45 protein-coding genes, 3 tRNA genes and 3 rRNA genes (1 of these 51 cut by a window edge) are annotated in these 57,671 nt (G+C 42.3%); 15 read left to right on the top strand and 36 right to left on the bottom strand.

Features of this window, described 5'->3' with window-relative positions; all coding sequences use genetic code 11:
• Positions 1-106: 106 nt before the first annotated feature.
• Positions 107-601 carry a GNAT family N-acetyltransferase gene (locus ACE2AL_RS02985; RefSeq protein WP_349415774.1) on the top strand — a complete coding sequence of 165 codons (495 nt, stop codon included), beginning with the start codon at positions 107-109 and terminating at the stop codon, positions 599-601.
• 64 nt (positions 602-665) lie between these two features.
• On the opposite strand, the gene deoD is transcribed toward ACE2AL_RS02985, so the two are convergent.
• From deoD to ACE2AL_RS02935, 10 genes are all read right to left on the bottom strand, one after another.
• Complete coding sequence (deoD, locus tag ACE2AL_RS02980) at positions 666-1,382, bottom strand: purine-nucleoside phosphorylase (RefSeq protein WP_206084491.1); 717 nt, start codon at positions 1,380-1,382, stop codon at positions 666-668.
• A 478-nt stretch (positions 1,383-1,860) separates the two neighbouring features.
• Positions 1,861-3,084, bottom strand: coding sequence for a phosphopentomutase (gene deoB / locus ACE2AL_RS02975; protein WP_206084490.1), 1,224 nt, complete (start codon positions 3,082-3,084; stop codon positions 1,861-1,863).
• Positions 3,085-3,137: 53 nt separating this feature from the next.
• Positions 3,138-4,460, bottom strand: a complete 1,323-nt coding sequence (deoA, locus tag ACE2AL_RS02970; protein WP_219245644.1) for a thymidine phosphorylase — start codon at positions 4,458-4,460, stop codon at positions 3,138-3,140.
• A gap of 48 nt (positions 4,461-4,508) precedes the next feature.
• Complete coding sequence (deoC, locus tag ACE2AL_RS02965) at positions 4,509-5,288, bottom strand: deoxyribose-phosphate aldolase (RefSeq protein ID WP_047755652.1); 780 nt, start codon at positions 5,286-5,288, stop codon at positions 4,509-4,511.
• 495 nt (positions 5,289-5,783) lie between these two features.
• On the bottom strand, positions 5,784-7,067 hold the full coding sequence (locus tag ACE2AL_RS02960; RefSeq protein ID WP_206084786.1) for a NupC/NupG family nucleoside CNT transporter: 1,284 nt from the start codon (positions 7,065-7,067) through the stop codon (positions 5,784-5,786).
• Positions 7,068-7,370: 303 nt separating this feature from the next.
• The gene (locus ACE2AL_RS02955) at positions 7,371-8,156 is read right to left on the bottom strand and encodes a TatD family hydrolase (protein ID WP_241016852.1); all 786 of its coding nucleotides are present in this window, start codon (positions 8,154-8,156) and stop codon (positions 7,371-7,373) included.
• On the bottom strand, positions 8,149-9,246 hold the full coding sequence (locus ACE2AL_RS02950; RefSeq protein ID WP_375083959.1) for a patatin family protein: 1,098 nt from the start codon (positions 9,244-9,246) through the stop codon (positions 8,149-8,151). The genes ACE2AL_RS02955 and ACE2AL_RS02950 overlap by 8 nt, the downstream gene beginning before the upstream one ends.
• Positions 9,247-9,376: 130 nt before the next feature.
• Entirely contained in the window at positions 9,377-9,787 is a 411-nt protein-coding gene (locus ACE2AL_RS02945; protein WP_206084486.1) for a BON domain-containing protein, read from the bottom strand.
• A 197-nt stretch (positions 9,788-9,984) separates the two neighbouring features.
• Complete coding sequence (gene prfC / locus ACE2AL_RS02940; protein WP_206084485.1) at positions 9,985-11,574, bottom strand: peptide chain release factor 3; 1,590 nt, start codon at positions 11,572-11,574, stop codon at positions 9,985-9,987.
• 202 nt (positions 11,575-11,776) lie between these two features.
• Positions 11,777-12,841 (bottom strand): tartrate dehydrogenase, encoded by a 1,065-nt coding sequence (locus ACE2AL_RS02935; RefSeq protein ID WP_206084484.1) that lies wholly within the window; start codon positions 12,839-12,841, stop codon positions 11,777-11,779.
• A 101-nt stretch (positions 12,842-12,942) separates the two neighbouring features.
• On the opposite strand from ACE2AL_RS02935, the gene ACE2AL_RS02930 reads away from it, so the two are divergent.
• Both ACE2AL_RS02930 and ACE2AL_RS02925 read left to right on the top strand, forming a co-directional pair.
• Positions 12,943-13,890, top strand: a complete 948-nt coding sequence (locus ACE2AL_RS02930; RefSeq protein ID WP_206084483.1) for a LysR substrate-binding domain-containing protein — start codon at positions 12,943-12,945, stop codon at positions 13,888-13,890.
• Positions 13,890-14,795 (top strand): helix-turn-helix domain-containing protein, encoded by a 906-nt coding sequence (locus ACE2AL_RS02925; RefSeq protein ID WP_206084785.1) that lies wholly within the window; start codon positions 13,890-13,892, stop codon positions 14,793-14,795. Before ACE2AL_RS02930 ends, ACE2AL_RS02925 begins: the two co-directional genes overlap by 1 nt.
• A gap of 34 nt (positions 14,796-14,829) precedes the next feature.
• Here ACE2AL_RS02925 and ACE2AL_RS02920 read toward each other — a convergent pair whose 3' ends face one another.
• The 3 genes from ACE2AL_RS02920 to ACE2AL_RS02910 are packed head-to-tail and all read right to left on the bottom strand — an operon-like array spanning position 14,830 to position 18,397.
• Positions 14,830-15,783 carry a PDR/VanB family oxidoreductase gene (locus tag ACE2AL_RS02920; RefSeq protein ID WP_375083957.1) on the bottom strand — a complete coding sequence of 318 codons (954 nt, stop codon included), beginning with the start codon at positions 15,781-15,783 and terminating at the stop codon, positions 14,830-14,832.
• A gap of 13 nt (positions 15,784-15,796) precedes the next feature.
• Positions 15,797-17,248 carry an NAD-dependent succinate-semialdehyde dehydrogenase gene (locus ACE2AL_RS02915; protein ID WP_349415717.1) on the bottom strand — a complete coding sequence of 484 codons (1,452 nt, stop codon included), beginning with the start codon at positions 17,246-17,248 and terminating at the stop codon, positions 15,797-15,799.
• An 18-nt stretch (positions 17,249-17,266) separates the two neighbouring features.
• Complete coding sequence (locus tag ACE2AL_RS02910) at positions 17,267-18,397, bottom strand: aromatic ring-hydroxylating dioxygenase subunit alpha (RefSeq protein ID WP_206084480.1); 1,131 nt, start codon at positions 18,395-18,397, stop codon at positions 17,267-17,269.
• A gap of 321 nt (positions 18,398-18,718) precedes the next feature.
• On the opposite strand from ACE2AL_RS02910, the gene ACE2AL_RS02905 reads away from it, so the two are divergent.
• Positions 18,719-20,272: a BCCT family transporter gene (locus tag ACE2AL_RS02905; RefSeq protein WP_206084479.1), complete on the top strand. Its 1,554-nt coding sequence runs from the start codon at positions 18,719-18,721 to the stop codon at positions 20,270-20,272.
• An 87-nt stretch (positions 20,273-20,359) separates the two neighbouring features.
• On the opposite strand, the gene rimI is transcribed toward ACE2AL_RS02905, so the two are convergent.
• Positions 20,360-20,812 carry a ribosomal protein S18-alanine N-acetyltransferase gene (rimI, locus tag ACE2AL_RS02900; RefSeq protein WP_206084478.1) on the bottom strand — a complete coding sequence of 151 codons (453 nt, stop codon included), beginning with the start codon at positions 20,810-20,812 and terminating at the stop codon, positions 20,360-20,362.
• The gene (locus ACE2AL_RS02895) at positions 20,781-21,191 is read right to left on the bottom strand and encodes a DNA polymerase III subunit psi (RefSeq protein WP_206084477.1); all 411 of its coding nucleotides are present in this window, start codon (positions 21,189-21,191) and stop codon (positions 20,781-20,783) included. Before ACE2AL_RS02895 ends, rimI begins: the two co-directional genes overlap by 32 nt.
• A 131-nt stretch (positions 21,192-21,322) precedes the next feature.
• On the opposite strand from ACE2AL_RS02895, the gene rsmC reads away from it, so the two are divergent.
• From rsmC to ACE2AL_RS02880, 3 genes are all read left to right on the top strand, one after another.
• On the top strand, positions 21,323-22,336 hold the full coding sequence (rsmC, locus tag ACE2AL_RS02890) for a 16S rRNA (guanine(1207)-N(2))-methyltransferase RsmC (protein WP_272538954.1): 1,014 nt from the start codon (positions 21,323-21,325) through the stop codon (positions 22,334-22,336).
• A gap of 158 nt (positions 22,337-22,494) precedes the next feature.
• Positions 22,495-22,580, top strand: a tRNA-Leu gene (locus ACE2AL_RS02885).
• A 46-nt stretch (positions 22,581-22,626) separates the two neighbouring features.
• Positions 22,627-22,712: transfer RNA gene (locus tag ACE2AL_RS02880), tRNA-Leu, on the top strand.
• 97 nt (positions 22,713-22,809) lie between these two features.
• On the opposite strand, the gene ACE2AL_RS02875 is transcribed toward ACE2AL_RS02880, so the two are convergent.
• From ACE2AL_RS02875 to ACE2AL_RS02850, 6 genes are all read right to left on the bottom strand, one after another.
• Positions 22,810-23,064, bottom strand: a complete 255-nt coding sequence (locus ACE2AL_RS02875) for a DUF1435 family protein (protein WP_206084475.1) — start codon at positions 23,062-23,064, stop codon at positions 22,810-22,812.
• 119 nt (positions 23,065-23,183) lie between these two features.
• A complete protein-coding gene (locus ACE2AL_RS02870) occupies positions 23,184-23,714 on the bottom strand; it encodes a GNAT family N-acetyltransferase (RefSeq protein ID WP_206084474.1) in 531 nt (176 codons plus the stop codon).
• Positions 23,715-23,932: 218 nt separating this feature from the next.
• The gene (phoA, locus tag ACE2AL_RS02865; RefSeq protein WP_206084473.1) at positions 23,933-25,372 is read right to left on the bottom strand and encodes an alkaline phosphatase; all 1,440 of its coding nucleotides are present in this window, start codon (positions 25,370-25,372) and stop codon (positions 23,933-23,935) included.
• Positions 25,373-25,553: 181 nt separating this feature from the next.
• Positions 25,554-27,122: an alpha/beta hydrolase-fold protein gene (locus ACE2AL_RS02860; protein ID WP_375083955.1), complete on the bottom strand. Its 1,569-nt coding sequence runs from the start codon at positions 27,120-27,122 to the stop codon at positions 25,554-25,556.
• 58 nt (positions 27,123-27,180) lie between these two features.
• Complete coding sequence (locus ACE2AL_RS02855) at positions 27,181-27,795, bottom strand: DUF3156 family protein (protein ID WP_241016849.1); 615 nt, start codon at positions 27,793-27,795, stop codon at positions 27,181-27,183.
• Positions 27,770-29,263 (bottom strand): APC family permease, encoded by a 1,494-nt coding sequence (locus tag ACE2AL_RS02850; protein ID WP_206084471.1) that lies wholly within the window; start codon positions 29,261-29,263, stop codon positions 27,770-27,772. The genes ACE2AL_RS02855 and ACE2AL_RS02850 overlap by 26 nt, the downstream gene beginning before the upstream one ends.
• A gap of 397 nt (positions 29,264-29,660) precedes the next feature.
• On the opposite strand from ACE2AL_RS02850, the gene ACE2AL_RS02845 reads away from it, so the two are divergent.
• Positions 29,661-30,326: a helix-turn-helix transcriptional regulator gene (locus tag ACE2AL_RS02845; RefSeq protein WP_206084470.1), complete on the top strand. Its 666-nt coding sequence runs from the start codon at positions 29,661-29,663 to the stop codon at positions 30,324-30,326.
• Between the two features lie 4 nt (positions 30,327-30,330).
• On the opposite strand, the gene ACE2AL_RS02840 is transcribed toward ACE2AL_RS02845, so the two are convergent.
• The 5 genes from ACE2AL_RS02840 to ACE2AL_RS02820 all read right to left on the bottom strand — a co-directional run bounded on the left by ACE2AL_RS02840 (position 30,331) and on the right by ACE2AL_RS02820 (position 35,516).
• On the bottom strand, positions 30,331-31,074 hold the full coding sequence (locus ACE2AL_RS02840; RefSeq protein ID WP_272538952.1) for an SDR family oxidoreductase: 744 nt from the start codon (positions 31,072-31,074) through the stop codon (positions 30,331-30,333).
• A gap of 127 nt (positions 31,075-31,201) precedes the next feature.
• Positions 31,202-32,695, bottom strand: coding sequence for an aldehyde dehydrogenase family protein (locus ACE2AL_RS02835; protein ID WP_272538951.1), 1,494 nt, complete (start codon positions 32,693-32,695; stop codon positions 31,202-31,204).
• Positions 32,696-32,723: 28 nt separating this feature from the next.
• Entirely contained in the window at positions 32,724-33,092 is a 369-nt protein-coding gene (locus tag ACE2AL_RS02830; RefSeq protein WP_272538950.1) for a cupin domain-containing protein, read from the bottom strand.
• 48 nt (positions 33,093-33,140) lie between these two features.
• On the bottom strand, positions 33,141-34,445 hold the full coding sequence (locus tag ACE2AL_RS02825; protein WP_047757442.1) for an FAD-binding oxidoreductase: 1,305 nt from the start codon (positions 34,443-34,445) through the stop codon (positions 33,141-33,143).
• A 324-nt stretch (positions 34,446-34,769) separates the two neighbouring features.
• Entirely contained in the window at positions 34,770-35,516 is a 747-nt protein-coding gene (locus ACE2AL_RS02820; RefSeq protein ID WP_206084465.1) for a helix-turn-helix transcriptional regulator, read from the bottom strand.
• Positions 35,517-35,785: 269 nt separating this feature from the next.
• Here ACE2AL_RS02820 and ACE2AL_RS02815 point away from each other — a divergent pair, with 269 nt between their 5' ends.
• Positions 35,786-36,730, top strand: coding sequence for a nucleoside hydrolase (locus ACE2AL_RS02815; RefSeq protein WP_206084463.1), 945 nt, complete (start codon positions 35,786-35,788; stop codon positions 36,728-36,730).
• Between the two features lie 45 nt (positions 36,731-36,775).
• Here the strand turns inward: ACE2AL_RS02815 and ACE2AL_RS02810 are convergent, their stop codons facing one another.
• On the bottom strand, positions 36,776-37,762 hold the full coding sequence (locus ACE2AL_RS02810; RefSeq protein WP_272574303.1) for a glycosyltransferase: 987 nt from the start codon (positions 37,760-37,762) through the stop codon (positions 36,776-36,778).
• Positions 37,763-38,049: 287 nt separating this feature from the next.
• Between ACE2AL_RS02810 and ACE2AL_RS02805 the strand changes: the two genes are divergently transcribed.
• The 4 genes from ACE2AL_RS02805 (at position 38,050) to idi (ending at position 42,554) form a co-directional block, all read left to right on the top strand.
• The gene (locus tag ACE2AL_RS02805; RefSeq protein ID WP_206084459.1) at positions 38,050-38,958 is read left to right on the top strand and encodes a DUF808 domain-containing protein; all 909 of its coding nucleotides are present in this window, start codon (positions 38,050-38,052) and stop codon (positions 38,956-38,958) included.
• 469 nt (positions 38,959-39,427) lie between these two features.
• The gene (narX, locus tag ACE2AL_RS02800; RefSeq protein ID WP_375083953.1) at positions 39,428-41,194 is read left to right on the top strand and encodes a nitrate/nitrite two-component system sensor histidine kinase NarX; all 1,767 of its coding nucleotides are present in this window, start codon (positions 39,428-39,430) and stop codon (positions 41,192-41,194) included.
• Positions 41,195-41,214: 20 nt separating this feature from the next.
• Positions 41,215-41,871: a two-component system response regulator NarL gene (narL, locus tag ACE2AL_RS02795; RefSeq protein WP_206084456.1), complete on the top strand. Its 657-nt coding sequence runs from the start codon at positions 41,215-41,217 to the stop codon at positions 41,869-41,871.
• A gap of 161 nt (positions 41,872-42,032) precedes the next feature.
• The gene (gene idi, locus ACE2AL_RS02790; protein WP_272538946.1) at positions 42,033-42,554 is read left to right on the top strand and encodes an isopentenyl-diphosphate Delta-isomerase; all 522 of its coding nucleotides are present in this window, start codon (positions 42,033-42,035) and stop codon (positions 42,552-42,554) included.
• 15 nt (positions 42,555-42,569) lie between these two features.
• Here the strand turns inward: idi and ACE2AL_RS02785 are convergent, their stop codons facing one another.
• The 9 genes from ACE2AL_RS02785 to pepQ all read right to left on the bottom strand — a co-directional run bounded on the left by ACE2AL_RS02785 (position 42,570) and on the right by pepQ (position 54,581).
• Positions 42,570-44,120, bottom strand: a complete 1,551-nt coding sequence (locus ACE2AL_RS02785) for an aromatic amino acid ammonia-lyase (RefSeq protein WP_353167318.1) — start codon at positions 44,118-44,120, stop codon at positions 42,570-42,572.
• 707 nt (positions 44,121-44,827) lie between these two features.
• Positions 44,828-44,943: ribosomal RNA gene (gene rrf, locus ACE2AL_RS02780) — 5S ribosomal RNA — on the bottom strand.
• A gap of 153 nt (positions 44,944-45,096) precedes the next feature.
• Positions 45,097-48,003: ribosomal RNA gene (locus ACE2AL_RS02775) — 23S ribosomal RNA — on the bottom strand.
• Between the two features lie 337 nt (positions 48,004-48,340).
• Positions 48,341-48,416 (bottom strand) — tRNA-Glu (locus ACE2AL_RS02770).
• Between the two features lie 132 nt (positions 48,417-48,548).
• Positions 48,549-50,088 (bottom strand): 16S ribosomal RNA (locus tag ACE2AL_RS02765).
• The 16S, 23S and 5S rRNA genes sit together here with 1 tRNA gene alongside, the layout of an rRNA operon.
• Before the next feature lie 491 nt (positions 50,089-50,579).
• Complete coding sequence (gene hemG / locus ACE2AL_RS02760) at positions 50,580-51,104, bottom strand: menaquinone-dependent protoporphyrinogen IX dehydrogenase (RefSeq protein ID WP_206086359.1); 525 nt, start codon at positions 51,102-51,104, stop codon at positions 50,580-50,582.
• Positions 51,105-51,152: 48 nt separating this feature from the next.
• Entirely contained in the window at positions 51,153-52,604 is a 1,452-nt protein-coding gene (trkH, locus tag ACE2AL_RS02755; protein ID WP_206086358.1) for a Trk system potassium transporter TrkH, read from the bottom strand.
• Between the two features lie 28 nt (positions 52,605-52,632).
• Positions 52,633-53,247, bottom strand: coding sequence for an IMPACT family protein (locus tag ACE2AL_RS02750; RefSeq protein WP_206086357.1), 615 nt, complete (start codon positions 53,245-53,247; stop codon positions 52,633-52,635).
• Positions 53,247-54,581, bottom strand: coding sequence for a Xaa-Pro dipeptidase (gene pepQ / locus ACE2AL_RS02745; RefSeq protein WP_375083952.1), 1,335 nt, complete (start codon positions 54,579-54,581; stop codon positions 53,247-53,249). The genes ACE2AL_RS02750 and pepQ overlap by 1 nt, the downstream gene beginning before the upstream one ends.
• Positions 54,582-54,838: 257 nt before the next feature.
• Between pepQ and fadB the strand changes: the two genes are divergently transcribed.
• Both fadB and fadA read left to right on the top strand, forming a co-directional pair.
• A complete protein-coding gene (fadB, locus tag ACE2AL_RS02740) occupies positions 54,839-57,031 on the top strand; it encodes a fatty acid oxidation complex subunit alpha FadB (protein ID WP_375083951.1) in 2,193 nt (730 codons plus the stop codon).
• 4 nt (positions 57,032-57,035) lie between these two features.
• Positions 57,036-57,671: the 5' portion of an acetyl-CoA C-acyltransferase FadA gene (gene fadA / locus ACE2AL_RS02735; RefSeq protein ID WP_206086354.1), read on the top strand. It continues 531 nt past the right edge of the window; only the first 636 of its 1,167 coding nucleotides appear in the window; its start codon is at positions 57,036-57,038; its stop codon lies off the right edge, out of view.

The following is a 57,671-nucleotide window of genomic DNA, read 5'->3' as shown; positions in this document are numbered from 1 at the left end:
TTACTTTATTTCATCGTTTTTTATGTAATAAGTCTTATATCTCATTGACATAAAATAATTTTGATGTGATTAATATATTCTAGAAACGACAATAATGAGTAAAGTAATGAACAACGTAACCATCCGCAGAGCAACACTGAACGATGTGCCTGCAATCACCAAAATGCACGCGGACTATTCGGCGTATGCCAACACCTTACAACTACCATACCCAACGACAAAAACGTGGGAAGCACGCCTTGGGACGAATGACCCACTCGTCACCCAGTTTGTCGCCACCATTAATGAAGAAGTTGTGGGTTTGCTGACTATCAGCCAGCCGGGTCAAGTTCGCCGTCGCCATGTGGCCACCTTTGGCATCACGGTTAGCGAAGCACACCAAAGAAAAGGCATTGGCTCAAAGCTGATGCAAGTGATGGTGGATTACTGCGATAACTGGTTGAATGTGCGCCGTATTGAATTAGAAGTATTTGCCGACAACGATAATGGCATTGGCTTATATAAGAAATTTGGCTTCGAGCAAGAAGGTAGAATGCGTGATTATGCATTCCGTGATGGGCAATACGTTGATGCGGTGATGATGAGTAGGATCAAAAAATAGCGATAAAAAAATGCCACACAATACGTGGCATTTTAAAGAAATCATCTCGGTATTTCGCTAACGACTATTTGTCGCCTAACAGCACTGAATCCAGCGCAATTTCAATCATTTCGTTGAATGTTGTTTGGCGTTCGTCAGAAGTGGTTTGCTCGCCTGTTTTGATGTGATCAGATACAGTACAGATAGCCAGTGCGCGCGCACCGTATTCTGCCGCAACACCATAGATACCCGCAGCTTCCATTTCAACACCTAAGATGCCGTATTTTTCCATCACTTTGAACATGTCTGGATCTGGCGTATAGAACAGGTCAGCAGAGAACAGGTTACCCACACGGACGTTAACTTTTCTGGCTTTTGCCGCTTCAACCGCGTTGTGAACTAAATCATAATCTGCGATTGCCGCGAAATCTTGGTCTTTGAAACGCAGGCGGTTAACTTTAGAGTCTGTGCAAGCACCCATACCGATAACAACATCACGCAGTTTCACATCATCCATCACTGCACCACATGAACCTACACGGATAATCACTTTCACACCGAAATCGGTGATCAATTCTTTTGCATAGATTGAACAAGAAGGGATACCCATGCCGTGACCCATAACAGAAATCTTACGACCTTTATAAGTCCCTGTAAAACCTAACATGCCACGAACATTGTTCACTTGACGGACATCTTGCAGGAAAGTTTCTGCGATGTATTTTGCACGTAATGGATCACCTGGCATCAGAACGACATCAGCGAAATCACCCATTTCTGCATTAATATGTGGAGTTGCCATGATTATTTCCCTTTAAACAATAAAATTTTTTAAAATAAATAAGGTGGTCCCCCACCTTATTATTAGAATCAGTATGCCATTACCCTAAGCAATGTAAATTTTAGCCAACACCGTACAGCTCAAAGTATGACGGTAAAGTTTGCTCATTACTCTAAGCAACTTATTACCCTAAGTAACTTATTACCCTAGATAATTTGAGTTGTAGCTAGGCGACTAGCAAAACCATCCCTATGAGCATACACAAGTATGTGATTAGGGTGGATTTGTGCTGCCAACACCGTACAGCTCAAAGTATGACGGTAAAGTTTGCTCATTACTCTAAGCAACTTATTACCCTAAGTAACTTATTACCCTAGATAATTTGAGTTGTAGCTAGGCGGCTAGCAAAACCATCCCTATGAGCATACACAAGTATGTGATTAGGGTGGATTTGTGCTGCCAACACCGCTACAGCTCAAAGTATGACGGGTAATTGGGATTAAAGCATTGGTTTGCCGTAATCCATTGGAGACAAATCAAAATACTTAGCGACTGTCTGACCAATATCTGCGAACGTTTCGCGGTGACCTAATGAACCTGGTTTCACTTTTGGTCCATAAACCAGAACAGGAATGTGCTCACGAGTATGGTCAGTTCCTGGCCAAGTTGGGTCACAACCGTGGTCAGCAGTTAAAATCAGAATGTCATCTTCTTTAACCAGTTTCATTAATTCAGGTAAGCGACGGTCAAATAATTCGAGTGCTGCGGCATAGCCAGCAACATCACGGCGGTGGCCGTAAGCTGAGTCAAAGTCAACAAAGTTAGTGAATACGATGGTGTTATCACCCGCCAGTTTCATTTCTTCTACTGTTGCATCAAACAGTGCATCGATACCTGTTGCTTTGATTTTCTTAGTGATACCAACGTGCGCGTAAATATCCGCAATTTTGCCGATAGAAACGACTTCACCTTGTTTCTCATCCACTAATTTTTTCAGTACAGTTGGTGCTGGTGGCTCAACCGCTAAATCGTGACGGTTGCCCGTACGCGAGAAGTTACCTGCTTTATCACCCACAAATGGACGCGCGATAACACGACCAATGTTATAACCACCTTTGGTTAACTCTTCACGTGCGATTTCGCACAGCTCATACAGTTTGTCTAAGCCATACGTTTCTTCGTGACACGCAATTTGGAATACAGAGTCTGCAGAAGTATAGAAAATTGGTTTCCCAGTTTTCATGTGCTCTTCACCCAGTTGGTCTAGGATGACAGTACCAGATGAATGGCAGTTACCTAAGTAGCCTGGCAGGTTGGCTTTTTTAACTAAAGTATCTAGCAGTTCTTGTGGAAAGCTGTTTTCTTCGTCAGAGAAATATCCCCAATCGAATAACACAGGTACACCTGCGATTTCCCAGTGGCCTGATGGGGTATCTTTACCAGAAGAAATCTCGCTTGCGTAACCATATGCACCGATAATTTCAGCATTAGGATCAAGACCCGCAGGGAATGAACCGCTTGATTCTTCTCCTGCTTTACCTAAACCTAATTTTGTTAAATTAGGTAAATGCAGAGGCCCTTTACGACCAATATCCGCTTCGCCGCGTGCACAAGCATCTGCAATGTGACCCAATGTATTTGAGCCTTCATCACCAAATTTATGTGCATCGTGTGCAGCGCCGATCCCAAAGGAATCCAAAACCATAATAAATGTGCGTTTCATATTTTTCTCCTGCGGTATTTATTAGAACGATATACCACTAAAATCTATTTGTATTACTCGCTGATTTGGCGATAAACCATCGGCGTTTGCTCTGGGGAATTTTCACCAATTACCATTGCTGCGCGCACTTCTTTTGCCGCTTCTTCCCATGCTTTTTCACTGTTTGCATGGATAATTGCCAATGGTGTTTGTGTATCCACTTTCGCGCCGAGTGCCGCGATATCACTCAAACCAACACTGTAGTCAATTGGGTCAGTTGCTTTACGGCGACCGCCGCCTAATGTCACAACGGACATCCCCAATGCACGCGTATCCATTTGCGTGATAATACCGTCTTTCGGTGCATAAACTGCTTTGCTCAGCACAGCAGTTGGTAGGTATTTGTCATAATTTTCAACAAAATCTGCTGGGCCTTTTTGTGCTGCAACCATACGACCAAACACTTCTGCCGCTTTACCGTTATCCAGCACCGCTTGCAGTTTTTGGCGAGCCTCTTCACGAGTAGCCGCTAACGAGCCTGAAACCAGCATTTCCACACAAAGTGCCATTGTCACTTCATACAGACGCGGGTTGCGGTATTCGCCAGTTAAGAATTGCACTGCTTCGCGCACTTCAACCGCATTACCCGCACTGGACGCTAACACTTCGTTCATGTCGGTTAACAATGCCGTCGTTTTACACCCTGCGCCATTTGCCACTTTGACAATTGACTCTGCCAGTTCTTCTGATTTCTCATAGGTTGGCATAAATGCACCAGAGCCGACTTTTACGTCCATAACTAAGGCATCAAGGCCTTCAGCCAGTTTTTTACCTAAAATGGATGCCGTAATCAGCGGAATCGAGTCAACTGTTGCAGTAATATCACGGGTTGCATAAAAACGTTTATCTGCTGGCGCTAATGAATTGGTTTGCCCAATAATTGCCACACCCACATCTTTAATAATGTCACGGAAACGAACATCATCAGGAAAGATGTCGAAATTAGGGATAGCTTCCAGCTTATCCAACGTACCACCTGTATGACCCAGACCACGGCCTGAAATCATAGGGACATAACCGCCACATGCAGCGACCATTGGGCCTAGCATCAGCGAAGTCACATCACCAACACCGCCTGTAGAGTGCTTGTCCACCAACGGGCCGTTAAGGTTGAGTGATTTCCAATTCAGCACCGTTCCTGAATCACGCATAGCCAGCGTCAGTGCAACACGCTCAGGCATCGTCATATCGTTAAAATAGATGGTCATTGCCAGTGCAGCAATTTGACCTTCCGAAACAGAATTATCACGAACACCATTGATAAAAAAGCGAATTTCCTCTTCGCTTAATGGTTTACCATCGCGTTTTTTACGAATAATTTCTTGTGCCAGAAACACGATATACTCCTTTAAAGTCGAATTTATCGGCTAACAATAATGCGAAAATTAATAACTGCTGCTTGATTTTTTAACGTCGTAGCCCAGCGTGTTTAATAAATTTGCTAATAAGCTTGATGCGCCAAAACGGAAGTGGCGGCTATCAGCCCAATTGTCACCTAAAATTCGGCCTGCTAATGCTAAGTAATCAGCCGCTTCTTCTGCGGTACGTACACCACCAGCAGGTTTGAAACCAACGGTTTTTGCAACGCCCATATCACTGATGACTTGCATCATGATTTCTGCACTTTCTAATGTTGCGTTAACAGGCACTTTACCTGTTGAGGTTTTGATAAAGTCAGCACCAGCTTTAATTGAAATTTCAGACGCTTTACGAATTAACGCAGCATCTTTTAATTCACCCGTTTCAATGATCACTTTCAGTAACACATTGGCAGCTGCACATGCGTCTTTACACGCTTTGACTAAATCAAAACCAATTTGCTCATTGCCTGCGATCAGCGCACGGTATGGGAATACAACGTCAACTTCATCCGCACCATAAGCGATAGCGGCTTTAGTTTCTGCTAATGCGATTTCAATATCATCATTACCGTGTGGGAAGTTGGTTACGGTCGCGATGCGAACGTCAGGCGTACCTTGCTCACGCAAAGTTTTACGCGCAATTGGAATAAAACGAGGGTAGATACAAATTGCCGCTGTGTTGCCAGCAGGGCTTTTGGCTTGATGGCATAATGCGATCACTTTTGCATCAGTGTCGTCATCATTCAATGTGGTTAAATCCATCAGGGTCAGCGCGCGTTGTGCGGCTGCTTTTAAATCAGTCATATAACTCTCCAACGTTATTAATTCTTCAGAACGACACGTTCTTTGTTGGCGAGCGGGCTTGGTTCCTTAAAGATGCCAGCCGGATGCTTCCGAACTGAGCAGCTGAGTTCCTTCTCACCGCACGATGCCCTAGAGTCATTCGACTCTGAGAACTAGCAGTTCCATTAGCAGCTTACTAGTGTCTATTTGACCATGGAACAGCGTCACTTTATGTGCTACAAATCACATTAATCGACTGAATGTTACATTATTAAATATAATTATGTGAATAAGATCTCATTATACCCGATCTATCTGTTAATTTATTCACTCAAATGGCTTTTCTAACCTTAAACAATCATTAATTGACTAAGTTAAGAATAGTTGAAATTCTGCCTTTGAATATAAAAGATAGCAAAAGAATATAACCGATAAAAATAAAAGCGAAAGAGCTACACCCTTCCGCTTCTATAGTGAACAGGCTGAATAAACCTGCCTAAAATCTTACACGATGCTTTATGCTACCGCGGCTGCCCCCAAGGTCAAGAAGAAGCCAGCAATAGTCGCACTCATTAAGTTAGACAATGTTCCTGCCATGACAGCTTTCATGCCAAGACGCGCAACGTCGCCACGGCGATTTGGTGCCATTCCGCCTAAACCACCCAGCAAAATTGCCACTGACGATAAGTTCGCAAAACCACACAATGCGAATGAAATAATGGCTTTTGTATGATCAGACAGTACTTGCTTACCTGCCGCAATCACTTCTGCATCTGCCTTCATGTATTCACCGAAATTCATGAAGGCAACAAATTCATTCACAACAATTTTTTGACCAATAAATGAGCCCGCAATAGTGGCTTCACTCCACGGCACACCAATTAAGTAAGCGATAGGCGCAAACAACCAACCTAATAGCAACTCAAGGGACAGCTGAGGATAATCAAACCAGCCACCAATACCACCTAAAATACCGTTGATTAATGCAATCAATGCAATGAACGCTAATAACATTGCGCCAACATTCAATGCTAATTGCATCCCTGACGATGCTCCCGCTGCTGCGGCATCAATAATATTTGCAGGACGTTCATCTTCTGCAACTAAATCAGTCGCGTTAACTCTATCGCGCGCATCTTCTGTTTCAGGAACCATCAGTTTTGCGAATAACAGACCACCAGGTGCTGCCATAAATGATGCAGCAATCAAGTATTCCATTGGCACGCCCATTTGTGCGTAACCCGCTAACACAGAACCCGCCACTGACGCTAAACCACCACACATAATCGCAAACAGTTCAGAAGTGGTCATGGTTGCAATATAAGGACGAACAACTAAAGGTGCTTCAGTTTGACCCACGAAAATGTTCGCCGTCGCAGATAAGGACTCAGTTCGTGATGTACCAAGAACTTTCTGTAAACCGCCACCCAATACTTTAATCACCAACTGCATGATACCTAAGTAATAAAGTACAGCGATCAACGATGAGAAAAACACAATGATAGGCAGAACGCGAAAAGCAAAAATAAAGCCGCCACCGCCAAATAATTCAAACATTTTGTCGGACACTAAGCCGCCAAAAATAAAGCTCATACCATCTTGACCATATCCGATGACTTTAGAAACACCATCAGACATCCCTTGTAGCACGCTGCGCCCAGCAGGGACATATAACACTAATGCGCCGATTGCCAACTGGATAATAAAAGCACCACCTACAGTGCGAAGTCTTATCGCTCGGCGATTGCTAGAAAATAGGATAGCTATCGCGATGAGTACCGCCATTCCTATAATACTCATAATGAGTTGCATGGAAGGATCCCTGTTCACTTGATTCTAGGTTGATATATAAGGAAACGTGTAAGTCGCCTTGTCTCTTTGTGTGATGATTATACCTAGTCATCATGAATAACTCGCAATGTTCATCACAAATACGAGGTGCAAGAAACACTGAAAATTCAAATAATGTGATAAAAATCACAAAACTGAGTCAGTTTTATCTGGAAAGGCCCTAAAGGTGCCATAAGTCGTAGTAAAAGCTGAATGGATTAAATCAGATGGGAAACAGATTTATATAAGTATTACTTATCGTTTTAACTGTTTTTACTTTGTCAGATTAAATAACGACAGGCTATTATTGTAAAGTTGTTGAGCGATTTCTTCTGGAGATTCGTGGCGAAGCTCACAAAATGAACGAAAAACCCACTCAAGACGCTCTGGCCGATTGGGCTCTCCCTGGAAACCTGAAACAGGCATATCTGGCGCATCAGTTTCAAACAATAATGATGTGAGTGGTAATTGCGACATCACATAGCGAGTTTTATTAGCGCGCTTATAGGTTATCGTTCCCCCTACACCAATATAATAACCAAGTTTAACAAAAGCTTGAGCTTGGGATAAGCTCCCCGAAAAACCATGTACCACACCGCGAGCAGGCACATCAATACGGCGCAATATCGCTGCTAGTGGGTCATGCGTTTTGCGGGAATGCAAAATGACAGGTAAATCAAACTGCTTTGCCAGCTTAAGTTGCGCGATTAACAATTGCTGTTGGCGCTCAAACTGCGGGTTTGGCATGTATAGATCGAGTCCAATTTCCCCTACTGCCACGCAGTTTTTATTTTTCTGCTGAAGGTAATCCACTAATACATCAAAATGTGCATCTTGATACTGACTGATATACAGAGGATGAAACCCCATCGCTGCATGCAATTGTGGGTATTGCTGCGCCAATTGCCATACACGAGCGAAGTTATCTAAACTCACCGTAGGAATAACAATCTGTTCTACGCCACTTTGTTGTGCAAGGTGCAAGCTTTCGCTAAGCGCATCACTAAAAGGCGGAAAATCAAAATGGCAGTGTGTATCAATAAATTGTGGTTTATCCATTACGATTTTCATTCACTGGAAATATAATTGAAGGTGCCTCGACAAGCTCTGGCACTAAGTCTTCAGGCACTGATGCATTTTGCTCTGAAGGTTCGATATCAATCTCGAGGGGATTGAGTTCCATCTTCCGCGCCAAAGTGCGACTGAAGCTGTTTTGACTCTGATTAAACCCTGCACCAAGAGCAGCAATGAAATAACGCCCACAACGTCGCCCTGTATGATAGTCTTCATTTAAGGAAGAGACTTTACTCCCCAACGCACTACTTTTTAGCGGAACAGGTGGGTAAATTTCGAAAACTTGCACATCTTTAGGCGGATTTTCAATAAATTCTTGCGTCTTACGATAGCTTTTCAGATGCACTTTCAACATCGCCGCCATGCGCTGTAATCCGTTATTCTCACCTTCCAACCAGCGCGTCATTCTTTTCACCCATTCAGGGGTGAAATACATTTGGGATGGCACAGTACGGATCACCACAATTGTTTCAGCCCCGCGTCGGTAGGCTTCTTCAACAGGGATTGCCGCACTAATCCCACCATCGTGGTATAACGTGCCATCAAATTCAACGCCTTCGCGGTAGAACCCAGGGATTGCACTCGATGCACGAATAATATCCAGCCAAGTATCTGCATTGGGTTGTAAAAACTCAGCAGAAAAATTATCACTACGGCTAGCCCCCATATAAAATTCACGGCCTGAATCCAAGAGATCCAGCCCCGCTTCCATTCTCAAAGGGAGCTCTTTTGCTGTGGTTTCTATCAACCAATCGAGGTCAATGAGGTGACCCCCACGGATAAAACGTAGTGGATTAAAAAACGCAGAATTGGTGGTATAACGGGTGATCACACGGCGAGCGTAGCCTGCTTGCCCGCAAATATAAGCAGACAAATTTTGCGCCCCTGCGGAGGTACCAATCATTAAATCAAATGGATTAAAGTCAGAAATCAGAAACTCGTCCAGTACACCTGCAGTAAAAATCCCTCGCTGCCCGCCACCTTCACAAATCAATGCGGTTTTTCCTGAGTTGATATTATCTAAAAATGCGAGAGGCTCAATAGTGCCTAAAGTGACTGAAACGTGTTTTCCCATAATACACCTGAATGAATTGAATAGCGTTCATGACTCAAAAACAGAATGAGCTTCCCTTTGAAAGCTCATTCTATCGGCATTGTACAATAAACATTCATCAATTCGGGCTATTGAGACATTTATTTACAGATTAGTTAGCAAGCACTAATCCATTTTGCACAGATTTCACGCCATTAACGCGGGAAGCGACCTGCGTAATTTTATCGATTTGGTCAGCTGATTTCACAAAACCCGAGAGATAGACTACACCGTTAACAGTTTTGACGGATACACTATTGCTGGAAATTCCCTTGGTGCCCAGTAATTTTCCTTTCACATCTGCAGTAATTGCCGAATCATCAATGTATTCGCCCGTATTTTTTGCGCCGCTAGAAATAGCATTCCCCGTATCTTTACCTGCCATTTCAACGGTTTTGGCCGCACTGTCCCACGTTTCAGAAGCTTGTTTTTTCAGCGCGCCGTCTGATGATGAGCTGCATGCAGTGAGTGCAAAGCTCAATCCAATAGCAGTAAAACTACTTAATAGCATTGCCTTTTTCATAGGAACCTTCCTTTCACTGTGGTAAACGAGTTAACGTTACTAGCCTAAGTAAAAAAACAGAAAAAATAAAGTGGTTCAAGGGTAAAGACAGAATATTCTTGATGAAATAGTTTTAAAGATAGGAAAAGGCTCTCTAAAAGAGCATCAGGAAGAGATAACCCGCTACTTCATGATGAAATAGCGGGTTAAAAACAAGACTAGTGCTCGCGTGTTTTACGGAACCGAACGTCTGGGTAACGTTCGCTGGTCAGGTTGAGGTTCACCATCGTTGGTGCGATATACGATAAGTTATCACCGCCATCAAGGGCTAAGTTTTGCTCATTTTTGCGCTTAAATTCTTCGAATTTCTTCGCATCATCGCACTCAACCCAACGTGCCGTTGAAACGTTAACAGCTTCGTAAATCGCTTCAACGTTGTATTCACTTTTCAGGCGCGAAACGACCACGTCAAACTGTAGTACCCCTACCGCACCGACGATTAAATCGTTATTGGTTAATGGACGGAACACCTGCACCGCACCTTCTTCAGATAACTGAACCAGCCCTTTCAGTAGCTGTTTTTGCTTCAGTGGATCACGTAAACGAATGCGACGGAACAGCTCTGGTGCAAAGTTCGGGATACCCGTGAATTTGAGTTCTTCACCTTGGGTGAACGTATCACCAATTTGAATCGTCCCGTGGTTATGCAAACCAATGATATCCCCAGCGTAGGCATTTTCGACCTGAGAACGATCCCCTGCCATAAAGGTTAATGCATCGGAAATTACCACGTCTTTTTTGATTCGCACTTGGCGTAACTTCATTCCTTTTTCATAGGTGCCTGAAACAATACGCATAAACGCAACGCGGTCACGGTGTTTCGGGTCCATATTAGCTTGGATTTTAAAGACGAAGCCCGTGAATTTTTCTTCTGTGGCTTCAACTTCACGCACGTCAGTTTGGCGGGCTTGTGGTGCTGGCGCCCACTCGACCAAGCCGTCTAACATGTGGTCAACACCAAAGTTACCTAATGCGGTACCGAAGAAAACAGGGGTCAATTCCCCTTCTAAAAACGCATCATGGTCAAATTCGTGGGAAGCGCCTTGAACTAGCTCTAACTCATCACGCAATTGTGCAGCCAATTCATCACCCACCGCCGCATCTAAATCAGGGTTATTTAACCCTTTGATGATACGAACTTCTTGAATTGTATGACCTTGACCTGTTTGGTAAAGAATCGTCTCATCACGCAGTAAATGATAAACCCCCTTGAATAACTTACCGCAACCAATAGGCCAAGTGATTGGACAACAAGCAATTTTCAGCTCATTTTCCACTTCATCCAGTAGTTCCATTGGATCACGAATATCACGGTCGAGTTTATTCATGAAAGTCAGAATTGGCGTGTCACGCAGACGGGTAACTTCCATCAGTTTACGAGTACGATCCTCAACCCCTTTACCAGAGTCAATAACCATTAAGCAGCAGTCAACAGCAGTTAACGTACGATAGGTATCTTCAGAGAAGTCTTCGTGCCCTGGGGTATCCAGTAAGTTAACTAAGCAATCATTGTACGGAAACTGCATCACAGATGTGGTAATCGAAATACCACGCTGTTTTTCCATTTCCATCCAGTCGGATTTTGCATGCTGATTGGAGCCACGGCCTTTTACTGTACCTGCACGTTGAATAGCGTGCCCGAACAGCAATACTTTTTCTGTAATCGTGGTTTTACCCGCATCGGGGTGAGAGATGATAGCAAACGTTCTACGCGTGCTAACTTCCTGTAGAAAATTCTGATCTGTCATTTAACCGTTCTTTTCGTCTGAATACAGATTTATAGTGGCACGCGTCTTAGCTTAATGTAGCATTTAGCAGTGCAAATCCGTCTTGTTAAACATAATTGGCGGATATTTTCGCAGATCTTGGGGGTATTAACAATCAAAGCATCGAGGTATGACAAAAACAATACCCCGATGTGACATAAAAATGACTTAAATAACGAACGGATTACGACAAAATCAATTGAGTGATTTCATCGCCTAACGCCTGAGTACTTGCATTACCGCCCATATCACGGGTTAAGTGACGGCGCTCTTTGATCGCCGTTTCCACCGCAACCATAATGCTATCATGCATTTCAGGGCAACCTAAGTGTTGCATCATCATCGCTGCCGCCCAAATCGTCCCTATTGGATTAGCAATATTTAACCCTGCAATGTCAGGGGCTGAGCCATGGACTGGCTCAAACATCGATGGGAAGTCTTTTTCTGGGTTGATATTGGCAGACGGTGCAATCGCAATGGTCCCTGTACAAGCAGGGCCTAAATCAGACAAAATATCCCCAAATAAATTTGACCCAACAATCACATCGTAAAACTCTGGCATGCGCACTAAATTTGCCGCAAAAATATCAATGTGAAATTGATCGACTTTAATCTCTGGGTAGTGTTTTGCCATTTCTGCCACGCGGCTATCCCAATACGGCATGGAGTGGAATAATCCGTTAGATTTAGTGGCTGAACTCAGGTGTTTTTTCTCACGAGTTTGCGCTAATTCAAACGCATATTTTAAAATGCGGTCAGTGCCTTTGCGGGTAAAAATACTTTGTTGCAGCACCATTTCATCTTCAGTGCCTTCATATTGAATACCACCAATAGCAGAGTATTCTCCTTCTACGTTTTCACGCACCACATAAAAATCAATATCCCCTGGTTTTTTATCCGCCAGTGGACATTTGATCCCATCAAATAAGCGAACTGGGCGCAGGTTAACATACTGGTTAAATGCACGGCGAATAGGCAACAATAAACCCCATAACGAAATATGGTCTGGTACACCAGGGAAACCTACAGCACCAAGAAAAATCGCATCAAACTTTTTCAGTTGTTCTAAACCGTCTTCTGGCATCATACGCCCAGTGCGGTGATAGGTTTCACATGACCAATCAAATTGTGTAAAGTTGAGTTTTACATTGTGTTTGCTTGCTGCGGCTTGTAAAACTTTTAACCCCTCGGGGATCACTTCCGTACCAATACCATCGCCAGGAATAACCGCTATGTTGAATTGTGACATGGTGAAAACCTCTGATAAATGAATTAGGTGTGTTTTTCTCCAGTTTAGGGATTGCTGTGATAAAGTATAGACATGAACTGTAATCCTTAGGTTTACAAACTATGAACAAGCTCCCTGCGTTAGAGGACATTCGCGTTTTTGTCACTGTCGCCCACTTAATGAGTTTTTCTCAAGCGGCAGCACAGCTATTGGTTTCACCTGCCTATATTTCTAAACGAATCAAACTGTTGGAAGAAAATCTTGGGCAAACGCTATTTTTTCGAAGTGCACGCTCAATTAAACTCACGCATGAAGGGCAAATTATTCTACGCAGCAGCGAATTGATGTTAGCGGAACTTGAACATATGCAAGAAACGCTCAATGCTTGCCGTGAAGAAATTCGTGGTACACTGCGGATCAGTTGTAGCACAGGGTTTGGCAGCACTTATATCAATCCGTTTATCCTATCATTACGCGCTCAGTATCCTTTATTAGCTATCGACCTGACGTTAACAGATAAATCCGTCGATATTATTAATGAAAACATTGATGTGGATATTTGTATCGGAGGCACTATCTCCGATCAGTTTATTGCACGGCGTATCGCTGCCAATCAACGCATACTCTGTGCCGCACCTCGCTATTTAGAAAAAAATGGCTATCCAGTATATCCACAAGAACTTGAACAAAAACATTCTTGTATTGCGATTAAAGAACGCAATCAAGCCCCCGCGGTGTGGAAATTAGCCCACAACCAAGAAAGTATGACCGTTAGCCCAAACAGTCAACTCACCGTGAATAATGGTGAGGTTGCAAAGCAATGGTGTTTAAGTGGGGAAGGCATCCTACTACGATCATTGTGGAGCGTCTTGCCAGAATTAGAATCTGGACAGTTAGTGCGTGTTCTCCCAGAATGGTACCAAACCGCAGATGTTTATGCCGTTTATTCGAGAAGTATTCGAACAAGTGCTAATCTTAGAGTTTTCATTGAAAATCTCGAACAATACCTTGCGACCCATTTGCAAAATGGATTTATGGCAACACCTTCAGTAAAGGTTGATAGCAATTGATGACAGAAACTGAGACATTCAAAGAACGTTTATTAAAATTACTCAAACAAAAGAAAATGAGCCAACTTAAGGCGGCACAAGCCCTTGGCGTCTCCCGAACCGCCGTCAATAAGTGGACAAAAGGTGGTATGATCGACGAAGACAACCTTGATAAATTGGCAACGTTACTGGATGTCGATAAAATTTGGTTAAAATACGGCGAATATACGAACAACCAAATCACGGTCACCAATGCAGGGGTGATGCGTAACATCAACGAAGTGCACCTGCAAGAATCTGCCGATATCGTAACGTGGGAGTGGGATTTGCTCACAGGGGAATTGAACTACTCAGATAATGTCGAAGCCGTTTATGGCATTAAAATTACGACTAATGAAGATTTTTGGGCATTGATGGCGCCTGAGTCCAAAGAGAAGCTGGTGAATGGTTACTCAAAAATCATTCGTGAAGGCGGTGCCCATGAGATGGATTTTAAAATTAACTGGGAAGGCGAGTACCGTTGGATCACTTCTCGCGCCACAGGGGTTAAAGGGCCAAATGGTAAAGTCACTAAATTGGTTGGGATCAGCCTTGATAATACCGAACGCAAGAATAGCGAATTACGCCTACGAAAAATTAAGTGCTATTTTGATGTTTTACTCTCCCACTTCAATTACTTAGTCGCTTTCACTGACAAAGCTGGTGAAATTCTTGCCAGTAACTTAAGTAGCCAATCCACTGAAATTGACTACCTCGAACTGCAACGTTTATTGTACCAACTCATCATTAATCACAAAACATGGCTAGAAGAAGTGTGCCAAACAGGCCGTGGACAAATTGTGTTTCAAGATAAACAAATTACTGCATATCAACATTTTAATGATGAAAACCAACCCTTTTTGATGTTTGAACTCAAACCAATTTAATACTTCCCCCACAAACAACGGTGGGGGAATGAATTTATAAATCAAGTACTAAACGCTTACTTCTTGCCCTAGATACGCATAACATCATGGTTTTTTGCTCTGCTTTCTCATCGTCATCTAAATAGTGGTCACGATGATCAGCTTCGCCTTCAAGGATCGCGGTTTCGCAGGTTCCGCAAACCCCATTACGACATAAACACTCCACATTGATGCGCTTATCCGCTTCAATAGCCTGTAAAATAGACATATCTTTGCCAACTTCTAAGCTAAAGCCTGAACGTTGAAAGTAAACTTCGAAAGAATCCCCTTCACTGGCGACTTCACCAAAGTTTTCAAAATGTACCTGTGATCCCCCTAAGTATTGGTTACCTTTTTCAATCACCTCATTAATTAATGATTGAGGGCCGCACACGTACACATGGCTAGACGAAGGTTGGGACTGAATCAATTGCTCGACAGGCATCCTCTGCCCTTGGCTGCCATCATAAAGGTGCAAGCGTGAGCCAATACGCTCTTGTAAATGCTCGACAAACGCAGCGGTTTTCACATCGCGAAAGCAATAATGTAACTCAAAGTCCATACCGCCTTGCTCTAATTCATACAAATAAGACAAAAACGGTGTGATACCGATCCCCCCAGCAATTAGCAAGTGCTTACACTGGTTATCCTGTTCAAGGGAAAAAAAATTTTGAGCAGGTGAAAGATGAATACAATCGCCAACAGACAGCTGCTCATGCATAAATGCCGATCCACCTTTCGAGTTTTCATCACGCAAAACAGAAATACAGTAACTGCCTCTATGTTTTGGGTCGCTAATCAGCGAATAAGCGCGCTGTAAGCCCGTTTGCTCCCCCATGTATACAGTGACATGACTGCCTGCACTAAAAGGCAAGAAATTTCCCTCTTGGGCAACAAATTCAAACATTTTAACGGTTGAACTCACTTGTTCGATTCGGCTGACATTCACTGCAATTTTTTCTTGGCTCATCACCGCGTCCCTCTTATTCGCCGACATCTAAGCACAGGTATTTGATACTTAAGTAGTCTTCAATACCATATCGAGACCCTTCTTTACCTAGCCCTGATTGTTTAACCCCACCAAATGGTGCCACTTCATTAGAAATCAACCCTGTATTGATCCCCACCATGCCACTTTGCAGTTTTTCAGCGACGCGATAAACACGGTTCACATTACGGGAGAAGAAGTAAGCCGCGAGTCCATAAATGGTATTATTTGCTCGCGTAATAACTTCATTTTCATCAGTAAAGCGGATCAACGTTGCGATAGGTCCAAAGATTTCCTCGTGCACAATGTCCATCGAATCATCAACATCCACCAGCACTTTTGGATTAAAAAAATGACCTTGCTCTTTGATTTCATTTCCCAATACCAACTGTTTTGCACCTTTTGCCAATGCGTCTTGCAATAGTGCATTCATGCCTTCAATAGCCCGCGTGGTAATCATTGGTCCAATATCTGTACCAGCATCCGCCCCGTTTCCAACTTTCAACTTGGCGACTTCTGCAACAAACTTGGTCTTAAATTCGTCGAAAATAGCATCATGAAGGTAGAAACGGTTTACGCAAACACAGGTTTGGCCGCCATTACGGAATTTCGCTTGAACTGCACTGCTCACCGCTTTATCAATGTCCGCATCCTCGAACACAATAAACGGTGCATTACCGCCAAGCTCTAACGACGTTTTCTTGATGGTTGATGCACATTGTTCTGATAGCACACGACCGACTTGTGTTGAACCTGTAAATGAAAACTTGCTGATAAGCTCATGTTTTGTCAGCCTTTCCCCTAAAACTCGAGAATCCCCAGTGATGACGTTAAATATCCCTGCTGGAATACCGGCTTCATCCGCCAGCTGCGCTAATGCGAGAGCAGTAAAAGGTGTTTCTGTTGCAGGCTTAATAATGATGCTACAACCCGCGGCCAAAGCGGGGGCGGCTTTTCGCGTGATCATCGCCGCTGGGAAATTCCACGGCGTGATAGCGCTACAGACACCAATCGGCTGTTTTATCGTTGAAATACGGTTGCTACCAACAGTTTGGGGGATGGTTTCCCCATACACACGCTTACCTTCTTCCGCAAACCACTCAATAAAAGAGGCTGCATAGCGAATTTCTCCTTTAGCTTCGTGCAGCGGCTTACCTTGTTCGAGGGTCATGATCAGGCCAAGATCATCAACATTGGCTTCGATCAACTCAAACCAACGGCGTAAAATGATCGAACGTGCTTTCGCGGTCAATTGTTTCCAACTTTCCATTGCACCGTAAGCCTGTTCAATAGCGTCATCCACTTGTGCTGCCGTTAGGCTGGGAATAGTCCCCAGCACAGATTGATCAGCAGGATTCGTCACAGAAATTTTTTTATCTGAATCAACCCATTGCCCATTAATATAACAAGACTGACGAAAAAGCGTCGGGTGAGTGACTGTCTGCATATGTGACGGCTCCTTTCATTATTCTTCGGTATGTGCACCAGCAACAATTTTGTGGAAATGCGCCACACCGTGCTCACTGATCCCACTGCGTTGTCTGTCGGCCATAATGCGTCCTTGACCACGGTAGCCCCGCGATCTCAGCCCTTTTTGAACACTTTCAACTAAGCGCAAATCTTCTGGGCGGAACACGGTGCGATACCATTCCACTAAGTTTTTCTGGTACTCAGTCAATTCTTCATTAAGGAAATAAATATCATAGTGTTGCAAGGTCTCCCCAGCGTTCACAGGGAACTCATAGATAACCGTCATGAAGTCTCCTCCTGGCGGCATATTGAACATGGTGCTTGGCCAAATCCAAAAACCAAAGAAGCGCGGGTCTAAAACGGATTCATCAAACTGATAAGAAGATTCAGACGGTTTTGCTTTACCAATTTGTACCGTCCAATTATCCAGAAGTTGGTGCTCGTAAACATTCACATCCACAGAACTGGCGAAACTGACGTGGTTGGTAGGGCAGTGATAGCATTCAATATAGTTATCAACAATGGTCTTCCAGTTAGCTGGCGTATGACTAACAAAACGTGCTGCCAATTTTAAATCGCTAATCACCGCACAAGCTTCTTGCATTTTTTCAGCGAGGCCAGGTAATTGCTCTTCGATCGGTTGCGGCTCACCCACGGTCATATTCACATAAATAAACCCTGCATGTTCAATCACATGAAAGCTGCTAAGTGACATCGCATCAGACTCAAAGTTATTCACATTTTCACAGTTTGTCGCATGCGCTAACTGACCATCGAGTTTGAAAGCCCACGCATGGTAAGGGCAAGTAATTACATTTTTAACTTTACCGCTATCACCGCTAATTAATTGGTGACCACGATGTGGGCACACATTATAAAAACCACGTAAAACATCATCACGACCACGCACAATCACTAAGCTTTCACCGATCAATTCACGGGTGATATAGGAATTTTTTTCTTTAACTTCACTAACGTGGGCAACACAAACCCATGAGTTAGCAAAGATTTTTTCTTTTTCATATTCAAAAATATCATTAGATGTGTAATAACGCGCAGGGATTGTCCATGCGTTATCAATATCAAGGTGATCATTAATCGAAATGACTTTAGCTGCATTGCTCATAATTGCCCTCACTTATGTAAACTTATAGTTAACATCTTTTTTATGGATGTTAACGAAGATCGCATAAATGATCAAACAAAATATTGCGCAATATTCAAACAATATTTTATTTCATAATTAAATCATGCGGTTAAATGATATTAAATCAAACCAACTGTTAATAATTGGTTAATTACTTGTTGACTACACAATCTTTGCATGGCTATTCTCTGTAAACCCAAAGTAACCACAATTAGCTGTACCCTTAAAAAATAAACAGGCATTCCCTGCAAGCCAACTCTCATAAAAGACAAAAAATAAGTGAGCAACTGGAGAAGAGGTATGATGAATCATAAGAAATCCGTATTTTACGTGTCGTTAGCCATTAGCTTGGCTATCATCAGTGTGGGCGCATTTATCCCCGACAAACTGGAAGCATTTTCACATTCTGCTCTGAGCTTTATCTATAACAACCTAGGTTGGTTCATTCTGGGCTCTGTTTTTATCTTTTTTAGTTTCTGCATGTTCCTTGGTTTTTCTAAATTCGGTCATATTCGTCTTGGCGATGACAGCGATAAACCCGAATACAGTACGGTGACATGGATTGCCATGCTATTCAGCGCATCTATTGGTATCAGCTTGATGTTCTGGGGAGTTGCAGAACCTGTTTCCTACTACATCAGTCCACCCATTGGCCAAGGCTCAACTGAGCAATCCGCAAAATCAGCGATGCAGTATGTTTACCTTCATTGGGGCGTTTCCGCATGGGCCTGTTACGCACTGGTCGGTGTCGCTTTAGGGTATTTTCAATTTAGAAAAAAGCTACCTTCATCAATTAGTTCCGTTTTCTATCCCTTAATTGGCGATCGAATTTATGGTTCTGTCGGTAAGCTAATTAATGTGTTAGTGATGCTTTCCGTTGTGATTGGCATCGCCACATCATTGGGGTTTGGTACACTGCAAGTTAACAGTGGCATGAACTACTTATGGGGGCTTCCAATTAGCATTTACGTGCAAATTGGGTTAATTGCAGTTATCACTGTTGTTTATATCGCATCAACCATCTCTGGATTACAAGGGGCGATTAAACACCTATCGAACCTGAATATCATCCTCGCATTAGCATTGATGGCATTTATCTTTATCTCTGGTCCAACTCAAACCATCTTAAAAGTGTTGTTCCAAGGTATTGGCGATTACGTACAAAACTTTGTCAGTATGTCATTTCGTACTGAGCCTTATAATGACGGTACTTGGATTGCTAACTGGACACTGTTTTACTTCGGCTGGTGGATTGCTTGGGCACCATTAGTCGGTAGCTTTGTCGCGCGTATTTCGAAAGGGCGAACCATTAAAGAATTTATGATTGGTGCAGTATTTATTCCAGTATTAAGTGCCTTTGCATGGTTTGCCGTAATGGGCGGATCGGCTATTCATTTAATTCAAAACTTAGGGCAAACAGCACTCGCGGATGCAGTGAAAACCGATGTGACATCAGCGTTATTTAAATTCTTAGATTATTTCCCTGCATCTACTTTCATTAGTGTACTTGCCATTGCATTGGTGTTGATCTTCTTTATTACTTCAGCGAACTCGGCGGTGTTTGTTTTGGGCATGGTCAGTGAAAATGGTAATCCTAACCCATCCCACATCACCAAAACAATTTGGGGTGTTGTGATTGCCGCGATTGCGGTTGTACTCATCATGACGGGCGGGTTATCAGGATTACAATCAGCGCTAGTTGCTATGGCAGTCCCTCTTTCCATGATGATGCTGTTAATGTGTTATTCCACTTATAAAGGGCTGAACGAAGAAGTGAATGCACAGGTCGCAGTCCAAAGACAGACAAAAGAAGATCTCTCAATGGCCAATGAACCTGTATTACCCGAAAAATAGTTAAAAAATGAATTTATAGTCGCTCAACAATAAAAACCCCAGAACATTTGGTATGTGCTGGGGTTTTTTACTCGCTTTCAGGAGCAACTATTGGGAGCCAAACAGTGTGAGCGCTAAGACTAATGCGTCTTCTCGGCCTTTTTTAGCAGGGTAATAGTCTTTTCGTACAGTGACTTCATGAAAACCGAGCTTTTCATACAAATGCAATGCAGAAGCATTTGATTCTCGGACTTCTAACCAAAGCGTCATAATGCCTTTATTCATCAGCTCACTAATCAACTGTTCTAGCAATAAACGCCCATATCCCTTGCCTTGGTAATCAGGGTGAATAGCGATATTAAATAGTGTTGCCTCATCCAGAACACATTGCGTTATCGCATAACCAACAATCTGATTATTAATAGAAATTTTTAGGTTATGATACTTTTCCCCTTGATTCCCATAAAAAACTCGCTCAGTCCATGGAAAATCATGGCTTAACTTCTCAATTAAGAAGGCAGTAGCAAGATCAGATTGCTTTAGTGTTGAAATTTTCATCATATTGATAAATTTGTTTCCATAGTGCCTGTTTGGCGCTGATACTCGTCATAAGCTCAGACAAAACAGGTGAAAAGTACGTCATTTTTGAACCTTCTGGATGGGTTTCCCCCCCGAGAACCCAACAAGGAATTGTTATTGGTGTTGGGATTAAATTCAGCTGCTCAGAATTAATGCAAACCACATCATCTTGTGCAATTCGCATTGAAAGAAAAATATCTTTTAACAGCTGGCTATTTAAATCAAGGTTCTCATCAGTAATAATAATAAGCTTAGTCGACGCTGGGATCCTGACACCACGTTCACCACGTAACACAGCTGGATTTCTCACCATCCATTGAGTGATCCCCATTTGTTCTAAAAGCCTGTCACGTCGTGTCATTTATTTTTCCAGTCGCTATTTTACAACCCCATCTTATCAAAGGGGATTAATAGCGCCAACAGAGCAATGCGATTTCTCGCATTTCTGGTATGGTGTTAGCAGTTTTTATCATTTTAGGAGATTGACAGAATATGTCATTACTGACACCGGCCAGTGAAGTTATCCAGCGCCATCTTGAGCATTTTACGGATCGTCATGTCATTTTGGCTGGTGACATTCAGGATGAATTGGCTGCCACTCTCGAAGCAGCAAGTGTTCGCGTCGTAACAAATCAATACCATCGTTGGAAAAACCTGCAGCCTTTGATGGGCGAAATGGTTTTATTTTCATCAACCACACCCGCTGAATTTATTCAGCCTTGCGATACATTGATTTACTTCTGGCAAAAAAATAAACAAGAAGCTTGCTTCCAACTGGACGATCTGTGCACCCATCTTGCTGCGGGTAGTCAAATTTTTATTGTTGGCGAAAACCGCAGTGGCGTCAAAAGCGCAGAATCCATCATGGAAGGTATCGCGACCTTACAAAAAATCGACTCGGCCCGCCGTTGTGGATTGTATTATGGTGAATTAGAGCAACCAACCACCTTTGATATTGCACGCTGGTGGCGTCACTATGATCTTGATACGGTTAGAATTAATGCACTACCTGGCGTGTTTAGTCATAATGAGTTAGATATCGGCAGTGATTTACTGCTTTCAACATTAACAGAGCCAATGAAAGGCGATGTTCTCGACCTCGCTTGTGGTAATGGTGTTCTTGCAACCGTCATTGGAACGCAAAACCCTGATGTTAAGCTGACGTTAAGCGATGTTAGCGCCTCCGCATTAGACTCCGCAGCCTCAACACTTGAAGCGAACAAACTCACGGGAGTCGTCATTGCAAGTGATGCCTATTCAGATATTCACGACAAATTCGATTGGATTATCTCTAACCCACCTTTCCATGATGGGCTAAACACCAGCTACAGTGCCGTTGAAAACATGATTTACCAAGCCCCTAAATTCCTGAAAAAAGGCGGTCACTTGCGCATTGTTGCCAATGCATTTTTACCTTACCCAGACTTATTAGATAAAGCCTTTGGTAGCCATGAAGTGCTAGCAAAAACAGGTAAATTCAAGGTATACCAAGCCACGAAACGCTAGTTAATGACCCTATTATCGTGCAATTTAGCGGTCAGCCTCATAGGCTGGCCGTTTTTTAATCAAAAAAAAATAGATGATTAAAAAAATATTGACGTCCGCTAAAATTAGCCTAAAATCCGCTGCGTATTATCGCTGTAAGAAAAGTTAGATTTGGCATTGCGAGGGTGGCGGAATTGGTAGACGCGCTAGCTTCAGGTGTTAGTGTCCTATGGACGTGGGGGTTCAAGTCCCCCCTTTCGCACCACTAACTTTAGATAAACACAGTAGTTCAGCATTGACGAAACAGTATTGCGAGGGTGGCGGAATTGGTAGACGCGCTAGCTTCAGGTGTTAGTGTCCTTCGGACGTGGGGGTTCAAGTCCCCCCTTTCGCACCACTGGTCAATGAATGTTATTTCCCCAGCAGCCTTGCGCGCATTTTTCTGAAATCTTCCCAGATTGCATTCAGCTCAATTAACACTTTCGCAAATCAAACTACCTTTGCAACACAAAAGCCATCAAAAAGCACAGTAATGAAACTACAGCTGGAATAATCAATAAACGGCGAGAGCCGCGATTAAATAACATCCCCGCCGTTGCGATCATCATAGTGATCATCACCACTCTTAGGTTATCAAAACCCATATTGCTGAGGACATAAGCAATGCTTAGCAATACCACGGCAAAGACACCCCATAGGCCAGCGCCTATACGCCGTAAACCTGCGGTTTTTGATATGCTAGTTGGCATAGTGACCTCAATAATCTTAAATGATAATGATTATCAATCATATCTAATTTTTAGTAAATTTCAATCGTTTTTCTGCGAAAACACCCCTAAATTAACACGATTTTTACAAAATAGATAACTTAAGAAAACCAATAAACAAAATGAATATCTTCTGGTTCCAGGGCAAACAGCTCTGGGTCTGGTGTTTCAATCAAACCACATCCCATGTATTGGTAAAAATGCACCGTATTTTCAGATGGCGTTGCAGAGATATACAGCCCCTTCGCCCCTTTTTGAGTCGCAATATCTACACATTGTTGAAATAACATTCCCGCAATCCCCTTGCCTCGATATGCATGGCTCACGTGTAAAAAGGATAACTGCAGTAAATTCTTTTGCTCCCCTCGCCAAATATTATCCACGCTTGCAGCCGCAATGATTTTTCCTTGTTCGAAGACACCCAGAAAAATAGCACCTTGGTCATAACTGTCTAATAAATGTGGGGTATAAGCCTCGGGCTCGCCTTCTGGCCAGCCTTTCATATCAAAGCGCTGCTTCGAAAGCACCAGTTTGCCCTCTTGGTGTAAATAAAGGTGTTCAATTAATTCAGTGCGATCGATTGACCAAACAGAAGGGATTTCATCTCGTTGTAATTCGCGGATTTCTCTCATGATCTTATTCTCATTATCAGCGCCAATATAAACGCTCTTTATTATTATCAGGTGAATTTGTTTTCCAAGATAACCGATAAAAAAATAAGTTCAACCATTTCAATAAGCTATTAAGGCAAGGTTGAAATAAAAGCAAGATATTCAAAAGAGATGGGAACATAAAATAAAAAATTCCCCACAACATCCATATTGCGGAGAATTTACACTACAGGGTTGGTTTATTGCTTCAATCCCATTGCATCACGCATGGTAAAGAACAAATCGGTTTGGTCAGTCAGACCCATCACATTCGCAGCGTGTGGACCATAAGCCGCAACACGCAGCTGAGCACCAGTATGCTCTTGTGAATCATCTTCCTCAGAGTTACCGTAATTCACCACCATCACAGAGCCGTCTTTGGTAATCAACGCTTGAGTTAACCCCGTTGATTTCGTGCCTTCTGGAATAATTTGGCTTGAATGTGAATGGTCAGCAGTCACAATAACTAATGTATCACCATGTTTTTTCGCGAAATCTAAGCCCACTTGAACCGCTTGGTCAAGAGCAACCGTTTCACCAATTTGGCCGCATGGGTTGGCTTTATGATCTTGTTTATCGATAGATGCACTTTCAACTTGTAAGAAGAAACCATTTGGATTGACTTCTAACAGGTCAATAGCCTTTTGCGTCATTTGCGCTAGCGTTGGTGCGTTTGGATCTAATTTTGGATTCGGCTTACACTCCAGCGGAGCATTGTTGATGTTGCCATAGTGCACCGCCTTTGGCCCTTCCCACGCGACTGTCATGTTGCCATCGTGGAATAGTCCAAGTAGAGGTTTGTCTTGGTTTGCCAGTTTTATATCGTTCAGCGACTTCGCATCACGCACAATAGTATAACCGCGCTCAATCGCTTGTTGCTCAAGCGTCTTACCTTTATAGTCACCCGCTTTCGCTTCTTGTTTAAAGCTCTTCGCACCACCGCCCAACGTCACATCCGCACGGGTTACCAATAACTGTTCAGAAATCGAACCACGACCACCATTTTCAAGGGCATTGGTTCCACATTTTTCTGAAGTTTCTTCTGGGCCGTAACATTTACGTGCCGTCACGTGGGAGAATTGCGCCGCTGGCGTTGCATCTTGGATCTCAGAGGTCGTCACGTTACCTGTCGCTTTACCGTTACGTTTAGCGATTTCAATTAATGTTTCGTGGTCTTTACCAAAGACGTCTACCCCTAAAGCCCCATTGTAGGTTTTCACCCCAGAAGACCATGCTGTAGCGGATGCCGCTGAATCTGTGACGTAATCAGGCTTTTGCGTCTTTTTATCTAGCGCATAATGCGTATATTGCCCTGTAATTGGCAATGCATCGATACCTTTAAAGAATCCAGAAGCCCCTTCTGCATAGTTACGTGCAACGGTGATTTCTGAATCACCCATGCCATCACCAATAAATAAAATCACGTTTTTTGCTTTGCCATTATGTAATGCGGCTTTCATGATATCCGTTTGCTCGGTCGCTAAGCGACGTGCACCACCAAACTTGGTGATATCACCTTGTGCTGCGCGGTTTTCTGAAACTGCATCATTTTTATCCGCTGCATAAGCTGGAAGGGTGCTACCTAACATTAATGTGCTGACTGTGACAGCTAAAAGGGATTTCATAAAATTACCAGTCATAACTGTTTTCCTTGCCAATCAATAATGAAAAAAGAGGAAGTATGCTTCAAATAATGACAGGCATGCTAAAGTAACCAGATGACAGTTGAATGACGCTTTTATGGCGAAATGAAGACGATTGTCATAAATGTGAAAAAAGCAGCGCATTATCCGCTGCTTTTTTATTGAAATTAACGCGCTATTACCACTGAGAAGACAGTTGTTTAGTGCCTTCGTATAATGTTTCGCACCAAGAAACATAATCGTGCCCGCTGGGTAATTCAATGGCATCCACTAAATAACCTTTATGTTTCAACACTTCTAATAACTGATAATGATTTTGAATGATCCCGCCCCAGCTTCCTCGTTGCTCAAATAAGCCTGCTTCGAGGAAAAAGCGAATAGGCTTCGGTGGCATCGTTTCTATTTCACTGATTAACCATTCAGGATCTTCCCCTTTTGGCGCCCACCAATAAGACCCTGACATACTCAGCACATTGCCAAATATTTCAGGGTGTTGTAGTGCATTCCACGTTGCCCCTAACCCTCCAAAACTTGATCCAGCAATAATGGTATGTTCCGCTTTCGCATCAATACCTTTTTTCGCCAATTGCGGCATTAATTCATCCACCAGCAATTGCGGGAAAAGCGTGTTCGGAGGCAGTTCTTCGCCACGCCTATCAGAGCTAATACTGTCGACAAACACAATATTCATTGGTGGGAGAGAGCCCTCGTTCATCCAGCTATCAAAAAATTTCGCCATTTGATAAGTATGAAGATAGATTTGCCCATCCAAAAGTACCAATAACGCAGGCTGTTTCATCTGAATATTTGGGCGGTATACCGTAATTTGCCGCTCATTATTCAAAATTTGGCTAGATAAGGTAAAGGTTTCTAACTGCCCTTGAATGTGTTTTTTTTCAATAGCAGGAAATTGACACTGGCGAATATTCGGTGCCAGTGATAGCAAGGAAAAGCGATTATATTTATCCGTTGAGCCAGAAGGGATACTTTGTGAGTTGTAAGGGTCAGCCTGGGCGGTGACTAAAATGGCTTTGCGCTGTGCAAAACCGCCTTCAGGTACGGTAGGGATATCAGGGGCAATTTTATATTGAGTTAATGTATCCGCTGGAATGATGAAGGAACGGTGCCAAATATCCGTTCCTTCTATTTGCGCCATTCTTTCATGATTACCCGAAGGCGCTCCTAAAATATACGCATTGGACTTTGCTCCGCGCCATAAAAATGTCGCTCGTTTTTGTCGACCTGCAAGGTCTTCAATAAGCGGCGTCCCTTGCTTGGCAACCTCCTGCCAAAACGCATTAGTATCACCATGATGATAATGTTCATTGAGCAGGCTTTGTAGTTTAGGGCTAATGTGCTCGTTATCTTTTTTAATCTCTAAAGGCTGATAGTCACTCACATCAAACTGTAATTGCCATGATTTACCTGGAGAGCCTTGTAAATCGAGGTAATACACACCATTTGTCGGCACGATGTAATCAGCTGTATGCGGTTCTTTGTCGGAACCATATGCCTGTAATACACGGACAGGCTGCTTGTCAGCATTTAATAAAACAACCTGAGAGAACCCCTCACCGCGCTGCTTAATAAAATCTTGCTGCAAAGCCTCAAAATAAACGCAGCTATGGCCTTCGCTATCATGTACGCCTTCCACAGAAGAAAGCTCACCTAAACGAATGCAGTCAGATTGCGTTGCCATCGCTGCACAGGAAAACAAAATACAACCTAAAAGCGGCAAAGATTTCACATCTAATTCCAAGGAGTCAACTGATAATAATTATTACTATCAAAAAACCTTTTTAAACTCAATGGGTAGCGGTATGTTTTTCCATCAATTGGTTAATCAGCTGAAGTGAACTGAGTAACCGGTATCGCTGCGTTGGCGCTATTTTCAAGTAACGCCTTGTTGCTGGAACGCGGCTAACAAGTTCCGATGCGGTAAAGGGCTCGATTTCACAACGCCAGTGACCATGGCTCAAAGTTATTTGGCATGAATTAAAATCTAACTCTTCCAGTGTCTCTCTAATAATTGGATAAGCATTCAGCCAACCAATCACTTTTTGCCCATCGGGTTGCTTCGACACAAAATGAATGTGTTTTTTTCTCACGCTACCACGCGTTTTCACGACAATTTTTGCATTTAAATTTTCATCACAAAAACCTGACACTGAAAAACGGCTGTACACAATAAACGCGAGGAAGAGTTTTCTAACGCGCTCAGTGACGTCAATGGTCAACGAAGGTTGCGGCAGAATAAGGAGCACGCCTGGTGCTCTCCACTCACATGGATAAGGCGCCATATCCCGCTCAATTCGATTTAACGTTAACCCGGCTTGGTAACCTGTTGGTAACCGTTTTTTCGTTAAGCCTCCCAATCGCTGTAATAGCGAAGGTTTAGGCGAGGTGACGTAATGGCTCAAGTTGTACCTCCTCATTTTCTTCATCTCTAAATGAATTAGACAGAACAACTTCAACATCAACGGGTTTGAACGGATTGACCTTCTGAACAAATACTGTCCAAATCAGTGCATAACTGGCCGTTAAACCTAACATTATCGCAAACGGAATATACACATCAGACTTATTCATACCTGGCGGTGTGATATACACAATCGCTAAAATAATCCCGACACTCGAAATAATTTGAGGAATTGGGAAAAACGGCGAGCGGTAAGCTCGGTGTAAATCAGGGCGGCGAATACGCAATAGCACCACGGAAATAGTCACTAATAAATACGCAGTTCCCCAAGAACACACTGCCGCTAGCACCAGAGGAATAATACGGTCAAGATCACCTTGGATAGCAAAAGCATGTAAACATGGGATCATCACAGCCACTAAAATACCGAATACGGGTGTTTTAAAACGTGGGTGCAAATACGTGAAGATGCGCGGTAATGCACCATCTAGTGCCATGCCATATAAAATACGCGGCACAGCAGCCATCAGTGTATTAATGGTTGCCCCACCCGCTAATAACAGTGCGACACCAATCCAGTATTTACCAAATTCCCCCATGACTCGCTCTGCAAACGCAGGGATTGCCATCGGTGTTTCCAATAAGCGCGTGCCTGTTTGTGGGTCAACCACCACGTTTTCCACTTGATTGGCCAGCGCAGCACCAAACAGCACCATACATAAGGCCACGCAGAATAAACCCGTTGTCATGGCGCGAGGGATCACTTTGGCGGAATTTTTAATTTCTGGCGCCATTGGTGTGACAAGCTCACAACCAACAAACATAAACATCGCCATACCCACAAAACTTAAAACCAGTGTTGGATCAGAGATATTTAGCTCTGCACCAAACCACCCCTCCATCGGTACGTTAAACGGTAACATCAAGCCTGTAATACTAAAGATCACCAGTGTTGACCACATGGCGAAAGTCAATACCACTTCAACCTTACCAAACGCTTCAATACCAAAAGCATTTAAGATACCGAAAGTGACAACTAAACCCACACCAACCATCCAAGACGAATTACTGGTTTCCAGTACCGTATTCAGGTGCTCAAAGTTCACTAACGCCATAATCCCCGACAGAATAGTTTCTGCGGTTCCCGCAAAGACATGCACAATCAAATACGCTGATAATGCACCAGTGATAGCCCAGAAGCGCCCCATACCACAAGAAATATAGTCATACACGGAGCCAGAGGTGGGTAAAATCGCCGCGGCCTCTGAAAAAGTGGTGAGCTGTGCCTGCATCATAATGAAGCTCAGTAACACGGCTAATGCAAACGTATCGCCACCAATACCAAACCCACTGGTGACGGTTAAGATAACAGGGCTTGCCATAATCAAGCCCGCGGAACTCGCCAGCGTCGTTGGGAACCCAACTTTCCCCTTTTCGAGATGTGACGTTAATTTTGAGGATAAATTCATTTTGCTTCCCTCTCGCTCTATACGCAGCCATGGATGTGAATTTTTTGTAAAAAAAGCGTGACTACATTGCCACTATAGAAAGAAGCACAAAGAGGCGACCATCGTCCTAAAGAACGATACCCAGAGAGAGGGGAGTTCTTATAACTATTCGAAAAGTACCAAGAAAATCAACAGAAATAAAAATATATACTTTAATATCAATACATAACAATCATTTTGATCATTAATATATTAATAATCAATTAACCAAAGATACCAAATCCTAACAAATCAAGACTGAACCAATTTTTACTTGTTTTAAATACTGTTATCGACCTCACGTTATTAACATGTTTGCTTTATGTTAATAACAATAAAGCGCATGATAATTATCTGACTCACTATGGAAGGGGATAAAATGAGCCCACCTCAGTTTAGCGACCACCAGCAAACATTGATTGATTGCTGCCTAAATACCATTGCACACATTATCCCTATTACTGCGTCAGTGTATTACCTGGTCAACGACCACTGGCAGCCAGACAACTATGTGTTATATGGGATCCCTGCTCAAATGCACCGAGATTATCTGGCTTATTTTCATCAACTCGATCCACTCCATCCCGATAAATTTCGAGAAGATGATTTAAGATTAGTCAGGATGTCTCCTGAAATTCGTCAGCAAAATCAGGCTTTTTTTCATGATTTTATGCAACCTAATAATCTAACAGATATGGCTGAGATTTTTATTCGTCGGAAAAATAAAATTATTGCTGGAGTTTCAGTACTGCGAGACAGCCCGTTCTCGCAACACGAAATCATGCGGTTAAATGCGATTTTACCTGTTGCAGAGCTGATGACATTTGATATCTTGCCTGATTCTTTAGTATCTTACACACCAAAAGAACAAGAAATCATTCATTTGGTGCGTGAAGGCGCGAGTAATAAGCGTATTGCGTTGTTATTAGGCGTGTCATTATCCACCGTAAAAACCCATCTGCGTAATATCTTCACTAAAGCCAATGTCACTAACCGAACTGAACTTGTGTCATCAGGGTTTATTATTCGTCAGGAAAAGTTTTAATTAACTAGCGACCACCTGCCGCATCAATAATTGAACCCGTCACATAGGATGAAGCATCACTTAACAACCATGAAATAATTTCCGCAATTTCTTCAGGTTCTCCGCCTCTTTTCAGTGGTAACTGTGCCGCAACCCGATCAACACGCCCTGCTTCACCGCCGTCTTGGTGCATCTGCGTATAAATGTAGCCAGGACGAACACCATTAACACGTATCCCTAACTCAGCTAACTCTAATGACAGCCCCTTTGTAATGGAGTCTACCGCACCTTTTGACGCGGCATAATCGATGTATTCTCCAGGCGCACCTAAACGTGCTGCCGCTGACGAAACATTCACAATCGCTTTTTTATCAAAGTGGTTAAAATGGCGAGCCAGTTGGATAAACTCACGGCAACATATCAGTAGCCCAGTGACATTAGTCGCAAGAACAGTATTAATTCGCTGTGCTGTTAACGCTTCTGTTCTGCATTGCTGAAATAAAATACCCGCGTTATTTACTAAATAGTGCAAATCACCATGTTGCTGCTTAACGGTCTCGAACAGCTTAACAACCTCACTTTCACTGCTAATGTCGCATGGTAATGCATATGCGACACCTCCAGCCGCCTGAATTTCTGCAACAACCCCTTCCGCAGCCTGATGGTCGCTTTTATAATTAATAAGCACTCGCATACCGAGCCGTGCGAGTTGTAGTGCTGTTGCACGACCAATTCCTCGGCTTCCACCAGTAATCAATACCGTCTTCATACCACCACCTAGCTCAGAAATAAGATACAGCTATCATAGCCCTATTCTTCATCACCACGTGAATAAAAGCATAAAAAAACCCGGCACAATGGCCGGGAAGCAGTTGATTAATACTCAAAATTAACCACTAATAACGCACCATGACAGATTTTAACTCAGTGTAATACTCAATAAAGGCACTGCCAAACTCACGACCAATACCTGAAGACTTAATACCGCCAAATGGCACCGCAGGATCAAGGAAAGTGTGCATATTCACCCAAACCGTCCCCGCTTCAATACGAGAGATCATCCGCATCGCCTTACTGAGATCGTTTGTCCATACACTGGCTGCTAAACCAAATGGTGTGCTATTCATCATCTCAATCAGTTGTTCTTCGTCATCGTAACTTAAGAAGGTGCCGACAGGGCCAAAGGTTTCTTCCTTCATCAATACATCGTCTGGGCTATTCGCTCGAATGATAGTCGGCGGAACAAAATACCCCGCCCCTGTAATCGGCTGGCCACCATAAATAATTTCGCTGCCATCTTGGCGCGCTTTTTCAAATAGGCTGAGGATTTTTTCGTAATGGGCTTTGTTCGCAAGCGGCCCCATTTCGGTTGTTTCGTCTAATGGAGAACCTATTTTTATCGCAGATAAACGGACTTTAAGTTCAGCCAGTACCTCATCCATTAATTTGGATGGGATATAAAAACGCTCTGCCGCTGCACAGATTTGCCCTTGATTAAGGTAACCCGCTTCGATAATGCCATTCACGATCTTCTCAACAGGTAAATCCGCCAAGAATGCCGCACCGTTTTTCCCCCCTAGCTCTAATGTCACACGGGTTAATTTTCCTTCCATTGCTGTGCGCCCTACCGCCAGCCCAGTCGGTACCGATCCGGTAAAGGTCACTTTAGAACACAGAGGGTGTTGAATAAGTGCAGGCCCTACTTCGCGACCACCACCGTTAACGATATTAATCACGCCATCAGGAATACCTGCTTCTTTCGCTAATTCCGCCACGCGTAACATCGTCAGTGGCGTAAATTCGCTCGGCTTCAAGACAATGGTGCAGCCACACGTTAATGCAGCCGCTAATTTCCAAATGGAAATCATAATGGAGAAATTCCATGGAATAATCCCTGCAACAACCCCAACAGGCTCGCGTTGTGTAAACGCGGAATACTTTTCGCCATTAAATGATGGCAGTGACACATTTAACGTTTCACCGCTAATTTTTGTCGCCCACCCCGCGAAATAGCGTAAAAACTGCGCCGCCGACCCCACCTCAAGGAAACGGGAAAGTTGAATCGTTTTCCCTGAACATAGGGTTTCAAGCTGCGCGAGTTCTTCAAGGTGCTTTTCAAGTAAATCCGCAAGGCGGTTTAGGCAATTTCCACGTTCCATCGGTGTGGTATTTGCCCAAATACCTTTGAATGCCACATGTGCCGCACTCATTGCCGCATCCACTTCTGCTAACGTCCCTTCTTTGACTTTAGCGATAACCTGTTCAGTGGCTGGATTAACAACGTCAAAAAAAGTCTCACCCTTGCCAGAAATCGGCAAACCATTGATAAAATGCCCATGTTGACGTTTCAGAAATTCGCTGACTTCAGGTAATAGGGTTAACTCACTCATTGCAATCACTCCACTAAATAATAATTAATTAAGCATTCACACAAGCTAGGTAGTGCTTAACGAAACGCGGGGTATCAATTTCCCATAAGACTTCAGTACCTTTCGCAGCAAACCATGTATCGCCTTTATGGTACTCAACCGTCACACCCGTTTTAACATCTGTCAATTTAACTGAGCCTTCGTGTACTGTTGCCATTTCATCAAACGGATAAACCATTTTGAATTTGCCTGTTGTACACGCAAAAATACCGCAAGTTAGGTTATCCGTTGGCTCGCCATGAACCATCGCCACACTGGCTTGTGGGTCACCTTCGACAACTACAGAGCCTAAGTTTGTTACGCTACCAATGTTCAGCAGCTCTGGAAGCGGTTTATTCAGCAGTAATGGACTAATCATGATATTTACCTTTAATCGATTTCAATAAAATAATTATACGGATACGAATTATCGACGGCCTTGCCAGTAACCCGATGTTTGGTGCATGATTTTCGCAAGTGAAACAATCACATTACGCATGCTGTCTTTGCCAATAATATTGGCGTGAGGAATCGAACTCATTAAGTCATAACGATGAGAACCTTCCACCATGCCTTCAGCCAACACTTTGCACACGATCTGGCTTGGCGTTACGCCGAAACCTGAATATCCCTGTGCATAGAACACATTTTTATGTTGAGGCAAAGAACCTATTTGTGGGAAAAGATTCGCACTACAGGCCATCGGGCCACCCCACGCTAATTCGATTTTGACATCTTTTAGATAAGGGAAAACCTTCAACATTAAATTGCGATTCCAGGCTTTTAAATCAGACGGAATATACTCAAGAAAATGCGTTGAACTACCGAATAACAGACGGTTTTCGTTAGTGACCCGGTAATAATCAATCACAGGACGAATATCACTATATGCACCGCGGATCGGGCTAATTTGCTCAATTAATTCGTCAGATAGCGCTTCTGTCATTAATTGATAAGCGTAGGTATTGATGGTTTTTGGGTAAAGCGTGGGCTCAAGACCATTTAAGAATGAGTCACATGCCCATAACATTTTCTGTGCTTTAACGGTTCCCATCGCCGTTCTAACTTTGATGGTATTACCATACTCAACATTCAAAACTTGGCTATTTTCAAAAATCTTTGCGCCATAAATCTCGCTAACTGCTTTTGCCTCACCCAATAAGAGATTTAATGAATGTACATGCCCACCGCCCATGTGCTTGATACCACAGGTATAAGCATCTGAGCCGATAATCTGCTTTAGTTCTGAGCCACTATAAAATTCAATTTCTTCATCAGGATCAACAGATTTGAAATCTTTCAGCCAACTACGTAATGTTTTTTCTTGGCGAGCATTGCTGCCTAAATAAGCATATCCACGGCAAAAATCCGCATCAATATCGTATTTAGCAATACGTTCACGCATGATCCCTGCGCCCATATTGCTAAGCTTAAAGATGGTTTCTAACCCTTCTGGACCCACATATTTTTTGATTGCATCGATATCATGCCCAATTCCAGCCATCACTTGGCCGCCATTACGCCCTGATCCCCCGTAACCAAGGTAACGACCCTCCAAAATAGCGATGTTTGTGATCCCTTTTTCGCATAGTTCAAGCGCTGTGTGGATCCCTGAAAAACCTCCTCCGATGATCACGACATCCACATCAAGATCTTCTTTCAGTGTTGGAAAACGCAAATCGTATTTCTTTGTTGCTGCGTAATAAGTTAATGATTCTACTTGGTTATTCATAATGGATACCCTGTTTAGTATCTTGCAATACCTCGATTATCTTAACCTTGCATTAACAATTACATAGCCCTTTAGGGACATTTAAAACAAAGATTTAACAAATGTGAGCCAGGTAGAATATTTAAATAAAAACAAAATATTTTTAAATTATTTTTTTTATTTTAAATTCAATTGGTTAATTAAATATTTCGATATTAATAATAATTAAATACATTTTTTCAAAAAAATTTAAATTAACATAACAAAAAAACGCAATCATATGATTATTAAAATATAATTATAGTTCTTCATTATTCGCACTGCATTTATACTCATGCTATACAGTCACTGAATTACTCGATTCATTAATAAATTAAATAGTTCAGCTTGCGAGTTAATATTCAATTTTTGGTAGATATTTTTACGATGATTTTTGACTGTACCAAGGCTAATAAAAAGTGACTCTGCAATTTGAGGTGATCCTTTGCCTTCCAGAATCAACTCCACTACCTCACATTCCCTTGGCGTGAGGCCGAAACGAGTTTGCCTATCTGCATTTTGATAGTGGTTCGATACCACATTGGGAGAAACTTCTTTATGCAATCGAGCCATGCTGCAAATAATTTCAAACGCTTCTTTTAAGGGGGCTTGAGTATATTTTTCTGAGAAAAATGGTCTGTCTTCATTACCAAAAAATATTCCCAATTGCCTATCCGCAGAAATTTCCAGCAACAGTCCTGCTTCGTCACACCAGCCCGTTTTGCGATAAAAATTCAGGTAATAATCTGTATGATAAAAACCTTTAGGTGCCAATTCCTTCAATGTAAGAACCTTGGACGTCCCTCCTTTTTGGATCTCTTGGTAAAAAGGATCCATTAAATAAGCGCCTCGCTGATAGATTCGGTTCACACTATCACTGTTTCGTCGTTCAACTTTTGAAAGAAAACGTGGAGGCGTATCCTTTTCAAAGGCATACACGATGGCATTATCAAAAGCGATAAAGGATGATAACCATGATAATAAATTAGGATAAAACTGGTTAGTTGCAACAGAATCAATCACATCAGGTAATTTAGTGAGATAATTATCCATTCCGCCCCCAAGTTTGTTAACTTATTAATAAATTAAATATGGCTCATAAATACATTAAGCCAAAAGAATATAAAAAACACATTATTTGTATAAGCTCAAACCACTTGTTATTAATATGTTAATCAAATCACAGTATCGTCCAAAAGTATTAATATTTTGTTACTAAATACTTGAGTGATGACAGATAAACAAGAAGCAGATCACAGGAAATTTCACCATAATTTCTTAGTCTACCTCATCAATAAAAGCGTTTTAGACAAGGAGATATGATGTCTTCACACAAAATTATTCTGGATTGTGACCCTGGCCATGATGATGCCATGGCGATTTTATTGGCTCTGGGTAATCCAAGTGTGGAACTATTGGCTGTCACCACCGTTGTGGGGAATCAAACCCTAGAGAAAGTCACTCACAATGCACGCGCGCTCCTTGAATTTGCGGGCGCAAGACATATCCCGATTGCCGCAGGTTGCCCACGTCCATTAGTTAGAGACATTCAGAATGCTGCTGAAGTGCATGGAATTAGTGGGTTAGATGGCACACATCTCCCTGAACCAACATTACCCCTTGATAAGCGCCATGCTGTTGACCTGATCATCGATACGCTTAAAGCTCATCCTGCAAAAACGGTTACATTAGTGCCCATTGGCGGGCTAACAAATATCGCCCTTGCGGTAAGAAAAGCCCCTGAAATTGTTGAATTAGTGAAAGAAATCGTGCTAATGGGTGGTGGATACCATACGGGGAATCGTTCAGCTGTCGCCGAATTTAATATTGCCATCGACCCAGAGGCCGCACATATCGTTTTCAACGAAAAATGGCCATTAACAATGGTTGGATTGGATTTAACTCACCAAGCAAAACCAACAGATGCCATCATGGCTAAAATTGCCGCGCTCAATACACCAATTAGCCGATTTGTTGTTGAATCGTTGAACTACTATACGGCAGGGTATCGCCAACGTAACGGCTACAGTGACCATGCGCCCGTTCATGATCCTTGTGCTGTTGCCTATGTTATTGACTCCTCAATGATAGAAACGTGCAAAGCCCCTGTTGATATTGAGCTTCAAGGAACGTTAACGCTTGGAATGACAGTAACCGACTTTCGCGCTCAAGCCCCCGCGGATTGCCATACACAAGTGGCGACGAAGCTTAATAACCAGCGGTTATGGGAAATGTTTATCGATGCGCTAAAGCGATTAGATAAATAGTAAAAAGGTAGCTTATTCCGCTGCATAAGCTACCTGCTTTGAATACTAGTCTTTGATAATATCTTTTAATTTCGTATAGCGCCTAATTAAACGCCACTTTAATTTTACCGTTGTCGCATGGTTCCACACAATTTCCCAATATCCTTTGTCGAAAAATTGCTGCACCATTTCTTTACGAATTTCAGGGGATTTAATCGCAAGTAAAGCTTGAACAACGCCTAATCCCTCTTTACCTACTTGCCAAATACACGCTGGTGCTTGTTTGACTTGTTCAGGATAACGCTGGTAAATCGCTAATAACATATCGATAATTTTCAAATAAGTATTAATTTTACGCACTGACCGTTCGTCACCGCTCAACGAATGAGAAACAGACTGGTTGTGGATCAAATAGCGATAATATTGCTCATTAATAAATTGCACACGTTTCGCAACCAATAAAACCTCAGTTGTCCAGGGAATATCTTGATGATGCAGCTTCGGCTCAAAGAAAAAGTTATGTTGGCGCAGCATATCTAAACGGTATAGATTCAGCCAAGTTACGTGCAAAAATTTACGTGAGCTTAGCCCTTTTTCTAACCATTCAGGGCCACTTATCACCCCTGTAGAGGCTACCTTATTTGGCGGGAATATCGCTTTCGGTACATCGCCATTAGTATAAACATAGGTACCATTACAAGTTGCAACATCTAAGTCACCCGCTAATGCAATTTCTAACAATCTGCCATACATTTTCGGGCTAATTTCATCATCGATATCAGGAAATGTAATATATTTCCCTGTCGCTTCAACCATTCCAGTATTACGAGCAACTGACACGCCTTGGTTTTCTTGAGACAAAATCTTCAGATGACTGAATTTATCTTCATACTCTTTGATAATTCCTTCGCTGTTATCCTTAGAGCCATCATTAACAACAATGAGCTCCCAATTTTCTAAATTTTGCGCTAATAGACTATCAAAGAACTGAGGTAAAAACTTTTCACCATTATAAACCGCAACAACAATACTCAAAACTGGTTGAGAAGACATGTATTAACCCTATACCAATCGATTTAAAAGTACTAACCCAATGCAACATTGCTCAATAACATAAACAAACTCACCTGGTGAGTTTTTAGAAATACCCTAAATTAGAAAAGAAGAAACCATATTGGTTCCATTGTCATAAAAATTTCATAATCCAATAACTCTAGGCATTCTTCTTAAAGGAATAATTAAAAATTCGAATATGTTATAAACTCTAATGAACTAATTATCACTTGATCAGCCTAATAAACATTAACGACATCTTAAACAAACTTAATTGAGGATCTCTTGTGGCTGGAAGTAGTTTACTGACCTTACTTGACGATATAGCAGCCGTGCTTGATGACGTCGCAATGATGACAAAAATGGCCGCGAAAAAAACATCTGGTGTTCTAGGAGATGACCTTGCTTTAAATGCTCAGCAAGTATCAGGCGTTCGTGCTGAACGAGAAATTCCTGTTGTCTGGTCCGTTGCTAAAGGCTCATTTCTCAATAAATTAATTTTGGTTCCTCTCGCTCTATTGATCAGCGCGTTTATTCCCTGGGCTATCACGCCTTTATTAATGTTAGGTGGCGCTTACTTATGTTTTGAGGGGGCAGAAAAAATTGCCCATAAAATTTTTCACTCTAATGCAAAATTAGCAGCGAAAACACACTCGGTGCCTGAAGAAAAACTGGCTGAATTCGAAAAAGAAAAAATCAAAGGCGCTATTCGCACTGATTTTATTTTATCCGCTGAAATTATTGCAATTACATTAGGCATTGTATCTACCACAACGATTATTAATCAACTCGCAGTACTATCTCTTATTGCTGTTATTATGACTATAGGTGTTTACGGGCTCGTTGCTGGAATTGTTAAACTTGATGATTTAGGGTTTTATCTGCAAAAGAAAACATCAGCATTACTACAAAAAATAGGCAATGGGCTTATTTATACCACACCATATCTGATGAAAACACTTTCCGTTGTCGGCACAGCCGCAATGTTTATGGTTGGAGGTGGTATACTCACTCATGGCATTCGCTATATGTCTGAATGGATTGAAGAAATATCCTTCACTGCCTTATTAACACCTATTATTGGGAGTACTATGCAGTTTATCCTACCGACAATAATTAACTTATTTTTTGGCTTCATTGTTGGTATGTGCCTTGTTATGGTTTTATCTTTAATCAAGAAAATTCAAAAAGCCTAATACCAAAAATAGAATACGGCTTTTTATCCGCATTATTCTATTTTTTCGCTTGATGAAATAAAAACTTTTCTACTTAGATTCCTATTAATTTACTTTCTCTCACATTATCGATGTATAATAAAATACATATTGATAGGTTCAAATTTTGTGTATTTTAGGGATTATTAAACCTACCTTTTAGAAATCATAAAACATCTAGTCTGATCTAAATCAAAAGAAACTCACCTTTAATTTACGTTATAATACGTAACCATTATCAGAAAAAACACAAAGCAGCCTATTTTTACCTATTAATATCAACAAGTAAGGATAATCGCAGATTTCAATCTTCTATTTTCAGCGCGTTATACGCAAATTAAGTCCTTTAAGTTAATACTAAGGTAGTATATTTAATTAGGTTACCTTTATGAACAATATCGCCAACCTAATCTTAAAACTAGTTGTACCACGGATTTTTGAGGAACTATAAATGCCGACTCTGTATCGTCGATTCTCTATTATTAACCAAGTTATTGGCCTAATGTTGCTAATTGCTATCCTTGGAATTATAGGAATGACGATTTCAAATAGAATGATTATCAGCGTTCAAGGTAACGCTCACGCAATCAACAAGTCTGGTTCATTACGCATGCAGAGCTACCGGCTGCTCTCATTAGTTCCTCTTAATCAGCAAAATCAACATTACTTAGATTCTCTAGAAAGTGATTTACTAAGCCCTGAACTCACCCAGGTCGTCAAAGTTGAAGATTTAACGCCACAATTTAATGAACTTCACAACTTTTGGCTGCTTACATTACGCCCTACATTAATAAATGCAAATACACCAAATGATGCAAGATATGAAGTTATTTCGTTTGTTAATAAGCTTGATGAGTTAGTCCACAGCATTGATGAGAAAACTGAAAGAAAAATAGCCTATGTCGCCATGACACAGCTCATTTTCATTAGTTTAGTATTCTTACTACTCATGGGAACTATATGGCATTTGCGGCGAAAAATTTACTACCCATGGATGAAATTGCTATCAATGGTAACCGCTATTGGACAAAAAGATTTCAGTCAACGCTATCCAAAAAATAACCGACAAGACGAGTTAAATGCATTGGGTGAAACATTGAACCAAATGTCAGAAGAACTCGCACAAAGCTATCACCAATTAGAAGAAAGGGTGGCAGAAAAAACGGCCGACCTTACGAAAAAAAATCGTGTATTGTCCTATTTATACCAGTCGAATCAAATTCTTCACTCATCTGAACCACTTTATTTAAGACTGCAAAAAGTCCTGATTGAACTGAAAAATATTACAATATTAAATAATCTGAGTTTACGGTTATATGAAGATAGCAATGAAGCTTATTTTCACAAAATCAACTGTCAGTCGATAGGATTAGATGGCGAATCTCCCCATTTAAATGAGCAGCAAGATAGTTTATTAGCAAATGAAAAAATCACAATTTTACAGTGGGAGTTGTCAGATAACATGCACCGTTATGGTGTCATTATCGGTGAAATAATGGCTGACCAAACTCTATCTGATGAACAAAACAATTTAGTCTCAATGTTAGTTAAACAAATATCTGGCATGCTCGCAATGGAACACCAAATTGAACAACAGCAACAATTATTAATTATGGATGAGCGCTCGGCCATTGCACGTGAACTACATGATTCAATTGCACAATCACTATCTTGTTTAAAAATGCAAATTAGCTATCTACAATTGCAACCTGAACCATTACCCGAAAAACCTCAGCAATTATTAACTGAAATGCGCAGCGAAATTAACACCGCTTATAGTCAGCTAAGGGAGCTTTTAACTACTTTTCGATTAAAATTAACTGAACCAGGGCTACTACCCTCTTTAGAGAGTACGATTAGTGAATTTAGTGAGCGGATGGGTTATACGATTAAGTTACACTATGATATTCCAGCGAAGAGTATCTCACCACATCAATCAATTCATATTATACAAATAATCCGAGAAGCCCTAAGTAATATTTTAAAGCATGCTAATGCAAGTTGGGCAGAAGTCTCATTAACACAAAATTCAGGTATTATTTGTATCAAAGTTATCGATGATGGAGCTGGAATCACTGCAAATGTCGACAAACTCAATCACTATGGTTTAATTATTATGAGAGAAAGAGCCCTTAGCCTTAATGGCGAATGTTTTGTTATACCCAGACCTCAAGGCGGAACAGAGGTTAAGGTAACTTTCCCTTTATCTGACGCTTAATACACCAGAGAGAATCATCTATGGAAAATACAAATACAACGAATGATAAATCAACCATCCTGCTGATTGATGATCACCCAATGCTACGAAATGGCGTGAAACAACTGATTAGTTTAGAACCTTCATTATACGTTATAGGTGAAGCTGGTGATGGGAAAACAGGAATTCAAATCGCAGAAGAACAAGATCCTGACCTCATTCTTCTAGATCTCAATATGCCAGGCATGAATGGGTTTGAAACACTCGATGAGTTAAGAAAAAGAGAGCTGTCAGGCCGGATCATTCTCTTCACCGTCTCAAATTATAGCGATGACTTAGTGAATGCTTTAAAACGTGGTGCTGATGGCTATTTATTAAAAGATATGGAGCCAGAAGAACTTATTGTCGCACTTAAAGAAGCCGCAAGTGGGAAACTGGTTGTTAGCCCAACACTCACATCTGTTCTTGCTGAATCTTTACGTGATAATCCTAACAATAATGAAAATAATATCGCGACCCTAACACCAAGAGAAGCTGATATTTTAGAGTTAATCTCACAGGGACTTTCTAATAAAATGATCGCTCGTAAACTCGATATCGCAGAAAGTACTGTAAAAGTACATGTGAAACACTTACTTAAAAAATTAAACTTAAAATCTCGTGTAGAAGCTGCTGTTTGGGTTTTACAACAAAAATAAATATTAAAAGTGGCAGTACAAATAATAATATAGCTGCCATTTTAAAATAAATACACTGTGAACATAAATTAAGTATTATGAATAAATAGCTCAATTCTACAATTTTATTTTTTTAGTTATAATAAACTACAGCAATAATTTTAATGATAGGAATCAGGTCGATGGAAGATGAATTAATTTTAGTTAACGAAAATGATGTTGCTATCGGCACTATGCCCAAATTACTCGCGCATCAACTCGGCCGCTTACATCGTGCTTTTTCTATCTTCGTTTTTAATGAACAAAATGAGCTCTTAATTCAACAAAGAGCACCACATAAATACCACTCTTCTGGTCAGTGGGCTAACACATGTTGTAGCCATCCAAAACCCAATGAAGAAACGCAAAGTGCAGCTGAGCGTAGACTTCAAGAAGAATTAGGTTTTACTACACCACTAACCCATGTAGGCTCTCTTATATATCGAGCCGATGTAAATGGCGGGTTAATTGAACATGAATATGACCACCTATATGTTGGCCACTATAATAAAATGGTTTATCCCAATGTAGAAGAAGTCTCATCCATCCGTTGGATTAGTATTTCTAAACTTATTTCTGAAGTTAACCAACAACCAGATATCTTCACGCCTTGGTTTAAAAAAATACTGACTAAATACCCATCCTTACATTTTAGTAGAGATTAAATAATGTTTTGAAGATTATATTTTACAATTAAAAATATAATCATTAATTAGTCTTACTTCTTTCGAAAGTGATTTATCCTCACCATTTAACTCTATGAATTCACTTATCGCACGGTAAATACCCTCTGTTTTTGGAGATAATAAATAAGAGGAATCTTTCGCTTTTCTTAGACTAATCGCTTGCACCACACATAAAAAAACAATTGAAATTAACTCATATCCATATGTTAATTGATTTTGTAATTTTTCAGCAACTAATTGCGCATTTGTCGCTGTATCTTCGACATTACCTGCGATAGAAAAGTAATCTAATGAAACAGGCATTGCTAGATTTTTAATTCTCATCCCCAAAGCAACTGCAGGTTTTTCAATAGCACCAAGTGCATGAAATGCTGTTTTATTACCCAAAAATCGGGTTAATTGTGTAAAATAAGGATCATTGAGTTTTACTATCTGCTGCACATTTGCTAATGCATTATGAGCTATCGCTAAACTTAATTTTTCAACGGCTAAGACCCAAGGTAATGTTTCAAAGTTCCCACTTGGAAGCACAGCCTGATGATCATAATTCCCAGTCAAACTATTATTTACATTTTTAGTGAGCACACATGGATTATCATTTGAACCGTTAACCTGAATAAGAAGTTGCTTTTTCGCTTGCTCATAACTTAAACGCAATTCTGCTAGTCGATATACCCCGCAGCGATAGCTTAATGGATCTTGTAAATGTCGTTCATCATCATGAGACTCTAGCGAAGAACCAATTAATAAATTTCTAAGTTTAGCGCCCATTACAATAACTTCAGGGTAAGCACAAGCATCCAAAACCCGTTGATTTAAAGGTGAGAGATTACCATTTAAGGCTTGTAAATTTAAACAATACAGCAATTCACTTATATTTATATAATGCGCTATTTTTAATAACGCAACTGCTGTAATAGCAACAGAATAAGCATTTGAACATAATAAAGATAGTGAATCTTTTGCCCAGGGCTCTATGGGGGTGATTCCAACAAGTTGAAGTGCCTTTGAAGAAGGCATTGTTTTACCTTGGTAAATTACCGCTCCTTCACCTAGCATTGTCAGTCCTATATGACTCAATATAGTAATATCCCCCTCACCAATCGAGCCAATACTGGGTATACAAGGAATAATATCTTTGTTAAGCAATTCAACATAACTACTAATTATTCTAGGCTGAATTCCACTATAACCATTGAGCAACATGTTTATATGAATCCCCATTACAGCCCTAACTAAACAACTATCTACAAGCTTACCTATCCCCACAGAATGTGCACGTATCAATTTTTTATTAAAAACAGTCGATTTCTCAATTAGCTCTTCAGTAAATTTTCCATTTAACTTTATATATTCTGTATCTTTATTTAAACCAACTCCCACTGTTAGACCGTATATTTTTGCACCTTTTTCTGCTTCTGATATTAATACTTTATGGCTTTTATCTAATTGTTCCATTGCTGCCCCCTCCACAGCAATACATTCGCCGTTCATAATTAATTTTACATCATGAAGTTTCAAATTTTTTCCATTTAATAAAATCATATTCCCCCTAAAAAATAGAATAAAAAATAAGATAATTATCAACTATCCTTTTCACTTACTTATATTAAACACTAATTTTTTATTTTTAAACGTCAACTATCAGTCATTATTCATTAGAGATAAATTAATAATAATCATTAAGTAATGCTATTATTTTAAATAACAATATTGTTAAGCATAAAAATACTTACCAAGGAGATTATTGATAAGCTTGCAAGGATTCCTATCCTTTAATTACAAGTCATAACAATGTAAACATAAAAAACATAACATGCTGATGACACAATGATTAGTTGCTAAGTGGATTATTGATAAGCTTACAAAGATTTCTCCGTTTTAATCACAAGTCATAACGACGTGAACACAGAACACGGATCACACAACGATGAGTTGCTAAGTAGATTATTGATAAGCTTGCAAAGATCCCCCCGTTTTAGTCACAAGTCATAATGACGTGAACACAGAACACGGATTACACAACGATGAGTTGCTGAGGGGATTATTAATAAGCTTAGAAGAATTTCTCCGTTTTAATCACAAGTCATAATGACGTGAGCACAGAACACGGGTAACACAACGATTGGTTGCTGAGGGGATTATTGATTCGCTTAGCTTGCGTTATTTATCTCGTCATCTCGGCCTTTTCTTGGCCCCATTCCCCAAACGCAAAAAAGCCACCCAATGGGTGGCTTTCTCACTAATTTAATGTCTGGCAGTTCCCTACTCTCACATGGGGAGACCCCACACTACCATCGGCGCTACGGCGTTTCACTGCTGAGTTCGGCATGGGGTCAGGTGGGACCACCGCGCTATTGCCGCCAGACAAATTCGGTTTGTTCGCGTTTAGCTCAACACACTTTCGGTATCTTGCTAAACCCAAACTTCAATCTTGAACAAGCTGCTGTGTCCTTCACCTTTCGGCTTCTCACCCACATTCGAAAACTATCTCGTCTCTCTAAAACACCTTCGGTGTTGTCAGGTTAAGCCTCACGGTTCATTAGTATTGGTTAGCTCAACGTATCGCTACGCTTACACACCCAACCTATCAACGTCTTAGTCTTAAACGTTCCTTTAGGACCCTTAAAGGGTCAGGGAAGACTCATCTCAAGGCAAGTTTCCCGCTTAGATGCTTTCAGCGGTTATCTTTTCCGCACTTAGCTACCGGGCAATGCCATTGGCATGACAACCCGAACACCAGTGGTGCGTCCACTCCGGTCCTCTCGTACTAGGAGCAGCCCCTTTCAATCTTCCAACGCCCACGGCAGATAGGGACCGAACTGTCTCACGACGTTCTAAACCCAGCTCGCGTACCACTTTAAACGGCGAACAGCCGTACCCTTGGGACCTACTTCAGCCCCAGGATGTGATGAGCCGACATCGAGGTGCCAAACACCGCCGTCGATATGAACTCTTGGGCGGTATCAGCCTGTTATCCCCGGAGTACCTTTTATCCGTTGAGCGATGGCCCTTCCATTCAGAACCACCGGATCACTAAGACCTACTTTCGTACCTGCTCGAGCCGTCACTCTCGCAGTCAAGCTGGCTTATGCCTTTGCACTAACCGCATGATGTCCGACCATGCTTAGCCAACCTTCGTGCTCCTCCGTTACTCTTTGGGAGGAGACCGCCCCAGTCAAACTACCCACCAGACACTGTCCGCACCCCGGATAACGGGGCAACGTTAGAACATCAAACATTAAAGGGTGGTATTTCAAGGTTGGCTCCACGCAGACTGGCGTCCACGCTTCAAAGCCTCCCACCTATCCTACACATCAAGGCTCAATGTTCAGTGTCAAGCTATAGTAAAGGTTCACGGGGTCTTTCCGTCTTGCCGCGGGTACACTGCATCTTCACAGCGAGTTCAATTTCACTGAGTCTCGGGTGGAGACAGCCTGGCCATCATTACGCCATTCGTGCAGGTCGGAACTTACCCGACAAGGAATTTCGCTACCTTAGGACCGTTATAGTTACGGCCGCCGTTTACTGGGGCTTCGATCAAGAGCTTCTCCTTACGGATAACCCCATCAATTAACCTTCCAGCACCGGGCAGGCGTCACACCGTATACGTCCACTTTCGTGTTTGCACAGTGCTGTGTTTTTAATAAACAGTTGCAGCCAGCTGGTATCTGCGACTGGCTTCAGCTCCATGGGTAAACCACTTCACCTAATGCCAGCGTGCCTTCTCCCGAAGTTACGGCACCATTTTGCCTAGTTCCTTCACCCGAGTTCTCTCAAGCGCCTGAGTATTCTCTACCTGACCACCTGTGTCGGTTTGGGGTACGATTAATGATAATCTAGAGCTTAGAGGCTTTTCCTGGAAGCGGGGTATGAGCTACTTCGCCACCGTAGTGACTCGTCATCAGACCTCAGCATATAGTGAACCGGATTTGCCTAATTCACCTGCCTACATCCTTAAACCGGGACAACCGTCGCCCGGCCAGCCTAACCTTCTCCGTCCCCCCATCGCAATTATCACCAGTACGGGAATATTAACCCGTTTCCCATCGACTACGCATTTCTGCCTCGCCTTAGGGGTCGACTCACCCTGCCCCGATTAACGTTGGACAGGAACCCTTGGTCTTCCGGCGTGCGGGTTTTTCACCCGCATTATCGTTACTTATGTCAGCATTCGCACTTCTGATACCTCCAGCATACCTCACAGTACACCTTCACAGGCTTACAGAACGCTCCCCTACCCAACAACATCTAAATGTCGCTGCCGCAGCTTCGGTGCATAGTTTAGCCCCGTTACATCTTCCGCGCAGGCCGACTCGACCAGTGAGCTATTACGCTTTCTTTAAATGATGGCTGCTTCTAAGCCAACATCCTGGCTGTCTGAGCCTTCCCACTTCGTTTCCCACTTAACTATGACTTTGGGACCTTAGCTGGCGGTCTGGGTTGTTTCCCTCTTCACGACGAACGTTAGCACCCGCCGTGTGTCTCCCGTGATAACATTCTTCGGTATTCGTAGTTTGCATCGAGTTGGTAAGTCGGGATGACCCCCTAGTCGAAACAGTGCTCTACCCCCGAAGATGAGTTCACGAGGCGCTACCTAAATAGCTTTCGGGGAGAACCAGCTATCTCCCGGTTTGATTGGCCTTTCACCCCCAGCCACAAGTCATCCGCTAATTTTTCAACATTAGTCGGTTCGGTCCTCCAGTTAGTGTTACCCAACCTTCAACCTGCCCATGGCTAGATCACCGGGTTTCGGGTCTATACCCTGCAACTCATTCGCCCAGTTAAGACTCGGTTTCCCTACGGCTCCCCTATACGGTTAACCTTGCTACAGAATATAAGTCGCTGACCCATTATACAAAAGGTACGCAGTCACACCCTAAAGGGTGCTCCCACTGCTTGTACGTACACGGTTTCAGGTTCTATTTCACTCCCCTCGCCGGGGTTCTTTTCGCCTTTCCCTCACGGTACTGGTTCACTATCGGTCAATCAGGAGTATTTAGCCTTGGAGGATGGTCCCCCCATATTCAGACAGGATAACACGTGTCCCGCCCTACTCGTCGAGTTCACAACACTAACACCTTCGGATACGGGGCTATCACCCTTTACTGCCAGCCTTTCCAGACTGTTCTCCTGATGCTAATGCTGATTAAGACTCTGGGCTGCTCCCCGTTCGCTCGCCGCTACTAGGGGAATCTCGGTTGATTTCTTTTCCTCGAGGTACTGAGATGTTTCAGTTCCCTCGGTTCGCCTCGTTTGACTATGTATTCATCAAACGATAGTGCAACGAATTGCACTGGGTTTCCCCATTCGGACATCGTCGGTTATAACGGTTCATATCACCTTACCGACGCTTTTCGCAGATTAGCACGTCCTTCATCGCCTCTGATTGCCTAGGCATCCACCGTGTACGCTTAGTCGCTTAACCTCACAACCCGAAGGTGTCTTCTGATAACGAGTGACTGTGCTTCATGATTTCGGCGTTAGTCCGTGCGCGCAATGCTCACGTACCTTAAGTACGCTGCGCTTGCTGTGCGCGGGCTGCCTTGAACTCATTTCGCTCGTCGACTCGATAGGTCAAAATACACGATTCAAGTTGAGATTTTTGAGAGACTCTCACATTGTTTAAGCGATAAACAATGTGCGTTGTTTTCAATTTTCAGCTTGTTCCAGATTGTTAAAGAGCATAATTGTTAAACCAACTATTTGCATAATTGGCTTAATCATTATTGGGGACATCGTCTTTCACTCGATATCGGCGCAATTGGCGTCCCCTAGGGGATTCGAACCCCTGTTACCGCCGTGAAAGGGCGGTGTCCTAGGCCTCTAGACGAAGGGGACACGAAAATCACAAAAACTTTTTGCGCTTTTCATGTAAGCCCTATTCTTGCGAATAAGTCTCCCACGTATAGCCTATTGCTCTACTTTCTATCAGACAATCTGTGTGAGCACTTCACAAAAACACTTCAATGGTAAGGAGGTGATCCAACCGCAGGTTCCCCTACGGTTACCTTGTTACGACTTCACCCCAGTCATGAATCACAAAGTGGTAAGCGCCCTCCCGAAGGTTAAGCTACCTACTTCTTTTGCAACCCACTCCCATGGTGTGACGGGCGGTGTGTACAAGGCCCGGGAACGTATTCACCGTAGCATTCTGATCTACGATTACTAGCGATTCCGACTTCATGGAGTCGAGTTGCAGACTCCAATCCGGACTACGACGTACTTTATGAGTTCCGCTTGCTCTCGCGAGGTCGCTTCTCTTTGTATACGCCATTGTAGCACGTGTGTAGCCCTACTCGTAAGGGCCATGATGACTTGACGTCATCCCCACCTTCCTCCGGTTTATCACCGGCAGTCTCCTTTGAGTTCCCGACCGAATCGCTGGCAACAAAGGATAAGGGTTGCGCTCGTTGCGGGACTTAACCCAACATTTCACAACACGAGCTGACGACAGCCATGCAGCACCTGTCTCAGAGTTCCCGAAGGCACTAAAGCATCTCTGCTAAATTCTCTGGATGTCAAGAGTAGGTAAGGTTCTTCGCGTTGCATCGAATTAAACCACATGCTCCACCGCTTGTGCGGGCCCCCGTCAATTCATTTGAGTTTTAACCTTGCGGCCGTACTCCCCAGGCGGTCGATTTAACGCGTTAGCTCCGAAAGCCACTCCTCAAGGGAACAACCTTCAAATCGACATCGTTTACAGCGTGGACTACCAGGGTATCTAATCCTGTTTGCTCCCCACGCTTTCGCACCTGAGCGTCAGTCTTTGTCCAGGGGGCCGCCTTCGCCACCGGTATTCCTCCACATCTCTACGCATTTCACCGCTACACATGGAATTCTACCCCCCTCTACAAGACTCTAGCTGACCAGTCTTAGATGCCATTCCCAGGTTAAGCCCGGGGATTTCACATCTAACTTAATCAACCGCCTGCGTGCGCTTTACGCCCAGTAATTCCGATTAACGCTTGCACCCTCCGTATTACCGCGGCTGCTGGCACGGAGTTAGCCGGTGCTTCTTCTGTCGGTAACGTCAATCGTTGATGATATTAGCATCAACGCCTTCCTCCCGACTGAAAGTACTTTACAACCCTAGGGCCTTCTTCATACACGCGGCATGGCTGCATCAGGCTTGCGCCCATTGTGCAATATTCCCCACTGCTGCCTCCCGTAGGAGTCTGGGCCGTGTCTCAGTCCCAGTGTGGCTGATCATCCTCTCAGACCAGCTAGGGATCGTCGCCTAGGTGAGCCATTACCTCACCTACTAGCTAATCCCATATGGGTTCATCCGATAGCGCAAGGACCGAAGTTCCCCTGCTTTGCTCCTTAGAGATTATGCGGTATTAGCTACCGTTTCCAGTAGTTATCCCCCTCTATCGGGCAGATCCCCATACATTACTCACCCGTCCGCCGCTCGTCAGCGGGAAGCAAGCTTCCCCTGTTACCGCTCGACTTGCATGTGTTAGGCCTGCCGCCAGCGTTCAATCTGAGCCATGATCAAACTCTTCAATTAAAAAGCTTGATGCTCAAAGAATGTTTACTGTCGTATATCTTCTTACGAAAACATATTACCTATTAGTTCATATATATGAATTAACGTGTTAGTCACTCTTCAAGACTTAAAATCAAATATTTTTTTGATAGTGTCCTGTGAGTGCCCACACAGATTGTCTGATAAATTGTTAAAGAGCGTTGCAGCATTTCATCGTGAAATTGACCTTCTGGGTCGTTGCTGCGAGGTGACGTATATTACGTTTTTCTTTTAGAAAGTCAAGTGTTTATTTTCAACTTTTTCTTTCTTCACACCGTGTTATCACTTACTTTCTCAAGTTTGGCTTAAGGCTTTTATTTTCTAACCTCACCACCGAAGCGGTTTGCCGTGACAACGGATGCGCATTATAGGGAGACGAAAAAATCTCGCAAGTGTTTTTTTGATATTTTCCACTGACAGCTTAATAATTAAACAATTCGTATAAAAAAAATATGATTTGTTGATAAATCACACTATAGATTATCAAACTCAATCGCAAAGTATGAAACCTTCTCCCAATTGGTGTACTCAATTTCAGTATTAGGGTCTGTTGGCCCATCTGTCATTTTCATAATGAGACGGATCATTACTTTATCGAACCATTTATAGCGCGGGTAAAACAACGCCCCCGCAAAAACAGACTTCAATGCTGGCTTCCAAGGGCAAACCTCCAGAAACTTACGCGTATAAGCATTTGTCTCTACTGTATTCTTACCTTCTTTCCTTGCTGTTAGGTTCACTGCAAAGAAAGCGGTCTTCATTGAATTCAGCTGGCTTTGATGAGAAGTCGCGAAACGCTGAAGTTTTTTATTGAAATGCCCATAACGGATAGAAGCCCCTACCAGCACCTTATCATAAGCAGATAAATTAAAATTTTGCTCTGTATTCAAATCGCGAATATCACATTCTCGGCCTAAGCTACGTAATTGCTCTGCTATTTTTAAAACAATTTTTTTTGTCTGCCCATCCGTACTGGAATGTAGAAGTAAATAACTCATTATCGTTCCTAGATTTTTATCATTTCTATATAGCAATATTGTACTGAATTACTCACGCCAAAACGTTGGAGTCAGTAACACTAATAAGGTAAACACTTCTAAACGACCAAATAACATAGTAACGACCAAAATCCATTTACCCGCTGGATTCATACTTGTGAAGTTATCCGCTACTGTGCCTAACCCTGGTCCTAAGTTATTCAATGTAGTCGCAATCGCAGAAAACGCTGAAAATTCATCGACACCTGTTGCGATAAGCAATAAGAGGCTGACAACAAAAACCAATGCATACGCTGAAAAAAAGCCCCAAACAGCCTCTATTATACGTTCAGGAAGTGCTCTTTGCCCAAGCTTGATGGTATAGACTGCATTTGGATGTACTAGTCGTTTTAGTTCGCGGGAACCTTGTAAGAACAATAATAAGATACGGATAACTTTTAAACCGCCCCCCGTTGAGCCTGCACATCCACCAACAAATGCTGCACACAATAAAAGCATTGGCAAAAATAGCGGCCAACCAGAGAAGCTATCTGTCGTGAAGCCCGCCGTTGTGGCCATCGAGACAACTTGGAAAAAAGCCTGATCAAGTGTTTGACCAAAACCGCCGTAGACAGAGTGATACATCAATATCGCAGTACAAACCACCACGAGGACAAACTGGAAGCTGATAAACATCTTAAATTCAGGATCGCGCCAATAAATACCGAGGCTTCGCCCAGTTAAAACTGCAAAGTGCAAACCAAAGTTACACCCCGAGATAATAAGGAAAACACCAATAATGGTATTAATTGCGGGGCTATTAAAGTAACCGATGCTGGCATCGTGGGTAGAAAACCCACCAATAGCAATTGTTGAAAAGCTATGGGAAATCGCATCAAACACATCCATCCCAGCTATCCATAACGCAATTGCACAGGCTATCGTCAATAAGACATAGATAAGCCAGAGTGTTTTGGCTGTTTCCGCAATTCGAGGACGCATTTTATTGTCTTTCAATGGCCCTGGCATTTCTGCACGATAGAGCTGCATTCCCCCAACACCTAACAGGGGAAGAATAGCAACTGCAAGCACGATGATCCCCATCCCCCCAAGCCACTGCAACATTTGTCGATAAAATAAAATTGCTTTAGGTAAAGAATCAAGTCCTGTTAATGTTGTTGCTCCAGTCGTCGTTAAGCCAGAAAAGGATTCAAAAAAGGCATCCGTCACTGAAAGGTTTGGCCTTTCAGAGAAAATAAACGGTAATGCTCCCACACTGCCCAATACGGTCCAAAATAAGACAACAATAAGAAAGCCTTCTTTCGCTTTTAATTCATGTTTGCTATTACGCGTAGGTAACCATAAAAATAGACCAATTAATAATGCCGTAACGAAAGTCTGGCTGAAGGCTCGCCCTGCACCATCGCGATAAATTAACGCGACAATACCAGGAATAACCATGGTAAAAGAAAAAATGATGACAAGCAGCCCGACAATACGGGTTATTGCACGAAAATGCATTCGGCAGGTTCCTTGCTAAAGCGATTGACTATTCCGATTCTGGCGTGAGCGCTAAGGCACCACGGCTTATATCGCGTAATTTATCATTGACCTCCTGCTCAAGGGTAGCAGGAATTGTAATTTGCAAAGCAACAACTTCATTATAATCACTGTGCAAGATCACGCCATTGACCTGAGCAAGCAGCTGTTCTATTGCATTAATTAGCGAATAATCACACACTAAATTAAACACTTTTTGTGGGACTTTGGTTTGTGTCGATAGTATTTTCAGCGCTTGTTGTGCGCCATTACCATAAGCTTTAACTAGCCCACCAGTACCTAATTTGATCCCACCAAAATAACGCACAACCACACAAGTGATTTCCCCTAGTTGACTACCTAAGAGCTGCGCCATAATAGGTTTACCAGCCGTCCCTGTAGGTTCCCCATCATCGGAAAAGCCCAATTGTTGAGAATCGTCAGGGCGGCCAGCAACGAATGCCCAGCAATGGTGCCGAGCATCGGGGTATTGTGCTTTAATCGATTGAATGTAATCTTTCGCCGCTTCAATACCCTCGGTATGAGCTAAGTAAGTAATAAATCGGCTTTTTTTAATTTCTTCTGTAAAAGAAATCGTTTCTGCCGGTATTAAATAAGGTTTCATTAACGTAAATGCAGGTCTCGAGTCATATTTTCGATACGGTTAGCATGGATCACGATATTATCTTCAATACGAATACCACCGTATGGCTTAAAGAACTCAATTCTATCCCAATTAAAATGCTGACTAAACTCACCCGCTCTCCACGATAAAAGCAGAGATTCAATGAAGTAAAGACCTGGTTCGATAGTTAACACCATTTTGGGTTCTAGAACACGAGTACAACGCAAGAAAGGATACATTTTTGGTGCTGCAAGATGTGTCCCATTGTCGTCTTGCATAAATCCAGCTGCATCATGGACCTGCAGACCTAATGGATGCCCTAAACCATGAGGTAAAAATGGTGTAGTTAAACCATTCTCAACCATTGATTCTTCACTAATACCAGTAACAATATCATGTTTCACAAGGATTTTTGCTATACGGTGATGCATATCCACATGGTAATCAGTGTAACGAACGCCCGCTTTAATTGTGTCGATAAGAGAAAGCTGCTCTTTATTAACGTCCGCGACTAATTCAGCAAATTCATCCTTGCCTTTTGCTGCATACGTTCTCGTGATATCAGCCGCATAACCGTTATATTCGGCGCCTGCATCAATCAAGAAACTCCGTAATTCAGCAGGAACGGATTGCTGTAATTTAGTGTAATGGAGCACTGCTGCATTTTCATTCAATGCAACAATATTGCCATACGGCACGTTAGTATCACGGTGGCCTGTTGATTGTAAGTAGCTGACATTAATATCAAACTCACTCATTCCAGCACGGAAGGCTTCCAATGCAGCAAGATGGCCATTTACCGCCATTTTTTGCGCTTCACGCATGCAATACAGTTCGTAGTCTGTTTTATAGGCACGATGAAAATGGTAATAATCTAAGACTGGCTTCGGATTAATATTATCTAAAGAGATGCCTAAAGATTCGGCTCTTGCTGCCGCTGAACCAATATAAGCAACATTCTCTTTTGGTAAACTGGCCAGGAACCCTTTGATATCATCTGCATTTTTTAGATGAATCAGTTCGACATCTTTCGTCCAAAAGCCATTTGGAAGTGGCTCAACACTGTGCCAATAATCAACGGGTGAGTAAAACCATAATTTAGGTTTATTAACGCCGTCAACTAATAACCAAGAGTGGGGGACATCCGTAACAGGAACCCAAGCCTTAAAGTGCGGATTAACCTTAAATGGGTAGTCACTATCATCAAGAAAGATGCGAAGTGGTTCACCCGAATGAATCAATATGGCATCTAATTTGCTGCGCTGTAAGACTTGCTGAGTTCTGTTTTGTAACGTTTTAATATGATCAGCGTAGAGTGCAGTCAGTTTTTCCATTTCCTTCAACCTTTCAGCATTAATTAGAAAATTCAAGCTTATCACGTTCTGTTCTTAACGGATATGCACTCCGTTGCAAATCCAAACTAATTAATTGATAAATAATAAAAATATCATTTTAAAACAACAGTATTTCACTTAATTGCTGTGACCAAGATTCCAAATTTGTTATTAACCGTTTGCAATTAATTAACATTCTAGTCACACTAAAATCATCTGGTCGTACCAGATAACTTTTTCATGTAAAGGAGAACAGAATGCTTTATCAAAGTGAAACAATCTATATTCAATGGTTGAAAAAAGGTATTGCAGAACTGGTTTTTAATTCACCAGGGCCAATCAATAAGTTGGATACCCACACCGTTGCTTCACTGGATGAAGCCGTGTCTGTTCTTGAGCGTCAACCTGATCTGCAAGGTGTTATTTTCCGCTCTGACAAATCTGCTTTTATTGTCGGAGCTGATATCAAAGAATTTCTCTCATTATTTGAAGCACCGAAAGAAACCCTCAGTGAATGGCTGCAATACGCTAATAGCATCTTTAATCGCATTGAAGATCTCCCTGTTCCTACAATTTGTGCAATCAATGGTTATGCACTTGGTGGCGGCTGTGAGTGTGTTTTATCAACAGATTTTCGTATCGCATCCCCTGATGCTCGTATTGGTTTACCTGAAACGAAACTTGGTATCATGCCAGGGTTTGGTGGCTCTGTTCGCTTGCCAAGGTTAATTGGTTTAGATAGCGCGCTAGAAATTATTACTGCAGGCAAGGATGTCAGCGGGCCTCAAGCACTCAAATTAGGGTTAGTTGATGCCGTAGTTGAAACCGAAAAATTGCCACAATCTGCTTTAGCCATTATTGAATCAGCCATTGCGGGTAACATGAATTGGCAGAAGAAGCGTCAACCTAAACTGGCCCCTCTTCAATTAAGCCCACTTGAGCAGACCATGAGCTTTAATGTTGCGAAAGGCATGGTGTATCAAGTTGCAGGAAAACACTACCCAGCACCAATGGCGGCAGTCAATACCATCGAGAAAGCAGCGAATTGCACTCGCGATGAAGCGCTAAAACATGAAACAGCAGCTTTTGTCCCTCTCGCTCACAGTGATGTTGCCCGTTCATTGGTCAGTATTTTTCTTAATGATCAACAAATTAAATCCAATAGTAAAAAACTGGCTCAAAATGTTAAAGCGCCAACTCAAGCCGCCGTTTTGGGTGCAGGTATTATGGGTGGAGGGATAGCTTACCAGTCCGCCAGTAAAGGTGTGCCAGTTCTAATGAAAGACATCAATGAGAAGTCTTTAGATCTTGGTATTGAAGAAGCCCAAAAATTGTTAAATAACCAGTTTGAGCGGGGGCGCATTAGTGCAGCTAAAATGGCAACAACTTTAGCCGCAATCCACCCTTCATTATCTTATAATGGTATTGAAAATAGCCAAATTATTGTCGAAGCTGTGGTTGAAAATCCCAAAGTAAAAGCCGCCGTGCTATCTGAAGTGGAATCACTTGTTTCACCAGAAACGATACTGGCATCTAATACTTCAACAATTCCAATTTCCACATTGGCTCAATCCTTAAAACGCCCTGAAAACTTTTGTGGAATGCACTTCTTCAACCCTGTACACCGAATGCCTTTAGTGGAAGTTATCCGCGGTACACAAACGTCTGACGATACTGTCGCAAAAGTCGTTGCCTATGCGAATAAAATGGGCAAAACACCAATTGTGGTGAACGATTGCCCAGGTTTCTTTGTGAATCGTGTTCTATTCCCTTATTTTGCAGGTTTCAACTTATTACTCCAAGATGGCGCGGATTTCAAAGAGATCGACAAAATCATGGAAAAAGAATTTGGCTGGCCGATGGGCCCTGCTTATTTACTTGATGTCGTTGGTATCGACACCGCCTTCCACGCTGAACAAGTGATGGCGCAAGGTTTCCCTGAGCGAATGAGTAAAACGGGTAAAAATGCAATTGATGTGATGTATGAACAACAGCGCTTTGGCCAAAAGAACGGGAAAGGCTTTTATCAATACGAAAAAGATAAAAAAGGGAAACCTAAAAAAGTCAATGACCCACAAACTGATGAACTACTGAATTCTATCTGCAAAGTTAAGCGTTCATTTACGAAAGAAGAAATTATCGCTCGAATGATGGCACCAATGATAAACGAAGTCGTTCGTTGCTTAGAAGAAGGCATAATCCAAAGCCCTGCAGATGCAGATATTGCGCTAGTTTATGGCTTAGGCTTCCCTCCATTTAGAGGTGGCGTGTTCTGTTATTTAGACACAATCGGTAGCCAATCATACTTAAAAACTACGGAAGTATTAGCATCATTAAGCCCGCTTTATCAGGCTCCTGAGGGCCTAAAAGCAAAAGCGATGACTAATGCTACCTATTACCCACAACCGCCTGTTGTGGCTATTGATCTCAAAAAAGTTGCGAGGGGTTAATTTTATGGAAAACGTCGTCATTATTGATGGAATACGCACACCAATGGGCCGTTCAAAGGGTGGAGTATTTCGCCATGTTAGAGCTGAAGACCTTTCTGCGCACCTTATGAACGCAATTTTTGAACGCAATCCTAATGCAAGTAAAAAAGAATTAAATGACATTATCTGGGGATGTGTACAACAAACTTTAGAACAAGGTTTTAATATTGCAAAAAATGCCGCTTTATTAACGGATATTCCTCATACAGTGCCTGCTGTCACGGTTAACCGCCTTTGCGGTTCATCAATGCAGGCGGTACATGATGCGAGCCGGTTAATTATGACGGGTGATGCAAATTCAGTCTTAATTGGTGGTGTGGAACATATGGGGCATGTGCCTATGACACATGGCATCGACTTTAACCCTAGACTTACATTGCGAGTAGCAAAAGCCGCAGGAGCAATGGGGTTAACCGCAGAAATGCTAGCCAAAATGTACAAGATTAGTCGAGAAGAACAAGACGCCTTTGCACTTAGGTCTCACCAACTTGCCGCTGCTGCCACAAAAAATGGAAAGTTCGCCAATGAAATCGTAGCTATTGAAGGGCATGATGCTGATGGGAATCTTATTTCCGTAAATTATGACGAAGTCATCCGCTTA

Source organism: Providencia xihuensis (assembly GCF_041953405.1).
In the GTDB taxonomy this organism is placed as follows: domain Bacteria; phylum Pseudomonadota; class Gammaproteobacteria; order Enterobacterales; family Enterobacteriaceae; genus Providencia; species Providencia vermicola.
The sequence above is the reverse complement of the archived record's forward strand: the minus strand, read 5'-3'. Positions and strand labels throughout refer to the sequence as shown.

Excerpts from the sequence above, each read along its gene's own strand:
- ACE2AL_RS02985 (WP_349415774.1), top strand. The coding sequence starts at position 107 with ATGAACAACGTAACCATCCGCAGAGCAACACTGAACGATGTGCCTGCA.
- deoD (WP_206084491.1), bottom strand. The coding sequence starts at position 1,382 with ATGGCAACTCCACATATTAATGCAGAAATGGGTGATTTCGCTGATGTC.
- deoB (WP_206084490.1), bottom strand. The coding sequence starts at position 3,084 with ATGAAACGCACATTTATTATGGTTTTGGATTCCTTTGGGATCGGCGCT.
- deoC (WP_047755652.1), bottom strand. The coding sequence starts at position 5,288 with ATGACTGATTTAAAAGCAGCCGCACAACGCGCGCTGACCCTGATGGAT.
- ACE2AL_RS02960 (WP_206084786.1), bottom strand. The coding sequence starts at position 7,067 with ATGAGTATTATAGGAATGGCGGTACTCATCGCGATAGCTATCCTATTT.
- ACE2AL_RS02955 (WP_241016852.1), bottom strand. The coding sequence starts at position 8,156 with ATGGATAAACCACAATTTATTGATACACACTGCCATTTTGATTTTCCG.
- ACE2AL_RS02950 (WP_375083959.1), bottom strand. The coding sequence starts at position 9,246 with ATGGGAAAACACGTTTCAGTCACTTTAGGCACTATTGAGCCTCTCGCA.
- ACE2AL_RS02945 (WP_206084486.1), bottom strand. The coding sequence starts at position 9,787 with ATGAAAAAGGCAATGCTATTAAGTAGTTTTACTGCTATTGGATTGAGC.
- prfC (WP_206084485.1), bottom strand. The coding sequence starts at position 11,574 with ATGACAGATCAGAATTTTCTACAGGAAGTTAGCACGCGTAGAACGTTT.
- ACE2AL_RS02935 (WP_206084484.1), bottom strand. The coding sequence starts at position 12,841 with ATGTCACAATTCAACATAGCGGTTATTCCTGGCGATGGTATTGGTACG.
- ACE2AL_RS02930 (WP_206084483.1), top strand. The coding sequence starts at position 12,943 with ATGAACAAGCTCCCTGCGTTAGAGGACATTCGCGTTTTTGTCACTGTC.
- ACE2AL_RS02925 (WP_206084785.1), top strand. The coding sequence starts at position 13,890 with ATGACAGAAACTGAGACATTCAAAGAACGTTTATTAAAATTACTCAAA.
- ACE2AL_RS02920 (WP_375083957.1), bottom strand. The coding sequence starts at position 15,783 with ATGAGCCAAGAAAAAATTGCAGTGAATGTCAGCCGAATCGAACAAGTG.
- ACE2AL_RS02915 (WP_349415717.1), bottom strand. The coding sequence starts at position 17,248 with ATGCAGACAGTCACTCACCCGACGCTTTTTCGTCAGTCTTGTTATATT.
- ACE2AL_RS02910 (WP_206084480.1), bottom strand. The coding sequence starts at position 18,397 with ATGAGCAATGCAGCTAAAGTCATTTCGATTAATGATCACCTTGATATT.
- ACE2AL_RS02905 (WP_206084479.1), top strand. The coding sequence starts at position 18,719 with ATGATGAATCATAAGAAATCCGTATTTTACGTGTCGTTAGCCATTAGC.
- rimI (WP_206084478.1), bottom strand. The coding sequence starts at position 20,812 with ATGATGAAAATTTCAACACTAAAGCAATCTGATCTTGCTACTGCCTTC.
- ACE2AL_RS02895 (WP_206084477.1), bottom strand. The coding sequence starts at position 21,191 with ATGACACGACGTGACAGGCTTTTAGAACAAATGGGGATCACTCAATGG.
- rsmC (WP_272538954.1), top strand. The coding sequence starts at position 21,323 with ATGTCATTACTGACACCGGCCAGTGAAGTTATCCAGCGCCATCTTGAG.
- ACE2AL_RS02875 (WP_206084475.1), bottom strand. The coding sequence starts at position 23,064 with ATGCCAACTAGCATATCAAAAACCGCAGGTTTACGGCGTATAGGCGCT.
- ACE2AL_RS02870 (WP_206084474.1), bottom strand. The coding sequence starts at position 23,714 with ATGAGAGAAATCCGCGAATTACAACGAGATGAAATCCCTTCTGTTTGG.
- phoA (WP_206084473.1), bottom strand. The coding sequence starts at position 25,372 with ATGACTGGTAATTTTATGAAATCCCTTTTAGCTGTCACAGTCAGCACA.
- ACE2AL_RS02850 (WP_206084471.1), bottom strand. The coding sequence starts at position 29,263 with ATGAATTTATCCTCAAAATTAACGTCACATCTCGAAAAGGGGAAAGTT.
- ACE2AL_RS02845 (WP_206084470.1), top strand. The coding sequence starts at position 29,661 with ATGAGCCCACCTCAGTTTAGCGACCACCAGCAAACATTGATTGATTGC.
- ACE2AL_RS02840 (WP_272538952.1), bottom strand. The coding sequence starts at position 31,074 with ATGAAGACGGTATTGATTACTGGTGGAAGCCGAGGAATTGGTCGTGCA.
- ACE2AL_RS02835 (WP_272538951.1), bottom strand. The coding sequence starts at position 32,695 with ATGAGTGAGTTAACCCTATTACCTGAAGTCAGCGAATTTCTGAAACGT.
- ACE2AL_RS02830 (WP_272538950.1), bottom strand. The coding sequence starts at position 33,092 with ATGATTAGTCCATTACTGCTGAATAAACCGCTTCCAGAGCTGCTGAAC.
- ACE2AL_RS02825 (WP_047757442.1), bottom strand. The coding sequence starts at position 34,445 with ATGAATAACCAAGTAGAATCATTAACTTATTACGCAGCAACAAAGAAA.
- ACE2AL_RS02820 (WP_206084465.1), bottom strand. The coding sequence starts at position 35,516 with ATGGATAATTATCTCACTAAATTACCTGATGTGATTGATTCTGTTGCA.
- ACE2AL_RS02815 (WP_206084463.1), top strand. The coding sequence starts at position 35,786 with ATGTCTTCACACAAAATTATTCTGGATTGTGACCCTGGCCATGATGAT.
- ACE2AL_RS02810 (WP_272574303.1), bottom strand. The coding sequence starts at position 37,762 with ATGTCTTCTCAACCAGTTTTGAGTATTGTTGTTGCGGTTTATAATGGT.
- narX (WP_375083953.1), top strand. The coding sequence starts at position 39,428 with ATGCCGACTCTGTATCGTCGATTCTCTATTATTAACCAAGTTATTGGC.
- narL (WP_206084456.1), top strand. The coding sequence starts at position 41,215 with ATGGAAAATACAAATACAACGAATGATAAATCAACCATCCTGCTGATT.
- idi (WP_272538946.1), top strand. The coding sequence starts at position 42,033 with ATGGAAGATGAATTAATTTTAGTTAACGAAAATGATGTTGCTATCGGC.
- ACE2AL_RS02785 (WP_353167318.1), bottom strand. The coding sequence starts at position 44,120 with ATGATTTTATTAAATGGAAAAAATTTGAAACTTCATGATGTAAAATTA.
- hemG (WP_206086359.1), bottom strand. The coding sequence starts at position 51,104 with ATGAGTTATTTACTTCTACATTCCAGTACGGATGGGCAGACAAAAAAA.
- trkH (WP_206086358.1), bottom strand. The coding sequence starts at position 52,604 with ATGCATTTTCGTGCAATAACCCGTATTGTCGGGCTGCTTGTCATCATT.
- ACE2AL_RS02750 (WP_206086357.1), bottom strand. The coding sequence starts at position 53,247 with ATGAAACCTTATTTAATACCGGCAGAAACGATTTCTTTTACAGAAGAA.
- pepQ (WP_375083952.1), bottom strand. The coding sequence starts at position 54,581 with ATGGAAAAACTGACTGCACTCTACGCTGATCATATTAAAACGTTACAA.
- fadB (WP_375083951.1), top strand. The coding sequence starts at position 54,839 with ATGCTTTATCAAAGTGAAACAATCTATATTCAATGGTTGAAAAAAGGT.